This window comes from Variovorax sp. RTB1 (assembly GCF_035018765.1).
Classification (GTDB): domain Bacteria; phylum Pseudomonadota; class Gammaproteobacteria; order Burkholderiales; family Burkholderiaceae_C; genus Variovorax.
On sequence record NZ_JASJXG010000022.1, the window covers coordinates 1 to 54,275 of the forward strand.

At 63.6% G+C, this 54,275-nt stretch carries 59 protein-coding genes and 4 pseudogenes (1 of these 63 running past the window's edge); 20 read left to right on the forward strand and 43 right to left on the reverse strand.

The features are described from left to right. A pseudogene (locus QN397_RS14750) lies at positions 1-249 on the forward strand (diguanylate phosphodiesterase); the annotation flags it as partial. Between the two features lie 14 nt (positions 250-263). Here QN397_RS14750 and phnE read toward each other — a convergent pair. From phnE to phnG, 10 genes are all read right to left on the reverse strand, one after another. Further along, a complete protein-coding gene (gene phnE / locus QN397_RS14755) occupies positions 264-1,070 on the reverse strand; it encodes a phosphonate ABC transporter, permease protein PhnE (protein WP_323501267.1) in 807 nt (268 codons plus the stop codon). Positions 1,071-1,099: 29 nt separating this feature from the next. Further along, a complete protein-coding gene (gene phnD / locus QN397_RS14760) occupies positions 1,100-2,044 on the reverse strand; it encodes a phosphonate ABC transporter substrate-binding protein (RefSeq protein ID WP_323501268.1) in 945 nt (314 codons plus the stop codon). A 58-nt stretch (positions 2,045-2,102) separates the two neighbouring features. Beyond that, positions 2,103-2,969 (reverse strand): phosphonate ABC transporter ATP-binding protein, encoded by an 867-nt coding sequence (gene phnC, locus QN397_RS14765; protein ID WP_323501269.1) that lies wholly within the window; start codon positions 2,967-2,969, stop codon positions 2,103-2,105. Positions 2,970-3,062: 93 nt separating this feature from the next. Next, on the reverse strand, positions 3,063-4,217 hold the full coding sequence (locus QN397_RS14770) for an alpha-D-ribose 1-methylphosphonate 5-triphosphate diphosphatase (protein WP_323501270.1): 1,155 nt from the start codon (positions 4,215-4,217) through the stop codon (positions 3,063-3,065). Beyond that, positions 4,214-4,930 (reverse strand): phosphonate C-P lyase system protein PhnL, encoded by a 717-nt coding sequence (gene phnL, locus QN397_RS14775; RefSeq protein ID WP_323499264.1) that lies wholly within the window; start codon positions 4,928-4,930, stop codon positions 4,214-4,216. The genes QN397_RS14770 and phnL overlap by 4 nt, the downstream gene beginning before the upstream one ends. Next, positions 4,927-5,724: a phosphonate C-P lyase system protein PhnK gene (gene phnK, locus QN397_RS14780; RefSeq protein WP_323499265.1), complete on the reverse strand. Its 798-nt coding sequence runs from the start codon at positions 5,722-5,724 to the stop codon at positions 4,927-4,929. The genes phnL and phnK overlap by 4 nt, the downstream gene beginning before the upstream one ends. After that, positions 5,721-6,632, reverse strand: a complete 912-nt coding sequence (locus QN397_RS14785; RefSeq protein WP_323499266.1) for an alpha-D-ribose 1-methylphosphonate 5-phosphate C-P-lyase PhnJ — start codon at positions 6,630-6,632, stop codon at positions 5,721-5,723. Before QN397_RS14785 ends, phnK begins: the two co-directional genes overlap by 4 nt. Further along, positions 6,629-7,765 (reverse strand): carbon-phosphorus lyase complex subunit PhnI, encoded by a 1,137-nt coding sequence (locus tag QN397_RS14790; RefSeq protein ID WP_323499267.1) that lies wholly within the window; start codon positions 7,763-7,765, stop codon positions 6,629-6,631. Before QN397_RS14790 ends, QN397_RS14785 begins: the two co-directional genes overlap by 4 nt. Positions 7,766-7,768: 3 nt before the next feature. After that, positions 7,769-8,407: a phosphonate C-P lyase system protein PhnH gene (phnH, locus tag QN397_RS14795; protein WP_323499268.1), complete on the reverse strand. Its 639-nt coding sequence runs from the start codon at positions 8,405-8,407 to the stop codon at positions 7,769-7,771. Continuing rightward, the gene (gene phnG / locus QN397_RS14800) at positions 8,404-8,916 is read right to left on the reverse strand and encodes a phosphonate C-P lyase system protein PhnG (RefSeq protein WP_323499269.1); all 513 of its coding nucleotides are present in this window, start codon (positions 8,914-8,916) and stop codon (positions 8,404-8,406) included. Before phnG ends, phnH begins: the two co-directional genes overlap by 4 nt. 77 nt (positions 8,917-8,993) lie before the next feature. Between phnG and phnF the strand changes: the two genes are divergently transcribed. From phnF to phnN, 3 genes are read left to right on the forward strand one after another with little or no spacing between them, the layout of a single operon-like run. Further along, entirely contained in the window at positions 8,994-9,761 is a 768-nt protein-coding gene (gene phnF, locus QN397_RS14805) for a phosphonate metabolism transcriptional regulator PhnF (RefSeq protein WP_323499270.1), read from the forward strand. After that, complete coding sequence (locus QN397_RS14810; protein ID WP_323499271.1) at positions 9,754-10,482, forward strand: DUF1045 domain-containing protein; 729 nt, start codon at positions 9,754-9,756, stop codon at positions 10,480-10,482. The genes phnF and QN397_RS14810 overlap by 8 nt, the downstream gene beginning before the upstream one ends. After that, complete coding sequence (gene phnN / locus QN397_RS14815) at positions 10,479-11,021, forward strand: phosphonate metabolism protein/1,5-bisphosphokinase (PRPP-forming) PhnN (protein ID WP_323499272.1); 543 nt, start codon at positions 10,479-10,481, stop codon at positions 11,019-11,021. The genes QN397_RS14810 and phnN overlap by 4 nt, the downstream gene beginning before the upstream one ends. A 95-nt stretch (positions 11,022-11,116) precedes the next feature. Here the strand turns inward: phnN and QN397_RS14820 are convergent, their stop codons facing one another. From QN397_RS14820 to QN397_RS14830, 3 genes are read right to left on the reverse strand one after another with little or no spacing between them, the layout of a single operon-like run. Further along, positions 11,117-12,268 (reverse strand): hypothetical protein, encoded by a 1,152-nt coding sequence (locus QN397_RS14820; protein WP_323499273.1) that lies wholly within the window; start codon positions 12,266-12,268, stop codon positions 11,117-11,119. 55 nt (positions 12,269-12,323) lie between these two features. Then, positions 12,324-12,509 (reverse strand): hypothetical protein, encoded by a 186-nt coding sequence (locus QN397_RS14825; protein WP_187053515.1) that lies wholly within the window; start codon positions 12,507-12,509, stop codon positions 12,324-12,326. Between the two features lie 60 nt (positions 12,510-12,569). Further along, positions 12,570-13,052: a protein tyrosine phosphatase gene (locus QN397_RS14830; RefSeq protein WP_323499274.1), complete on the reverse strand. Its 483-nt coding sequence runs from the start codon at positions 13,050-13,052 to the stop codon at positions 12,570-12,572. 217 nt (positions 13,053-13,269) lie between these two features. On the opposite strand from QN397_RS14830, the gene QN397_RS14835 reads away from it, so the two are divergent. Continuing rightward, positions 13,270-13,491 carry a hypothetical protein gene (locus QN397_RS14835; protein WP_323501271.1) on the forward strand — a complete coding sequence of 74 codons (222 nt, stop codon included), beginning with the start codon at positions 13,270-13,272 and terminating at the stop codon, positions 13,489-13,491. A 153-nt stretch (positions 13,492-13,644) separates the two neighbouring features. On the opposite strand, the gene QN397_RS14840 is transcribed toward QN397_RS14835, so the two are convergent. Then, positions 13,645-14,694, reverse strand: a complete 1,050-nt coding sequence (locus QN397_RS14840) for a DUF3616 domain-containing protein (protein WP_323501272.1) — start codon at positions 14,692-14,694, stop codon at positions 13,645-13,647. 67 nt (positions 14,695-14,761) lie between these two features. After that, positions 14,762-15,226: a hypothetical protein gene (locus QN397_RS14845; RefSeq protein ID WP_323501273.1), complete on the reverse strand. Its 465-nt coding sequence runs from the start codon at positions 15,224-15,226 to the stop codon at positions 14,762-14,764. Positions 15,227-15,266: 40 nt separating this feature from the next. Here QN397_RS14845 and QN397_RS14850 point away from each other — a divergent pair, with 40 nt between their 5' ends. The 3 genes from QN397_RS14850 (at position 15,267) to QN397_RS14860 (ending at position 16,976) form a co-directional block, all read left to right on the forward strand. Beyond that, complete coding sequence (locus QN397_RS14850) at positions 15,267-15,611, forward strand: hypothetical protein (protein WP_323501274.1); 345 nt, start codon at positions 15,267-15,269, stop codon at positions 15,609-15,611. A gap of 118 nt (positions 15,612-15,729) precedes the next feature. Further along, positions 15,730-16,179 carry a hypothetical protein gene (locus QN397_RS14855; RefSeq protein ID WP_323501275.1) on the forward strand — a complete coding sequence of 150 codons (450 nt, stop codon included), beginning with the start codon at positions 15,730-15,732 and terminating at the stop codon, positions 16,177-16,179. A 38-nt stretch (positions 16,180-16,217) separates the two neighbouring features. Next, positions 16,218-16,976: a hypothetical protein gene (locus QN397_RS14860; RefSeq protein ID WP_323501276.1), complete on the forward strand. Its 759-nt coding sequence runs from the start codon at positions 16,218-16,220 to the stop codon at positions 16,974-16,976. A 36-nt stretch (positions 16,977-17,012) separates the two neighbouring features. Here the strand turns inward: QN397_RS14860 and QN397_RS14865 are convergent, their stop codons facing one another. After that, the gene (locus tag QN397_RS14865; RefSeq protein ID WP_323501277.1) at positions 17,013-18,371 is read right to left on the reverse strand and encodes an FAD-dependent oxidoreductase; all 1,359 of its coding nucleotides are present in this window, start codon (positions 18,369-18,371) and stop codon (positions 17,013-17,015) included. Positions 18,372-18,378: 7 nt separating this feature from the next. Next, the gene (locus QN397_RS14870; RefSeq protein ID WP_323501278.1) at positions 18,379-19,326 is read right to left on the reverse strand and encodes a tripartite tricarboxylate transporter substrate binding protein; all 948 of its coding nucleotides are present in this window, start codon (positions 19,324-19,326) and stop codon (positions 18,379-18,381) included. Between the two features lie 161 nt (positions 19,327-19,487). Here QN397_RS14870 and QN397_RS14875 point away from each other — a divergent pair, with 161 nt between their 5' ends. The 6 genes from QN397_RS14875 to QN397_RS14900 all read left to right on the forward strand — a co-directional run bounded on the left by QN397_RS14875 (position 19,488) and on the right by QN397_RS14900 (position 23,342). After that, positions 19,488-19,940: an acyl-CoA thioesterase gene (locus tag QN397_RS14875; RefSeq protein WP_323501279.1), complete on the forward strand. Its 453-nt coding sequence runs from the start codon at positions 19,488-19,490 to the stop codon at positions 19,938-19,940. A gap of 125 nt (positions 19,941-20,065) precedes the next feature. Next, positions 20,066-21,289, forward strand: a complete 1,224-nt coding sequence (locus QN397_RS14880) for a DUF6402 family protein (RefSeq protein WP_323501280.1) — start codon at positions 20,066-20,068, stop codon at positions 21,287-21,289. After that, complete coding sequence (locus tag QN397_RS14885) at positions 21,286-21,639, forward strand: hypothetical protein (RefSeq protein ID WP_323501281.1); 354 nt, start codon at positions 21,286-21,288, stop codon at positions 21,637-21,639. The genes QN397_RS14880 and QN397_RS14885 overlap by 4 nt, the downstream gene beginning before the upstream one ends. 29 nt (positions 21,640-21,668) lie before the next feature. Beyond that, positions 21,669-22,022, forward strand: a complete 354-nt coding sequence (locus tag QN397_RS14890; protein ID WP_323501282.1) for a hypothetical protein — start codon at positions 21,669-21,671, stop codon at positions 22,020-22,022. Between the two features lie 30 nt (positions 22,023-22,052). Next, positions 22,053-22,382 (forward strand): hypothetical protein, encoded by a 330-nt coding sequence (locus QN397_RS14895; protein ID WP_323501283.1) that lies wholly within the window; start codon positions 22,053-22,055, stop codon positions 22,380-22,382. 705 nt (positions 22,383-23,087) lie between these two features. Next, complete coding sequence (locus QN397_RS14900; protein WP_323501284.1) at positions 23,088-23,342, forward strand: hypothetical protein; 255 nt, start codon at positions 23,088-23,090, stop codon at positions 23,340-23,342. 29 nt (positions 23,343-23,371) lie between these two features. On the opposite strand, the gene istB is transcribed toward QN397_RS14900, so the two are convergent. Both istB and istA read right to left on the reverse strand, forming a co-directional pair. After that, positions 23,372-24,136, reverse strand: coding sequence for an IS21-like element helper ATPase IstB (istB, locus tag QN397_RS14905; protein WP_323501285.1), 765 nt, complete (start codon positions 24,134-24,136; stop codon positions 23,372-23,374). A gap of 55 nt (positions 24,137-24,191) precedes the next feature. Beyond that, positions 24,192-25,316, reverse strand: a pseudogene (istA, locus tag QN397_RS14910) (IS21 family transposase); the annotation flags it as partial. Positions 25,317-25,758: 442 nt separating this feature from the next. On the opposite strand from istA, the gene QN397_RS14915 reads away from it, so the two are divergent. Then, positions 25,759-26,691, forward strand: coding sequence for a LysR family transcriptional regulator (locus QN397_RS14915; RefSeq protein ID WP_323501286.1), 933 nt, complete (start codon positions 25,759-25,761; stop codon positions 26,689-26,691). Positions 26,692-26,732: 41 nt separating this feature from the next. Here the strand turns inward: QN397_RS14915 and QN397_RS14920 are convergent, their stop codons facing one another. The 4 genes and pseudogenes from QN397_RS14920 to QN397_RS26740 all read right to left on the reverse strand — a co-directional run bounded on the left by QN397_RS14920 (position 26,733) and on the right by QN397_RS26740 (position 28,912). Continuing rightward, positions 26,733-27,119 (reverse strand): hypothetical protein, encoded by a 387-nt coding sequence (locus QN397_RS14920; RefSeq protein WP_323501287.1) that lies wholly within the window; start codon positions 27,117-27,119, stop codon positions 26,733-26,735. A gap of 7 nt (positions 27,120-27,126) precedes the next feature. After that, positions 27,127-27,385: pseudogene (locus QN397_RS14925) on the reverse strand (IS3 family transposase); the annotation flags it as partial. Continuing rightward, positions 27,342-28,643, reverse strand: coding sequence for a response regulator transcription factor (locus QN397_RS14930; RefSeq protein WP_323501323.1), 1,302 nt, complete (start codon positions 28,641-28,643; stop codon positions 27,342-27,344). The pseudogene QN397_RS14925 and the gene QN397_RS14930, both read right to left, overlap by 44 nt. A 35-nt stretch (positions 28,644-28,678) precedes the next feature. Next, entirely contained in the window at positions 28,679-28,912 is a 234-nt protein-coding gene (locus QN397_RS26740; protein WP_416352333.1) for an ESPR domain-containing protein, read from the reverse strand. Positions 28,913-29,666: 754 nt separating this feature from the next. On the opposite strand from QN397_RS26740, the gene QN397_RS14935 reads away from it, so the two are divergent. Further along, on the forward strand, positions 29,667-29,996 hold the full coding sequence (locus QN397_RS14935) for an FHA domain-containing protein (RefSeq protein ID WP_323501288.1): 330 nt from the start codon (positions 29,667-29,669) through the stop codon (positions 29,994-29,996). Positions 29,997-30,059: 63 nt separating this feature from the next. Next, positions 30,060-30,947, forward strand: a complete 888-nt coding sequence (locus QN397_RS14940; protein WP_323501289.1) for a hypothetical protein — start codon at positions 30,060-30,062, stop codon at positions 30,945-30,947. 271 nt (positions 30,948-31,218) lie between these two features. Here the strand turns inward: QN397_RS14940 and QN397_RS14945 are convergent. Next, a pseudogene (locus QN397_RS14945) lies at positions 31,219-31,500 on the reverse strand (hypothetical protein); the annotation flags it as partial. Positions 31,501-31,732: 232 nt separating this feature from the next. Between QN397_RS14945 and QN397_RS14950 the strand changes: the two are divergent. Together QN397_RS14950 and QN397_RS14955 are read left to right on the forward strand one after the other, a co-directional pair. Continuing rightward, positions 31,733-32,308 (forward strand): DJ-1/PfpI family protein, encoded by a 576-nt coding sequence (locus QN397_RS14950; RefSeq protein ID WP_323501290.1) that lies wholly within the window; start codon positions 31,733-31,735, stop codon positions 32,306-32,308. 33 nt (positions 32,309-32,341) lie between these two features. Next, positions 32,342-32,740, forward strand: a complete 399-nt coding sequence (locus QN397_RS14955; protein WP_323501291.1) for a ribbon-helix-helix domain-containing protein — start codon at positions 32,342-32,344, stop codon at positions 32,738-32,740. A gap of 750 nt (positions 32,741-33,490) precedes the next feature. Here QN397_RS14955 and fahA read toward each other — a convergent pair. The 5 genes from fahA to QN397_RS14980 are packed head-to-tail and all read right to left on the reverse strand — an operon-like array spanning position 33,491 to position 39,024. After that, a complete protein-coding gene (fahA, locus tag QN397_RS14960) occupies positions 33,491-34,759 on the reverse strand; it encodes a fumarylacetoacetase (RefSeq protein ID WP_323499000.1) in 1,269 nt (422 codons plus the stop codon). Continuing rightward, positions 34,756-36,090: a homogentisate 1,2-dioxygenase gene (gene hmgA, locus QN397_RS14965; RefSeq protein WP_323499001.1), complete on the reverse strand. Its 1,335-nt coding sequence runs from the start codon at positions 36,088-36,090 to the stop codon at positions 34,756-34,758. The genes fahA and hmgA overlap by 4 nt, the downstream gene beginning before the upstream one ends. 39 nt (positions 36,091-36,129) lie before the next feature. Further along, positions 36,130-36,345, reverse strand: a complete 216-nt coding sequence (locus QN397_RS14970; protein ID WP_323499002.1) for a DUF2783 domain-containing protein — start codon at positions 36,343-36,345, stop codon at positions 36,130-36,132. Between the two features lie 13 nt (positions 36,346-36,358). Beyond that, positions 36,359-38,059 carry an FAD-dependent oxidoreductase gene (locus QN397_RS14975; protein ID WP_323501292.1) on the reverse strand — a complete coding sequence of 567 codons (1,701 nt, stop codon included), beginning with the start codon at positions 38,057-38,059 and terminating at the stop codon, positions 36,359-36,361. Continuing rightward, positions 38,038-39,024, reverse strand: a complete 987-nt coding sequence (locus QN397_RS14980; RefSeq protein WP_323501293.1) for an MBL fold metallo-hydrolase — start codon at positions 39,022-39,024, stop codon at positions 38,038-38,040. The genes QN397_RS14975 and QN397_RS14980 overlap by 22 nt, the downstream gene beginning before the upstream one ends. A 156-nt stretch (positions 39,025-39,180) precedes the next feature. Here QN397_RS14980 and QN397_RS14985 point away from each other — a divergent pair, with 156 nt between their 5' ends. Beyond that, positions 39,181-40,008, forward strand: a complete 828-nt coding sequence (locus tag QN397_RS14985) for an IclR family transcriptional regulator (protein ID WP_323501294.1) — start codon at positions 39,181-39,183, stop codon at positions 40,006-40,008. Between the two features lies 1 nt (position 40,009). Here QN397_RS14985 and QN397_RS14990 read toward each other — a convergent pair whose 3' ends face one another. The 14 genes from QN397_RS14990 to QN397_RS15055 form a co-directional block, all read right to left on the reverse strand. Further along, positions 40,010-40,774, reverse strand: a complete 765-nt coding sequence (locus QN397_RS14990; protein ID WP_323499007.1) for an SDR family NAD(P)-dependent oxidoreductase — start codon at positions 40,772-40,774, stop codon at positions 40,010-40,012. Beyond that, complete coding sequence (locus QN397_RS14995) at positions 40,761-41,762, reverse strand: NAD(P)H-quinone oxidoreductase (protein WP_323501295.1); 1,002 nt, start codon at positions 41,760-41,762, stop codon at positions 40,761-40,763. The genes QN397_RS14990 and QN397_RS14995 overlap by 14 nt, the downstream gene beginning before the upstream one ends. Then, on the reverse strand, positions 41,759-42,814 hold the full coding sequence (locus tag QN397_RS15000) for a LacI family DNA-binding transcriptional regulator (RefSeq protein ID WP_323501296.1): 1,056 nt from the start codon (positions 42,812-42,814) through the stop codon (positions 41,759-41,761). Before QN397_RS15000 ends, QN397_RS14995 begins: the two co-directional genes overlap by 4 nt. Positions 42,815-42,824: 10 nt before the next feature. Further along, positions 42,825-44,420: a GMC family oxidoreductase gene (locus QN397_RS15005; protein WP_323499010.1), complete on the reverse strand. Its 1,596-nt coding sequence runs from the start codon at positions 44,418-44,420 to the stop codon at positions 42,825-42,827. Further along, positions 44,417-45,262: a shikimate dehydrogenase gene (locus QN397_RS15010; protein WP_323501297.1), complete on the reverse strand. Its 846-nt coding sequence runs from the start codon at positions 45,260-45,262 to the stop codon at positions 44,417-44,419. Before QN397_RS15010 ends, QN397_RS15005 begins: the two co-directional genes overlap by 4 nt. A 15-nt stretch (positions 45,263-45,277) precedes the next feature. Further along, on the reverse strand, positions 45,278-45,982 hold the full coding sequence (locus tag QN397_RS15015; RefSeq protein WP_323499012.1) for an ABC transporter ATP-binding protein: 705 nt from the start codon (positions 45,980-45,982) through the stop codon (positions 45,278-45,280). Further along, positions 45,966-47,756 (reverse strand): branched-chain amino acid ABC transporter ATP-binding protein/permease, encoded by a 1,791-nt coding sequence (locus QN397_RS15020; RefSeq protein WP_323499013.1) that lies wholly within the window; start codon positions 47,754-47,756, stop codon positions 45,966-45,968. The genes QN397_RS15015 and QN397_RS15020 overlap by 17 nt, the downstream gene beginning before the upstream one ends. Next, a complete protein-coding gene (locus tag QN397_RS15025) occupies positions 47,753-48,625 on the reverse strand; it encodes a branched-chain amino acid ABC transporter permease (protein ID WP_323501298.1) in 873 nt (290 codons plus the stop codon). Before QN397_RS15025 ends, QN397_RS15020 begins: the two co-directional genes overlap by 4 nt. Before the next feature lie 61 nt (positions 48,626-48,686). After that, complete coding sequence (locus QN397_RS15030) at positions 48,687-49,895, reverse strand: ABC transporter substrate-binding protein (protein ID WP_323501299.1); 1,209 nt, start codon at positions 49,893-49,895, stop codon at positions 48,687-48,689. Positions 49,896-50,039: 144 nt separating this feature from the next. Continuing rightward, entirely contained in the window at positions 50,040-50,351 is a 312-nt protein-coding gene (locus QN397_RS15035; protein ID WP_323499016.1) for an EthD family reductase, read from the reverse strand. A gap of 28 nt (positions 50,352-50,379) precedes the next feature. Then, on the reverse strand, positions 50,380-51,126 hold the full coding sequence (locus QN397_RS15040) for an ABC transporter ATP-binding protein (RefSeq protein ID WP_323501300.1): 747 nt from the start codon (positions 51,124-51,126) through the stop codon (positions 50,380-50,382). Next, on the reverse strand, positions 51,123-52,991 hold the full coding sequence (locus tag QN397_RS15045; protein ID WP_323501301.1) for a branched-chain amino acid ABC transporter ATP-binding protein/permease: 1,869 nt from the start codon (positions 52,989-52,991) through the stop codon (positions 51,123-51,125). Before QN397_RS15045 ends, QN397_RS15040 begins: the two co-directional genes overlap by 4 nt. Next, positions 52,988-54,016 carry a branched-chain amino acid ABC transporter permease gene (locus QN397_RS15050; RefSeq protein WP_323499019.1) on the reverse strand — a complete coding sequence of 343 codons (1,029 nt, stop codon included), beginning with the start codon at positions 54,014-54,016 and terminating at the stop codon, positions 52,988-52,990. The genes QN397_RS15045 and QN397_RS15050 overlap by 4 nt, the downstream gene beginning before the upstream one ends. Positions 54,017-54,049: 33 nt before the next feature. Continuing rightward, a protein-coding gene (locus tag QN397_RS15055) for an ABC transporter substrate-binding protein (protein ID WP_323501302.1) crosses the window boundary here: on the reverse strand, positions 54,050-54,275 show its 3' portion. 920 nt of this gene lie beyond the right edge of the window; 226 of the gene's 1,146 nt are visible here — the last part of the coding sequence; its start codon lies off the right edge, out of view; its stop codon occupies positions 54,050-54,052.

The window sequence follows — 54,275 nt, forward strand, 5'->3', positions numbered from 1 at the left end:
CTCTACGACGAGGCCGATCGCCTGGCCGGCGGCATCCATGCCGAAGACCGCCACGGAACGATGCGGTTTTTTCCCTGCGCCACCCTTTGCATCGGCGCGGTTCACATCGCGCCGGGCACATGCCGGACGGTGGAAGACGTCGCCACCGAAGCGGCGCGCGCCAAGCACGGCGCGAAAACGGCCGCGTCCGGTCTGGCCGTGTACGAGGCGGACGGCCATCGCATCGAAGCCGCAGGCGCAGCCTGCTGAGCCGTCGCGCGGATTCAAACGAAGAGCTTGCGGACGTGTGCCGAGAGCAGGTCGATCAGGCTCACGCTCACCATGATGATGATCATCACCGCGCAGGTCTCGGCGTACTGAAAGCCACGGATGATCTCCCACAACACCACCCCGATACCGCCTGCACCCACCATGCCGACCACCGAGGCGGATCGCACATTCGACTCGAAGCGGTAGAGCGCGTACGAGATCCACAACGGCATGACCTGTGGAATGACGCCGTAGACGATTTCGTGCAGCGCACTGGCCCCGGTGGACCGGATGCCCTCCACCGGCTGCGGGTCGATCGACTCCACCGCCTCGGCGAACAACTTGGCCAGCACCCCGGTGGTGTGTATCCACAGTGCGAGCACACCCGCGAACGGACCGAGCCCGACGGCGACGACGAACAGCATGGCGAACACCATCTCGTTGATGGCGCGGCAGCTGTCCATCAAGCGGCGCATCGGCTGATAAATCCACCACGGCACGATGTTGGCCGAGGCGAGCAGTCCGAGTGGCACCGCCGTCAGCACGGCCAGCGCCGTGCCCCACAGCGCGATCTGCAACGTGACGACCATCTCCTCCACATACGTGCGCCACTGCGCGAAATTGGGCGGAAAAAAATCCGCTGCGTACGTGGCCATGTTCCCCGAGTCGCGCCACAGGTCGAGGGGGCGCATGTCGGCGCCCTTCCATGACGCAGCCAGCAGCGCCAGGAGAATCGCCCAACCGAAGGGCCGGACCAGACTGCGCCGAGGCGCTGGCGTGACCGGTAGCGGCGCGCGCGGGGTGAAAACGATCGGCTGCATGGACTGAAGTGGGCGTTGCGTTGCTCGTATCAGTTGAACGCGGAGAGCTTCTTGTCGATATCGGCCAGGCGGGTTTTCTTGTCGCTCTCGCTCAGCACCGCATCGGCTTCCACCTTGTTGCGCTGGGCAAAGAGGTCCAGTTGGCGAATCGGCAGCAGCTGCCGGTCGCTGGATTCCTTGAAGCCCGACAGCTTGGAAATCTTCATCACGATTTCCTTTTCCCGTGCGTCGGTCTTGGCGTAGTTGTAGAAGAAGTTGCGGATCTTGGCCTTGGTTTCTTCAGGCATGTCCTTGCGCATCACGAGCGGGTCGAGCGGGATCAGCGGCGAGGTCCAGACGACCTTGATGTCCTTGAACTTCTCAGGGAAACGCTCCTTGATCTTTTCCAGGTTCTCGCTGTTGTTGGTCGCGATGTCGACTTGCTTGTTGGCAACGGCCAGCGCGTTCGTCTCGTGGTTAGCGCTGCGCGTCACCTTGAAGAGCGACTTGGCGTCAACGTGGTTCTTGGCGAACACGTAGTAGCCTGGCACCAGAAAGCCGGACGTTGAATTCGGATCACCGTTTCCAAAGCTCAGGCTCTTGCCGTTCTTCAGCACGTCGTCCAGGTTGTTGATCGGACTGTCGCGGTGCACGATCAGGTGGGAGTAGTAGCCCTGCGTGCCGTCGGCATTGACCATTTGCGCGAACACTTCGCCGCTGGCGCGGTCCACCGCTTCCATTGCCGACTTGTTGCCGAACCAGCCGATCTGCACCTTGTTGAAGCGCATGCCTTCGATGATGCCGGCGTAGTCGGACGCAAAGAAGGCAGTCACCTTCAAACCGGTCTGGCGGCTCATGTCGTCGATGAGCGGTTGCCAGTCCTGCCTCAGATTGGCCGAGGCCTCGGTCGAGATAAAACCGAAGTTGATGTCCTGCGCAAAAGCGCAGGTCATGCTCAGGCCGAGGGCCAGCGTTGCACACAGTTTCTTGATCATGGATTGCTCCGGAGGGGGGGGAATAAAGGCGCTCGAAAAACGGGCGTCGGCAGGACCGTCAGGCGACGACGCGGGTACCTTGCGCGGGCCACGGCGCCACGGTGACCTGCGGCAACACATGAACAGTGCCGCCCTCGGGAGACCGCGCGCCCAGCAGTTCTTCGGCATCCGCGCCATAGAGCTCACGAAGCAATACGGGCGTGAGCGCCGCGGCCGGCCCGTCGAACACGACCTGGCCCTGGTTGAGTGCGATCACGCGCGCGCAGTACTTCATCGCGATCTCGACCTGGTGGAGCGAGACGATCACGGTGCAGTTGTCTTCACGATGGATGCGCGCCAGGATCTCCATCACCCTGCGCGAGGATTCGGGGTCGAGCGAGGCGATGGGTTCGTCGGCCAGCACCACCTTCGCGCCCTGCACCAGTGCGCGTGCAATGGCGGCGCGCTGCTGTTGTCCACCCGACAACGTGGACGCACGTTGCGCATGGCAATCGGCGATGCCCACGCGGGCCAGCGCGTCGAGCGCGAGCGCCCGCTCCTCGGCGGTGAAGGCGCGCAGCCAGCTGCGCCACCAGGGCGTGCGGTGCAACGAACCCACCAGCACGTTCATGAGCACCGGCAACCGTGCCACCAGATTGAATTGCTGGAAGACGAAACCCACCTGTGCCCGCACCTTGCGGATGTCGCGGTGCACGCGACCACCCTGCTGTACGCGACGGCCGTCGATCTCAATGAGGGATTCGCTGTCGCCATCGGCTGCCACCAAGCCGGCCACGTGCCTCAGCAACGTCGACTTGCCCGAGCCCGATGCGCCGATCAGCGCGACCATCTCGCCACGCGCAACATCGACGTTGATGTCGCGCAGCGCGTGCAGGCCGTTCGGAAAATGCTTGTTGAGCTGGCGAATGCGCAGGATGGGTTCCATGGGCTTCTTTAAAGTCGTCTAGACAACCGGAGTCTGGTGAACGGGTATGACGTGGCATTGACACTTAGACGACGCGCGTGTGTCAGCCGCGGGTCAAAGCACGCGGCGGCCTTCTCGCCAGACGCTGCGCACCACGGCGTGCTGCGTGCCGTCCGCCATGTCGGTCATGCGGACCTGCACCAGGTCGGCGCGCATCCCCTGCGCGATCGAGCCACGATCGTTCAAGCCTGTCGCCTTTGCCGGCGCACTGGTGACGGTCGCCACGGCACGCGGCAGCGTAAACACATCGTCGGCCACCAGGCGCATGGCGGCACCCAACAGGCTGCTGGGCACATAGTCGGACGAGAGGATGTCCAGCAGTCCGTTGCGCGCCAGGTCGGATGCGGCCACGTTGCCCGAATGCGAGCCGCCGCGCACGACGTTGGGTCCCCCCATTACGGTAGACAGTCCGCGGTCGCGTGCGGCACGTGCAGCCACCAGCGTGGTCGGAAACTCCGACAGGCTGGCGCCATCCGCATGCGCCTGTTCGACGTGCGCGACCGTGGTGTCGTCGTGGCTCGCCAGTGCAATGCCGTGCGTACGACAGTAGTCGACGAAGTGCTTGCGGTGCGGCGCGGCATAGCGTTCCTGCAATGCGCCGGCCTCGGCCACCCGATGCTCGAACTTCTCGCGGCTCCAGCCCTTCTTGCCCGTGTAATAGATGCGCGCCAAGTCGATGTTTTCCCACTGACGCTGACCCAGCGTGTGGTCCATCAGGGAAATCAGCGACAACCGCGGGTGGCCGCAGAACGGCTCGAACAGCTCGACCGTGTTGGGTGCCGGCAACTCGCATCGCACGTGCAGATGATGGTCCGCGCGCAACAGGTCCCGCGTGGCGCAGTCGTCGATCGTCGCCAGCACCTTGTGCCACGTACTGCCGCGCAGGCTTTCGGTGTCGGCCTCGCCGACGCCGAGCGCATCGAACACGGTGGTGATGCCGGCGGATGCCACTTCGGCATCGTGCGCGAGCAAGGCCGGCATTTCTGCCCAATGCACCTTGGGCCGTGGCATCAGGTGCCGCTCGAAATTGTCGGTATGCACTTCCACCAAGCCGGGCAGCAGGTAGTCGCCCTCCAGGTCCAGCGCGCCCTGGGCAGTGTCGCCGGTGTCGAAACTGGCGATCCGCCCATCGACCGCGTGGAGCGTGCCGCGCACCACCTCGTTGGCCAGCACCATGCGGGCGTTTCGGAAAACCATCGTGGCGCTCATGACCGACCCTTGAAATCTGCGACGTCGATGCGGCGCGTGGCGACCGCCGCGCCGACCGCCGCGTCGTGGAAGATGCCGACCACTCCCGCGCCCCGCGCCGCCGCCTCGCGAATCAGTTCGATGACGGTGCGCGTGTTGCCTGCATCGAGTGCCGCGGTCGGCTCGTCGAGCAGCAACAGCGGCTTGGGCTTGATCATGTTGCGGGCGATGTTGATGCGCTGCTGCTCGCCCCCCGAGAAGGTGGCCGGCGGCAGGTGCCAGAGGCGTTCGGGGATGTGCAGCCGTGTGAGCCAGGCACGCGCCTGCTCGCGTGCCGACTCGATGGCGCAGGCGTCGTCGCCCGCGTCTTCGGCCAGGGATTCGGCCACCACATCCAGTGCCGAGACGCGCGGGATCACGCGCAAAAACTGGCTCACGTAGCCGATGGTGTCGCGCCGCAGGCGGACCAGCTCGCGCGGGGAAGCGGTCGTCACCTCCACTGCCTCGCCCTGCGCTGGCTGCACGCGGATGCTGCCCGCGCTGGCGCGGTAGTTGGCATAGATGAGCTTGAGCAACGTGCTCTTGCCCAGGCCGGAGGCGCCATCGAGCACCACGCATTCGCCAGCATTCACGTTGAGGTCGACGCGGTCGAAGACGGCCAACTCGAGCTGGTTCTGATGGTGCAGGGTGAACCGCTTGGCCAGCCCCTCGACTCGGAGAAGCGGGTGGTTCATGGCTGGAGCACCGAGGACACGAGAAGCTGGGTGTAGGGATGCTGCGGATCGTCCAGGAGTTGATCGGTGAGCCCTGACTCGACCACGCGGCCGCGCTGCATCACCACCATGCGGTGTGCCAGCAGGCGCGCCACGGCGAGGTCGTGCGTGACGATGATCGCGGCGAGTTGCATCTGCCGCGTCAGCTGCCTGAGCAGGTCCAGCAGGCGGGCCTGTACCGACACGTCGAGGCCGGAGGTCGGCTCGTCCATGAACATCAGCCGGGGCTGCGTGACCAGGTTGCGCGCGATCTGCAAGCGCTGCCTCATGCCCCCCGAGAAGGTGCGCGGTGCATCGTCGATGCGGCGTGGCTCGATCTCCACGCGCTCGAGCCACTCGCTCGCGGTGGCACGCAGGCGGCCGTAGTGCCGCTCGCCGAGCCCCATGAGGCGCTCACCCACGTTGGCGCCCGCCGAGACGTCCATGCGCAGGCCGTCCGGTGCATGCTGATGCACGAAGCCCCAGTCGGTGCGCGCCAGCAGGCGCTGCTCTGCCTCGCTCATGTCGAACACTTCCTGCAGACGCCCTGCGCGCGTCAGGAATTGCACGCTACCTGTGTCCGGCAGGCAGCGCGCCGCGACGGCGTTGAGCAGCGTCGATTTGCCGGAGCCCGATTCGCCCACCACGGCCAGCACTTCGCCGGGCCAAAGATCGAACGACGCGTCCTGCAGCGCCACGCGATCGCCATAGCGCTTGCCGATGCCGCGCACGCGCAGCAGCGGCGGCGGCGCGCACGACGTCGGGTCGGCGCTCATGCAGCCTCCGTTGCGCAAGACGCTGCGCGCGTCTGGCAGTAGTCCGAGTCCGAGCACACGTGCATGCGCGTGCCACGGTCGTCGGTGATGACCTCATCGAGAAAACTTTCGGTGGCGCCGCACAGGGCACACGGCATGTCCCAGCGTTGCACTTCGAACGGATGGTCTTCGAAGCCCAGGCTCTCGACCGGTGTGTACGGAGGCACGGCGTAGATGCGCTTCTCGCGCCCTGCGCCGAACAGCTGCAATGCAGGGTTCATGTGCATCTTCGGGTTGTCGAATTTAGGGATCGGCGAGGGTGACATCACGTAGCGGTGATTGACCAGCACCGGATAGTCGTAGGTGGTGGCGATGTGACCGTAGCGAGCAATGTCTTCGTAGAGCTTCACATGCATCAGCCCGTATTCGGCCAGCGCATGCAGCGTTCGGGTGGTGCTCTCGCGCGGCTCCAGTCGCTGCATCGGCTCGGGAACCGGCACCTGATAGACCAGCACCTGCCCCTCGGCCAGCGGCGCCTCGGGAATGCGGTGGCGCGTCTGGATCAGCGTGGCTTGGTGCGTGCGCGTGGTGGTCGCAACACCCGCAGTGCGCTCGAAGAAGCGCCGGATATTGACGGCGTTGACCGTATCGTCCGAGCCTTGGTCGATGACCTTCAAAACGTCGCGCGGCCCGATGACGGCCGCGGTGACCTGGATACCACCGGTGCCCCAGCCGTACGGCAACGGCATTTCGCGCGAGCCGAAAGGCACCTGGTAGCCGGGGATGGCAACGGCCTTGAGCACGGCACGGCGAATCATCCGTTTGGTGCGCTCGTCGAGGTAGGCGAAGTTGAAGTTCTGCGCGACGGCATCGTCGGCGTAGGCGTCGACAACCGGCCCGGCATCCTGCGGGACAAGCGATGGGTTCATGGGAGCTCGCTATCGGTCGGTGGGTTCGTGGCCTGGTTCGTCGCCTGGCTGGCGGCGGCGCGCATCTTGCGCACCAGGGCCAGCTCGGACTGGAAGTCCACGTAGTGCGGCAGCTTCAGGTGCTGCACGAAGCCGGAGGCCTCGAGGCTGTCGCTGTGCGACAGCACGAATTCCTGCATCTGGGCCGGCGACTCGACCGCCTCGCCCAGTTCCTCCGCACGCAGCGCGCGGTCGACCAGGCTCATGGCCATCGCCTTGCGCTCGCTGTGGCCAAACGCCAGGCCATAGCCGCGCGTGAACTGGGGCGGCTGGCTCTTGCTCCCGGCGAACTGGTTGACCATCTCGCACTCTGTGATTTCAAGATCGCCTATGGAGATTGCAAAGCCCAGTTCCTCGGGCTCGAGTTCGAGCGCGACCCCGCCAAACCGGATCTCCCCCACGAAAGGGTGACTGTGCGAGTAGCCGCGCTGGGTGGAATAAGCCATGGCGAGCAGGAACCCCTCGTCGCCGCGTGCCAGGTTCTGGAGACGACTCGCGCGCTCCGCAGGGAAGCGCAAGGGCTCGCGCGTGATGTCCACCGGCGCCGGATCGCCTGGCGGCATAGGGCGTGTTTCGATGAGGCCTTCGTGGTGCAGCAGATCGACGACGCGGGGTGTCGATGCGGCCTCGTTCGCCTCAGTCGCAGGCAGCTTTGTCGCAGGCAGTCCGGCGGGCGTTTCCTGCCCTTGCGCGAGCAGCGAAAAATCCAGCAGCCGCTGCGTGTAGTCGTAGGTCGGGCCCAGCACCTGGCCGCCGGGCAGGTCCTTGAAGGTGGCGGAGATGCGCCGATCGAGGTCCATCCGCGCCGTATCGAGCGGCACGCTGCTGCCCAGGCGCGGCAACGTCGCGCGGTAGGCGCGCAACAGGAAAATGGCTTCGACCAGATCGCCCGAGGCCTGCTTGATCGCCAGCGCGGCGAGCTCGGGGTCGTATACCGAGCCTTCGGTCATCACGCGATCGACCGCCAGCTTGAGCTGCTCGCGAATCTGCCGGATCGAGAGCTCTGGCGTGGCGGTATCGCCGCGTCGCTGCTCGGCCAGCAGCCGGTAGCTGTTGAGGATGGCGGCTTCGCCACCTTTGACGGCAACGTACATGCTTCAAGCCTCCAGTTCGATGCGGGTGGTGCGCGGCAGGCCCACGATCTGGCGGGCCGTCGCGAGAAAAAGGTCCACGCCGCGCGGGAAGGCCGCGTAGTTGAGCGTGCGCTGCGCCACCAGCGTCGCGGCGGTCGACGGCGCACGGCCTTCGACTCTCAGCAGCACCTGCTCGCGGATGCCCGGACCTTGCAGGCGCCAACCGGCCTCACCCGATGCAACGGCGCTTTCGGCAAGGCCAGACACCTCGATCACGCAAGTCGTCGACTGGTCGGGATAGGTGTCGCTGCCTTGTGCAAAGCTTGCGAGCGAAGGGATGTCGTCACTGGCTGCGACCCAGGCGAACTGCGCTTGCGCCGGTTCTTCGACCACCACGCAGCCGCAATGAAAGCGCAGCCACGCGGCTGCATCGGTACCTGCCAGCGAGGGGGACAGCCAGAGCTTGCAGTCCGGGTCGAGCAGCGCCAGCAGCAGAGCGGCCGCAGCCGCATGTCCATGCGCCGGCACTTGCGCATCATGCGGAAGGTCGACCGGACGGCCAGGGTAGGAGAGCGCATGCAACGCAGCGCGAAACACGGCCTGGCTGCCAAACGAGAGATCGGAAAAACCGGCGCCGATGGCGCGCAGATCGGCCGGCTTCATTCGTCGCCCTCCTCGTCGCGTGCCGACCCGGTTTCACGCGCCACGGTGAAGAACTCGACCTTGCTGGTCTGCGCACGCGCATGACGACGTGCGCGCTCGCGGGCCAGGTGCGCCCGCACCGGCTCCAGCAAGCTGGCGTCGAGCAATGCCTGCTGTTCCGGCTCCTGCAGGAGCGCATCGGCCACCGCGGCCAGTTGTGCCTGGCGGTGCGAGCGACCCAGCACATAGGCCACGCCGACGGCCGCCTGCTCGTAGCGCCTGTCAGGCAGCCGCAGCGCGCAGCGGGTCACCGTGACCTCACCGAGGTTGAAGCGCTCTCCGGTCCCGCCGACACGGCCCTGGACCATCATCAGTCCAGTCTCCGGCGGGCGCAGCCAACGTGGCGCGCAAAGCGCATGCGGTCCGAGCGCCGGCTCGAGCAGCGCCATCGGGGCACGCGCCAGCAAGGCCATCCACTGCGCACGATCTGCAGGCCGGTCGACCGGATGACTGTCAAAGGCATGAAACATGAAGGTGCTACTCTGGAAAAGTTGTATAGACAAATCGGACAACTGCCACGAGCTTAGGACCGGGGCGTGTAGTTTTCATGACAGCCATCACTGCCTTCAATTCCTCTACCTCCGCTTCCCTTTCCGCGACCGCAACGCGTGCAAGCTTCTCGACCCGAATTGCGGCCGAGCTGGCCGAATCCATCGCGCGCGGGGTCTACCCACCAGGCCAACGCCTGCCGTCGGAGCACGCGCTGGCCGAGCAGTTCGGCGTGAATCGCCACACGATCCGGCGCTCGCTCGCGAGCCTGTGCAGTCAGGGCCTGCTGCGCGCCGCACAAGGCAGCGGTACCTATGTCGAAGAGTTCGCAGTCGACCTTGTGCTGGCCAAACGGACGCGGCACCACCAAAACATGGTGCATGCGGGTTTGCGCGGCGCACTGCGCGTGCTCGACGCGAAGAACGTGCGCGCAACGGCCACGCAGGCGCGTGCGTTGCGCGTGCCAGCCCGAAGCGCGGTGCTGTGCCTGCGCGTCCTGGGCGAGGCCGAGGGTCAGCCACTGAACTTCAGCGAACGCTACTTTCCGCTGCCCCGCTTCGACGGTCTCGAAGAAGTGGTGCGCGAGACCGGATCGATCACCGCCGGCTTCGCCGCGCATGACGTCAAGGACTACACGCGGCTCGAAAGCCGCATCACCGCGCAGATGCCCGATGCCATCGTGGCAGCGCACCTTCGACAAACGGCGAGCCGGCCGGTGCTGCTGGTCGAGAGCGTCAACGTCGACCCGCTGGGTGTGCCCATTGAATATGCGCTGGCTTGGTTTGCCGGTGACCGCGTCACCCTCACAGTGGCTCACGATGAGTGATCCAGCGTCACACGGAACGGCGCATCGCTATGCCGCGTACTTCGCGCCGGCAGAGAGCAGCATTTGGTGGGAAGTCGGCAGTCGATGGATCGGACGCTGCGCAGCGCAAGGGCGATCGCTGCCGCAGCCTGTCGTGCCGGGCGTCAGCAGCCTGGTGCAACAGCGCCTGACCCGCGCGCCGCGTCGCTACGGATGGCACGCAACGCTCAAGGCGCCTTTCGCGCTCGCTCCGGGCGTGGAATTCAAGGCGCTGCGCGATCGCCTGCATGACCTGTGCGCGGGGTTCGAAGGCTTTACGTTGCCCGGGTTGAAGGTGCAACAGCTCGACGATTTTCTCGCCCTTGTGCCGGAAGGCGACTGCGGCCAACTCGACGGAATCAACGCGGTCGCAGCGGCTTGCGTGACGGGACTTCATGCGTTGGCTGCAACGCTGTCACCGGTTGAGCTGCAGCGTCGGCGGGCAGCACGGTTGACTCCGCAAGAAGACGCGTTGCTACTGCGCTGGGGCTACCCCTTCGTGCTGGACGCTTTTCGTTTTCACATGTCGCTCACGGGCGCCTTGGGTGACACGCCGTCGCAGGTCGTCGACGCGATCAAAGCCGCAGCCACCCAGTGCTTCGGCGCATTGCCCGCCTGTCGCTTCGACTCGGTCGCGCTCTTTGCCGAGCCGCGTCCCGGCGCCGACTTCGAACTCGTCGAGCACATGAGGTTGGGCCGATGAAGGGGCAGCTGATCTATGTCATGGGCCCTTCCGGCGCCGGCAAGGACAGCCTCCTCGCGTGGCTTCGAAACCATCTTCCTCTGGAGGCGTCTGTCCATTGGGCACGCCGCACGATCACCCGCCCAGTGCAGTCGGGCGATGAGCAGCACCACAGCGTCGATGCACAAGCTTTTCAGAGGCTGTGCGAGGCGCAGGCATTTGCCTTCGACTGGCAAGCCAACGGCTTGCGCTACGGCGTTCGACATGTCGAATTGGCGCCGCTCGACGCGGGCTGTCGGGTGATCGTCAACGGGTCGCGTGCCTACCTGTCTCAAGCTCTGATCAGATTTCCGGAGCTCGAGGTGATTCATGTCACCGCGAGCGTCGACACGTTGCGGGCGCGTCTGCTGGCGCGCGGCCGTGAAACACCGGCCGCCGTCGAAGCGCGCATAGAGCGCGCTCTTGCATTTCAAGCGCCAGCGGGCGCGATCGAGGTGTACAACGACGGCTCGTTGGAAGACGCGGGGCTGCAGTTTTTGAGAGCCTTCCATCGAGGCTGACGTATCACCTTGTCTTTCGGCCACTCCTGCCGACCGTCATTGCGCAAAGGGGCGATCTCGCACTTTCGCGGTCGCACGCCATGGGCTGTGGTGCGTCAGCCGACAAGGCTGCCGTTGCTGTTCAACAAGGTCTGACTCACGTAGCTGCTGGCCCGTCCGTCAGCAGCGAAATCGAAGCGCCAACCGTCGATGTTGGTCGCAACACGCCGTTTGAACTCCGACAGAACGCGGGCGCGCCCCGGAGTCGAACCTGCGGAAGCAACGACTGAAGCGGCGTAGCGGCCGCCGAGGTAGCCGGCCAGGCTCGTGGGTGAAGGGTCTTCGTCGAAATAGCGCTGAAGTGCGCTTTTGTAGGCCCGCACCACCGCCACCTTGCCGTCACGCGGGTCTGGCACGACGCGAGTGAAGACGATCGGCACGGCCGTGCCCGGTGCGAGTTGCAAGAAGGTGTTGGCGTCGACGTCGGACAAGCAGACCACATAGCGCTGCATTCCCCGCTTGCTGAGCCCGCGCGTGAACAAAGACAGTTCGATCGCGCTGCCCATGAAAAGCAGAAAGTACGGCACCTTTGCATCGAGGTGTCTGCCGAAGGATTCGAGATCGCTCTCTTGGGTTGCAGTGAGCACTCGTGCCTTGAGCTTCAACCGCTCGAGGATCTGCGCTGTCCCCGGCTGCAATGCAGCCTCGTGCGCTGCGTTCGGATACACGATGCCCAACTCCGACACGCCCATGGTGGCGAAGCCCTTGAGCACGTACCGAATCTGATCCTCCCTCGAAGCGAAAAGTGCGAACAGATTGACTTGGCCGTCGAAGCGCGAGTCGGCAAGCCACGGCGCGACATGGGCAATCTCGAGTCCGTTCTTCTCCGCCTGCTTCAGACTCGCCAGCGCCAGGCCTTCGCCCACCGTACCGATCATGGCCACCTGGCTGCTGTCAGCCTTGACCTTTTTGATGGCGTCTTGCAATGCGGCATCCGATCCATCGACCTCGATGGATTTGAGCTCGATGCGTGGTCCCGCCTTGGCAGTCGATTCAGCGAAGGCGAGCCGGAATCCTGTCGCGTAGTCGCGCGACAACGCTTGCTGGCTCGGCGACATGTCCATGATTTGCGTCATCTGAACCGCAGGTACGTCCGGAGGTCGAACGAGTGGTGCAAGCGCAGTGGCGTCTGTCGAAAACAGCGTCAGCGCTGCGGCGCCGAGGGTGCCACCGAGCAAGCGGCGGCGAGAGGGGCAGGGCAAGTTCATCGGCCCATGCTAGATACCATTTGTGACATTTAACGTCTCGGCCGATGGCGTGCGGCTAATCGCCCTTTGTCTGCTCCAGCACCTTGGCGCCCGCGGCCAACGCATCACCAGGTGTCGCGTATTCCTTCAGAGACGAAGCAAGCTCCGTCTCTTCTATCAACGGACCAACTTCAGTGATCACCCATACGAAATTGCCGTGCTCAACGCGATCGACGCGCAATCTAAACATAGGTGAGGTCATGGTCGGGCTGCTGATGTCTGATGAAACATGATTCGGTGCGGCATAAAGCATCGACGAGCGCTAGCCCATCCTGCCCATGTCTCTGATGTCGTCTCGAATCGATGCGCGCTCGCCTTTCGCCATCGGCAGGTTGACGAACAGTTCGATTCGGCGCCGGAGCGCATAGATGATCTGAATGGCGCCATAGGCCGCTGCTTCCGGATCATCCTGTCCAGCAGCGTCCGGCATCTCCCACAGCGCCGAATCCGGCTGACCGGGCCACGATGGCTCGTGCCCGTGTGTCTCTGTGTCCAGCGTGATGATGAATGAGGCTTTGGCGAGATCGCGCGACCGGAGCTGGGTCCACGCGGCCGGAACCATTGCGGGCGGCTGCATGCTCGCACCGGCAAGCGCGCCCAGCGCAGCGGGATGCACTTCCTCTGCGACATATCCGGGTCTTCCACAAGACAGCGCCACAAAACGGCCTTGGCCCAGATGCTCCAGGCAGGCCTGCGCCAGAACACTGCGAAGCGAATTGCGCCTGGAGACAAAAACCACCGTCATTTGATCCGCTGTTGCCATATTGTTTTGAGGTTAGCGACTTGACGTGACAGTTTCCAGCGGCTGTCGCTGCAGCAGTGGCAGCGGCGGACTCGCTCGCTGCGTTGCGCCTCGAAACAAAAACCATCGGCAGACGATCCGCCTCTGCCCTATAACGAAGAGGTTGGCGACTGGCGTGCAAGCTTCAATTGCCAGCTGCTTTTTCTGACAGGAGCTTCAAATGAGCAAAGAGAACGCACGCTTGAGCCATCTGCTCGAGAAAATGTCCGCCAGATATGGGGATCAGGACTCCGATGTGCTCCGGCTGCGTGAAGCAGTCCGGCATCTGTCGCTGGCCGATGCGCACATCCAGGCGCCACTGCGATATGTCGGTGCACCGCTTTTTGCGGATCGCGCGACCCGGCTCGCCAAATTCACGCCCACTGTGGAGCAATGGGGATAGCAACAGCCGCAAACATCGGGATGCCTCATGGTTGAGGTGCTTGCGCATTCCCTACCAGCGCCCGCGGCTGTCACTTCTTCATGCTGCCACGATCGTCTGACCGTTTTGTGACATGGAGCGCGCACGCATCGACGTGCAGTGTCGATGCGCTTTCTATCTTTGAAGCGGGATGCGCAGTGCCCTGAAGCGTTGCTTCGCTTTGTCCAACTGGTCACAGCGTGTGCCCTCGACGCGCAGGGTGCCGTCATCGCTCAGCAGCATCGCCTGACCCGTGCCGGGTAGAGCGAACAGCGCCTCGGCACTGAACTGCGCCGGCAGTGCCACCGGTGCGGGCGTGGCCGGATGCGTCGGCACACCATCCCATGCGTACAGCGCGAAGCTGCCGACATCGCCGGTCGGTCCGGCGACGATCCAGTAGACGGCGCCGATGCGTTCCATGCTGCGGATGCCTCGGCCTCCCAGGTCGAGCAACGCGGGTGGCCCGAACGCTGGCCTTGCTCCGTCGCCGACCACCAGCGCAGCAGGATTGGTGATGGGGACCAGCAGCGCAGCAGGATTGGTGATGGGGACCAGCAGCGCCTTGCCGTCTTTCAGCGGATTGCGAAAGCCCACGAGCAAATGTCCGTCAGCCGTGTCGGCCAGGCCTTCGATGTTCAGACCACCCGGTTGCTCGGGCGCAATGTCGGCCGCTTTGCCGAGACCGAGTCCTTGGAGTTCGGGTGCCGAAGCGAGGTCTTCGATCAGGTCGACATAGGGCTTGCCAACGGGGCGAACGGTGGGCGGTGATACGCCGAGATCGACCTGCGTGGCGAACAGCCGGCGCCGCCAAGGTCTGGCCTTGCCCGATGAGGTCCGGCTGTGCGACGAGATCCAGTAGATGGTGTCGCCGATGCGGGTTGCGCCTTCGATGTCGGACGCCTTGTCTCCTGTGGCGAGGAACGCTGCCAAGTCGACGGCGGGCCGCGCAGGCGCACTCTGCCCGATGCGGTAGACGTTGAGTGCGTTGCTCTCGTCGTCGCCGACGACGAAGTGCTGCGAGTCGAGCGCCACTGCTGCAGAGGCTTCGCACATACCGTCGTAGCGCTCCATGGCGGCGGACGCACTCGATGTGCTTGCCTGCACGAAGGAACCCCACGTTGCCAAACAGAGCACCAGCAGAGTCGCGACGGTCGCCGCGATCGAACGAACATTGAATCGAATCATTTGAGTGAAGCTTAAGTGTTGTAGATCAGACTAATCCGATAATTATGGTATAAATGATTTACACCATTTAAGAAAAATCAATGACAAATCCCATTGCAACCGCATCGCCTTCCCCTGACGCAACCGCCGATATCGCGACTTCCAGCGCACGGCCGACCTCTACTCCGCCGAAGGCCTCGAATGCATCAGCGACCGCCGTAGTTGCACCCGCCGCCGCTGCGACCACCGTGCCCGACGACGCCGCGACGCCAAAGAAGCCTGCAGCCAAGAAGGCTGTTGCGCCCCTTCGCAAAGCGGCGCCGAAGAAGGCGGTCGCACCCGCGCGCAAGGCTGCAGCAAAGCTGCCCGCGAAGCCGGTGCCGAAGTCAAACCCAAAAGCAACGCCGAAAGCATCGGTCAAGGCATCGGCAAAACCTGTCACGAAGACCGTGGCAAAACCGGTCGCAAAGACGGCCATCAAACCGGTCGCCAAGCCCATCCCAAAGCTGAAGACCGCGCCATTGCCAGCCGCGAAGAAAGCTTCTTCACTCATCAAGAAGCCTGCGCCAAAAAAGGTCAGCCCGATCGTCCCGGTGAAGCCAGCGCCCGCAAAGCAAATTGAGGTTGCGCCGAAGTCGTCCGCAAAATCGAACGCCAAGTCCTCGGTCAAGTCATCGACCAAAGCCATCGACACCCGCAAGACATCCGAGCAAAAGGACAAGCTGGTGCGTGACAGCTTCACGATGCCGCAAGACGACTACGCGTTGATCGCCAGGCTCAAAGACCGCGCCGTCATGTTCAAGCGTCCGGCCAAGAAGAGTGAGTTGCTGCGTGCGGGCCTGCACGCGTTGCAAGCCATGTCGGCGCCCGCCTTGCGCGCCGCGCTCGATGCGCTGACACCGCTGAAGTCGGGTCGGCCGAAGAAGCAAGTCGACTAAGTCGACTGCCATCAGAAAAGCATGCGCCGCGAGATGCAGCGCGTGTCATCCGCCTGCCTTGTGAGAGGCCTAACCTTGGATTCGGGTTAACACCTACCACTCAAGACAAGGACCGATCATGAAACAGCTCTACACGAACATCGCTACTGCGGCCATCGCCGTGCTGGCCGTGACCGCCGCCCAAGCCCAACCCGCCACCGGCCGCACCCGCGCCCAGGTCGAAGCCGAAGCCATCGCCGCAGCCCGCGCGCCCGACCAGAACGTGACGCGCGGCTCACGCGGTGCCGAGAAGTTCACGCCCACGGCCGACCCGGCAAAAATGCAGCAGCAAGCCATCGATGCGGCGCACGCCGTCAACCAGAACGTGACACGCGGCTCGCGCGGCGCCGATCCTTTCGTCTCCACGATGGACCCCGCCGCTGTCGATGCGCCGGCCCGTGCGACGGCTGCCGCACCGGATCAAAACGTGGTTGGCGGATCGCGGGTCAACAGCCGCGTCATCTCGACGATGTCGAATCCGACCAGCCCCAACGTTCAAGCCCAACAGGCTCCGATTCCGGCGAAGTAGTCAGCTCGATGACATAGAGGGCGCCGTACATTCGCGGCATGCGCTGCCCTCTTCGTTTTTGTTTCTGTTTCTCTCTCCCAACCGTTTGCCTTGCGGCGCTCCTTCCGCTGGGGCTCTGCCAACAGGCTGCGGCGCAAGAAGCGCCGACACCCTACAAGCTCACTGTCGGCTACTACGGCGTGTCGGGCGGCGGCTTGCCGGCGGGACCGGGGCTCGACGTCAACTTGCGCTACGACTATGGATCCGGCAATGTCTGGCTCGGCTGGTTTCGCTCGCCGGTGCTCGACTTCTCGCAGTTGCGTGGCGGCTGGGACCGCACCATCACGCTCGGACCGGTGCGCGTGCTGCCGTCGTTGCAGGCGGCATCGGGCGGCTTCTTCGGCGGCAGCCTCGCGGTGGAGACCGGCGACAGCTGGTTCGTCGGTGCGGGGCTCGGCCGCACCAACCTGCGCAGCTACGCCAACCTCAACTTCGACCCGAACGATTCGTACACAGCCTACGGTGGCTATCGCTGGTCCGAGGCCACGTCACTGCAAGTGCAGCTGGTGCGCGACAACCGCCTGAATCCCGACCAGCAACACGTGCACCTGATATGGCGCCAGGGCGTGGGCAACGGCGAGCGGCTGACTGTCGATTTGCTTGCCAAGCAGGGCACGGTCGACGGCCAGTTCATTCGTCGCGTCGGCCTGTCGGTCGGCTATGACTGGCCACGCTGGTTCGTGCGCGCCGCTTGGGACCCGAAGGTCAACTTCACGCCGCAGAACATGGCGCGGCTGTCGACCGGGGTGCGCTTCTAGGCGAGCTTCAGCACGGCGCGGCCGACTTGATCCGAGTCACCCCCACATCGCGCCGTCGGCTCGCAGCTGCTTTTGCAGCGCGGCCACATCGACATCGCGTACCGTGCCGCGACCCTTGCCAACGCTCGCCGCTGAAGTCCCTGCAGCCTGCCCCATCACGAAGCAACCGCCGCTGGCACGCGCGGCCGATTGCCCCTCGTGCGTCATCGATGCGCAACGTCCCGCGACCAATAAGTTATCCACCTTCTGCGGCACCAGCATGCGCCACGGCAAGTCGTTGTTGGCGTTGCCGGCATCGCGCGGAAAGCCCCAGTCGATGCGACCGTCGCCGTGCAGTTCCATCGGCCAGGCGTTGAGCCCGATCACGTCGTCGAAGCGCGCGGACGAGAGGATGTCTTCTCCACTCAGCGCGTAGTCGCCGCCGATGCGCCGCGTCTCGCGAATGCCGACCTGCGGCGCGATGTCGACGATCTGCGAGTGTTCGAAGCCCGGCACTTTCTCGCGCATGAAGCGAAAATATTCGACGATCTGGCGCCGGCCTTCGGTTTCGCCCGCGCTCAGCTCGCGCGCATCGACACCACTCATCGCGCGGCCTATTTCGTTGCGAATTTGGGTGACGTTGGCGCGCCATTCGGTCGGGTTGATCTGCGGCCGCACGATGGCACCCTCGCGCGGAAACTTGTAGCGACCGGGCTCGTCGCGCAGCGCTGCTTCCATCAAATCGTTGATGGCCTTGAACTCGCCGATGGCCGCCAGCGCGCGCTCCGACTCGACGTGGCCGATGCGGAACATCGTCGTCGGGAACAGGCTGTTGCCATGACCGTCGCCGACCTCGAACGGCACGCCGGCAAAGGCCGCCACGTCGGCATCGCCGGAGCAGTCGACGAACATGTTGGCGCGAATGGCTTGCCGGCCCGACTTGGTTTCGACAACGAGCGCCTCGATGCGCGCATCGTCCTTAATGACCGCAGCGGCCCACGCATGAAACAGCACGTCGACACCGGCCGACAGCAGCATCTGGTCGGCCGCGCACTTGTATGCCGACACGTCGTACGAGCGCACGCGGATGCGGCCCTGCATGCCGTCCTGCGGCTTGTTGAGTCCGCCGAGCGCATCGATGCGTTGCATCAGGTCGTCGACCACGCCATGCACCAGTTGCTGCATCTCGCCGTCCTTGCGGCCGTAGAGCCCGGCGAAATTGGTGACGCCGCCCGCCGTACCCATGCCACCGAGAAAGCCGTAACGCTCGACCAGCAAGGTGAGCGCCCCGTGCGTTGCCGCACTCACCGCAGCGGCCAGCCCAGCGGGCCCGCCACCGATGACAACGACGTCGTACTCACCGAAGACTGGAAGCGCGCGGCCGGGTTCGTCCAGCGTGGTAGTGCGTGCCGTCATGCGCCGGTCATTCGATCTTGATGCCGCGCGCGGCGATGATCTTCGCCATGGTCGCGCTCTCTTCCTTGATGCGCGTCTTCAGGCCTTCGGCCGAGGTGCCGACCGCCTGCCAGCCCTGGTTGAAGAGCAGCCGCCGAACGTCGGGGTTCTGCATGATCTTCGGCATCTCGAGCGCCAATCGATCCTGCGCCGCCTTCGACAGACTGGCCGGTCCGATGAGCGCGGTCCACACCTCGAGCTGGAAGTCCTTGACGCCGGCATCGGCCAGCGAAGGCGCCTCCGGCATCAGCACGCTGCGGCCACTGGTGGTCAGGCCGATCACCTTCAGCTTGCCGCCTTTGGCCTGCGGCTGCGCGATGCCCGGTGGCACCAGCGCCATCTGGATCTGCCCGCCCATCATGGCGGTCACGACCTGCGGGTTGCCCTGATACGGAATGTGCTGAGGCATCAGGCCGGGCATCTTCGCCTTCATCAGTTCCATGCCCAGATGACCGACCGAGCCGGTGCCGACCGAGCCGTAGTTCCAGGTGTCGCCGGCCTTGCGAGCGGCATCGAAGAAGGCGGCGCCATCGGGTGCCGACATGGGCGCTATCAACACCAACGGTGCAGTCGCCAGCAGGCTGATGTAGCTGAAGTCCTTGGCCGGGTCGTACGGCAGGCGCGGATACAACATCTTGGCGGACGTGAGGTTGCCGTTGATGACCACGCCGAGCGTGTGATCGTCGGTCGCCTTGGCCACCTGGTCGGTCGCGATGTTGCCCGACGCGCCCGGCTTGTTCTCCACGATCACCGGCTGGCCGAGTGCACGGCCCAACGGCTCGGCGATGGCGCGTGCCGCCATGTCGGGCGTCGATCCTCCCGGGAAGCCAACAAGGATGCGGATCGGCTTGGTGGGCCACGTGTGCGTGCCCTGCGCCGAAGCGCCGACCACCACCGTGCACAAACCCACGGCCATGGCCGCGAGCTGAAAGCGCCGTGAAAAGCGCGGCAGGAGTTTTTGTTTTGAATGCATATTGAGGAAGAAAAAAGAAGAGACCGGCGCTTGTTCGCTCTCGGGAATAATGCCAACGATTATCCAGCGCCATCGCCCTTGGCGCACACCCCACAGGCGGCCCCATGTCCTCCATAACCCTGCGTTTTCTTGCCGAACCCAACACCGTCAACTTCGGCGGCAAGGTGCACGGCGGCACCGTCATGAAGTGGATCGACGAAGCCGGCTATGCCTGTGCCAGCAGTTGGGCCAAGCGCTACTGCGTGACCGTCTTCATCGGCAGCATCCGCTTTCAACACCCCGTCAAGATCGGCGACCTCGTCGAGGTCGAAGCCCGCCTCGCCTACACCGGCACGACCAGCATGAACATCTCGGTCGAAGTGCGCAGCGGCGACATGAAGACCGGCGAGATGACCAAGACCACTGAATGCCTGGTGGTGTTCGTATCGGTCGATTCGCATGGGCGGCCGACGCCTGTCGAAGCCTTCACACCGAGCACGCCGGGCGAGGCGGCGCTGGCCGAGCGCGCCAGGTCGTATCTCGAAGCGGCTCGGGCTGCGGCGAGTCCGAAGATTTAGCTGTAGGCAATGCGCTTGGCGGAAAACGCTCCGCCTGCCACCAGCCTTTGGCCCCGGCACGACTGAGCCACCCCCTTTGCAACGCCGCTCGTATAGTGTCGGCAAACAAAATTCAGGGAGAACTCATGATCGTTCAAGACGAGGAAGAGCCGTTTCTTCAATCGGCCAACTTTTTGCGCACCTGGTCGAAGTGCATGGGCCAAAGGTGCGAGATCGAGGGCGTCGCGCTGTCGCTCGACAGAGCGCCGCCGCCGCTGGCATCGCTGCCTTCACAGTCGTCTGTCACACCAGCAGCGCCGCAGCCGGCAACCAAGACAGTCCCGAAGAAAGTCGCTGGCGACGCTTACGTCAACACGGTGCTGGCGATCGCCAAGGTGGCGTCGTCCATCGGCAGCGCAGTTCACGCCATCCAGAACCCGCCGCCCGCGCCGTCAAAGGCACCCGCCGTCGCGCCAACGCCGCCCGCACCGAAGCGGCCCGTGGTGCCGCCCTTCGACATCCAGGACATTCCGGGCGCCATGCGCAAGCTTGGCATGCCGATGTCTGCGACGTTGATGGAGCGATGGTTTAGCGGGCAGCTCAATTACTCGCTGAGCGATGCCGACGAGAGAGCCGAGATCAACCAAAGCGGATTCCCGTACCCACCGAATATGGTCGACACCGCAACCATCATGATGGCGTGGGTACTCGGATTTCGGAGGGCGAAGAATGCCTTCGATACATTGACCGAGTCGCTAATGCTCGAGACCCCTCGTGCGCGCGGTATCTTGGTGAACAAATTGACGCCTTACAAAACGCGCCAATCGATTCAACCTTGGCTGGAATGCAAAGGCGATCTTCAGCGCTTCCACGAGGAGTTTCAGTTTCAGCTGATCGATGTGAACGCAAGTTGGTCGGAGCGCATCGCGGTTCAGATGTACGAAGAGATGTCCAACAACGGCGTGCCGGATGACCTGACCGGTGCACTGGGCGCTTTCAACTTCTACGCGACGATCGCCGAGGCCACCTTCAATCAGCAGGCCGGCACCGCCACCGTCACGCGCGTAGCCATCTATGTCAAAGATCACTACACCTTCTCGACCACGCCGGGCAATGTATCTCAGTACCTTGGGCACTGGAACAAGAGCCATGTCGCCATTCAGCACCTGCATGCTGCTGCTATGGCCGTCAACGCGCAGTTGTCAGACGCACCGGTCAGGATCGGCAAGGGCGCCGACAACATTTTCTACCCTGTGCGCAATAGCGACTTCCGCGCATGGCAGCAGAAGCACGGCCGCGGTGGCGACTTCATCATCTACTCGGATCGCATATGGGTCACCCTCCGTCGACCCATCACGATCAACCTATGAAGAAGTTCAAATGGGTTCTCTTAGTCATTTGTTTGTTGCTCGTCGGGTGGAATGTCAACGCATACAAGCTGGGGATCGAGGGCCGTGCATCCATTAAAAAATGGACATATGAAGAGTCGCCGGACGGGCAATACACGCTTGCATATGGCGATGGACTGGGCTACTGGGTCTGGGTGCGGCTCCGCAAAAAAGGCGGGGACGAAGTGCTTGCCGACAGATGGTTCGAAAGCAAGGAGCCGTACAAATCCGCATGGCTTGGCGACCGCGTCTACTACTCGCACTACGATGCAGACGGACCAATCTACCTTCCGCCCGTTTGGTTGGAGACGTGGCTCGCGAGATTGCCTTGACGGTCTTTGCTACTAATCACGGTGAAGCTATGAAAGGGCTCAAGTGGGTCGCTTTGGGTATTTGCCTGCTGATAGCTGCGTGGAATATCAATGCTTACAGGCTGGGCGTTGAAGGCCGCGCATCAGTTCAAAAATGGACGTACGAGGATTCCCCGGACGGTCGCTATACCTTGGCGTACGGTAACGGCCCAGGGAACTGGGTTTGGGTGCAGCTACGCCGAAACGGCGAAACTGAAGTGCTGGCTGACAGATGGTTTGAAAGCACAGAGCCAAACTGGGTCTTCTGGGATACCGATCATGTCTCTTACTCACGCTACGACGCAACGGGGCCGATCTATCTTCCGCCCAACTGGTTGGACAATTGGCTGGCGAAGTTGCCTTGATGGTTCGAATCAACCCATCACGCTCAAGCTTTGAAGAAGCCCAAATGGATCGCACCAGTCATCTGCGCCATTCTCTTTGCTTGGAACCTTAATGCCTACAGAGTTGGCATGGACGGCCATGCGTCCATTGAGACATGGAAGTACGAAGATCTCCCGGACGGTCGCTATACCTTGGCATACGGTAACGGTCCAGGCAATTGGGTCTGGGGTGCGGGTCCGCAAAAAAGCGAGAGCGAAGTGCTTGCCGACAGATGGTTCGAAAGCAAGGAGCCCTACAAATCCGCATGGCTTGGCGACCGCGTCTACTACTCGCAATACGATGAAGACAGACCAATGTACCTTCCGTCCACTTGGTTGTAGGAGTGGCTCGCGAGTTTGCCTTGATCGGCTATCGACTCATCACGGTGAAGCTATGAATGGGCTCAAATGGGTCGCTTGAGGTATCTGCCTGCTGATCGCTGCGTGGAAGATCAATGCTTACAGGTACGACGTTCAGGGCCGGACGTCGATCGAAAAATGGAGGCACGCGGATTCCGATGACGGGCGGTACACCATGGCATTCGGCGACACCGATGACGACTGGGTGTGGCTGCTGGGCAGCGTCAAGATTCAGCGACATTCCAGGTCAGAAAAATTAATGACTTACGTACTCGACGTTCAGATATGGGCAGTTGGATTTGTCAAAGTTAGAGGAAACGATGTCCAATGGTTCGCCCATGTTGGAGTCAAGCGAGAGACGTGTCGTCGTCGACACCTTGACGTTGGTTAGACCGGGGCTAACGTATGTACGATGTCTTGCGCCTTCTATTCCTGTCAATCTCGATTCGCCGCGAGAGCTCCCCTGAATAAGCGTGGGGTGCGGATATGCGCCGGTTTCGACAAGCAAGGCGTTTTGAAGAGGTCGACTACCGCAGCTCTTGCGTGGACGCGGACCGCGATGCTAGCGCCAGCTTTCATTCGCCATCCCTTCCCCACCTGAGGAGCTAGTTCCAAGCCTCCTCCACACAGGAGCCTTTCGTGTCCAAGTCGAATTCTTAATCCAGTTCTCATTCCCAAGAGGCAAGAGTGCCCGCTCTGCCCGGCTTTCGTCTGCACGCGAGCACATTCCCGAACGACGGCATCCGTCTGCTGGTTCCCGCAGCGGTCAAGGATCAGATCGACAGCGACGCCGAAGGTTTGAGGCTGCGCGAAGCCGCGGAACTCCGGCAAGCAGAGATTGTTCGTGACGGGCGTCTGCGTCTAGCCCGCGAGCGGACTGCGTATTCCGGCGAACGTGACCGTCGATTCCGCTTGATCGTGACCGGTCGTCATGCGTATTGAGTTGCGCGTTCAGATTCTAGAAGTGTCGGTCACGATGGGTCTGTGTTCTTCTCCTTTTGAGTGGTTCTTGGCTTCTGTCGCAGAGACTCACCCGTCAGGGTGAGGCGGTGGTTCTGCTGCATCAGGCGATCCAGGATCGCATCGGCGATGGTGGCGTCTCCGACCCATGCATGCCAGTGCTCAATCGGCAACTGGCTGGTGATGATGGTGGCCTTGTTGGCAACCCGGTCGTCGATGATTTCCAGTAGGTCGGACCGGGCCTGAAAGTCCAGTGCCGCCATGCCCCAGTCGTCGAGCAACAGCACATCGGTCTTGGCCAACTGCATCAGCCACTTGCCGAAGGTCCCATTGCCGTGACGGATGCGCAGTTCCTCGCCCAGGCGAGGCATGCGCTGGTAATAGGCGGAGCGACCGCGCCGGCAGGCGTACTGCGCCAGCGCACAGGCAAGCCAGGACTTGCCCGCACCGGTAGGTCCTGTGATCAGCACGCTGTGACCCGAATCGATCCAGTCGCCCAGCGCCAGGCTCATGACGGCCTTGCGATCGACGCCGCGACCAGCGCGGCCATCCATGTCTTCGATGGCCGCCTGCGGGTACTTCAACCGCGCTTCCTTCAAGAGCCGCTCACGCCGCTTGTCGCCGCGCCAGTGGACCTCGCGCTCGACCAGCAACGCGGTGCGCTCCTCGAAGCTCATGGCGGTCATGCCGGCACTGGTGAGCTGGTCCTGCAGTCCTGCTGCCATGCCCAGCAGCTTCAGGCTGCGCAGTTGGTCCAGAGTCGTGTTCATCATCATGGGGTCGTCCTTGTGGTTCGGGTGTTGGTGTTCAGCGGTGCAGCCGATGTCATTGGTAGGCTGCAACGCGCTGACCGCGGTGCAGAAGTTCGACTGCGTGCTCGGTGATGCGCGCTTCCAGGAGCAACCCCACAAGGTTCTGGGGGACGCTGTAGCGGTGGCCGTCGATCTCGATGTGGTGATCGATATGCACACGCACGCTCTTTAAGGCCGCCCACTCCCAAGGCTGCAGCGGCAGTGCTTGCAAGGCGGGCGCATCCAGATCGGCGAAGGCGCTCGCACGGCTGCCGGGCAGCTTCTGGAACGGCTTGCTGTTGAGCCACTCGAGCAAGGGCTCGATCGCCTCGTTGACATCGTAAACCGTAGCGAAGCGCTGATGACGCAGGCGCGTCAGGATCCAGCGCTCGACCACCTGAACTGCCGACTCGACCAAGGCCTAAGTCCTGCGGATGGCGAGGCCGCGCCGGCAGCACCGAGGTGCCGTAGTGACGCGCGAAGTCCTCCACCGTCTCGTTGGCGCGGGGTTCATATCGGTTCGGGCTCGCGATCATCGCGCGCGGGTTGTCCGGCACGATCAGCTGGGGCACGCCGCCGATGAAGCTCAGGGCGCGTGCGCACCCATGCAGCCAGTCGGCCATCGTCTCGCGCGGCGTTGCGCAGGCGAAGGTGTAGCTGGAGGCACCGAGCGCGGCCACAAAAATATGCGCCCGCGCACCATCGGTGAGTTCGACCGTCGGACCGGCGTAGTCGACGAAGAGCTTCTCGCCGGCGCGATGGATCTGGCGCATCGAGCGCTTCAATCGCAATGCATAGCGTCGATACCACTCGCAGAACTGGCTGTAGCGGTAAGTGGGCTGCCCGGCATGGGCGGCCACGTACTCTTCCCAGAGCAGCATGAGGGTGATGCCCTTGCGCCGCAGTTCCTGATGGATGCGGCCGTAGTCGGGCAGCATGTAATGGCTCCGCCGGTCCAGCCGGCCTTGCACGACGCGGCGTTCCAGCGCCGTGTCGCTCAGGGTCTGGATGGTGGCCCAGTCCAGGCCGGCAACGGCGGCCAGGCCGACGTACTTCGCGACGACGCCCTTGGAGATACCGACCACATGCCCAATAAGGCCGCGATCCGCTCATGGGAGAGACGGGCTTCGAGTTTGAGACGCAGAACGTCTCTGATCTTGCGCATGTTGATCCTTGGTGCGGGCACGCCTGCCTTCGGCAAAGCCGGGCAGGCTAACCCCGCCTGGGGTGGATGAAATGCGCAACACCAACACGCTGACATACGGCAGCGTTCCGCTGCCGTGAACGACGATTTCGGCATCGTGATCGGGGATTCCGGACTGCCTGCAAATCGGTCACGTTGAGCCCGGAATGACCGGCCACGTTCGAGCGGAATGCCCAGTCACGATAGTCCGGAATGAGCGGTCACGATGGACCCGAATACCCAGCTGTCTTTGTCCAAAGGGGAAAGGGCAGGATCTATGATCCGAATTGCCATCGAAAGGTTGCGTCATGTTGCTGAAATCTCGGAAAAATCCTTACCTGGCCACGTAGAAAAAGATCAAGACACATGCGTGCTTGACGACGTCACCGCCCCCCTGGTCAGAGCTCGTACCTGACCGCAATTAATGTTCTTTGCCATGCCAGTAAAGCGCCCAACGAAGGCAAACCCGGAAATTCTTCTTTCTGATCTGAAAGTTTTTGCTAAAGCCATCGACTCCGGCAGTCTCGCGACCGTCGCGCAAGTCATGCGACTCTCCAAAACCGCCGTGACCCGGCAAATCCAGCGGCTCGAGGCCACACTGGGTCATCAGCTGCTGCACCGCGGCGGCGGGCGCTTTGCGCTTACTGAAGAAGGGCGCGAGTTTCTCGCTAGGATCCGCGGTCCTCTGCGCGCGCTCGACGAAGCCGTTGGCGAGTTGACTGAAACCCAGAGTTCGCTGCAAGGCAGATTGCGGATCACGGCGCCCTATACGTTTGGACGGGTGTTTATTGCACCTGCGCTGGCATCGTTCATGGCTTTGCATCCTGCCGTAACGATCCTGCTCGAGCTGTCGGGCCGTAAAGTCGATATGCTGGCCGATGAGGCAGACATTGCCATCCGCATCGGCGCACCGGCAAGCGAGCAATTGGCGGCAAGACGCCTAGGTGCTGAAAGCGTAATGCTGTGTGCCGCCCCGGCCTATATGGCAAAGCACGGCCCGGTGACTACGGTTGCTGAGCTGTCAGCCCACGCGCTCCTGGATTTTCGGCCGGAAACGATCACGGGCCGCTTTGAAATATTCGACGCTGACGGGCAGAAGCAACGCATCGAGCTCGCGAACATCGTTCTACGCTCCAACCCGGAGGTGCTAGTCATGGCAGCGATACAGGGCGCTGGCATTGCGATTCTTCCCAAACACTTTGCTCTCTCGGCGCTGAAAGATGGCTCGCTCTTGTTAGTGCTACCCGGGTGTGGACTACCGACGCTGGACGTGCATGCGCTGTATGCGTCGGGGCGCCGCCAGGCATCGAAGATCCGCGCGTTTCTGGATCATCTGGTTGAGCACTTGCAGGGTTAGCCGACGCGTTCACGCGTCTTGTCGCAGTTCGGCGCCCAGAGTCAGCGCGGAAACAGCACTAGGGCGATCCAGCCGACCAGCGCAATGGCGGCAGCCCAACCTGTGCCGCGCAGGAGGCGTTCCCACCAGGACCTCCTTCCCTTAAGCGGCGCTAATTCGTTCAGCGCACGGCGAAGAACTGCCGATGCTTCAGCATCGGGATGCAGCGCGGCCCACGCTGCTTTTAAACGGTCGACCATCAGGCGCCAGACAGATTTCATGCGGCGGATGCTATGGAGCCCGAAGCCGCACCACCAGCCCACGAGAACGCAATTTACTGTTGCGAAAAAAGCAACTCGACGATTCCGGTAGGAGTCACGCACGGCGCCGCTGCACCTGAAGGCAGCAAAGCGCTCGAACTGACCTTGCCCCTGTAATCCGTAGCCCATAGCCGAACTCATGAATTGGCTTGCTGTGGCTGCTCACTGACGCCCGCATCCGACGGTACCCGTAACAGCGGTGATTGCGCTCGAAGATGTCCGCCATGGTGCCGCGTACCTGGGCGTACTTGTCTGCGACTTGGCGCCTGGGCGCGATGTTAGAAGTACGAGCTTCTTGCCAGGCCAAGCGTTTCAAAAAGCTCAAGCACCGGGTAGATCTGTTTCAGGGCATCAACCAGCTTTGTCTTTTCCCGATTGCTCAGGCTTTGCAGGTTTCAATCGCGCGTCTGCAGACCGCTTCACCTTCTGTACATAGTCCGGAAGCGCCTGACCAGCCCTTTGCAGCAGCCCAAACTCTTTCTTCATCACCGATTGCGGCGTTAAGTCAAAGTGGCACAAGGTGCCGATGAGGTTGCCACCGTCACTGACGATCGGCACACCGCAATAGCTGGTCATCACGCCCTGGTACGGGTGGCCGTCCAGCCGACGGTCGGCTGCCGAATCATCGGTTGAAAAAAAACCATCACCCAAAACGAACTGGCAAAAGCTGAGATTGAACGGGATGACGTCTAAATAGGCCGGCGTCGCCTCGCCCAGTTTGTCGAGCAGCAGAACGCTTTGGAATCTGTCATCGAATAGTCGGTAAATGGCGCTGAAGCGATGCAGCACGCCTGCGTTCAAATAGCCGAGTGCGGCTGACGCTCCCTGCGTGTTTAGAGTGCTCACGAACAGCTCGATGCTACGCGGCGATTTCATCGGTCCTTCATCAGGATCCACGTGCATTGAGTCTGCGTGCTCCCGGCTGACCATCGTGTCGATGGGCGCCTCCGTAAAAGAAAGCCGGTAACCCTTGCCGTAGATCGTGCGCAACTGGACGCCCTTGTTTTCCAACTCCAATGCACGGCGCAGTTTGAAGATTTGGTTGTCCAACACGCGGGTATTTATTGAACGAGATTTCCCATTCGTCGCTTCGAGAAGCTCGAACCTTGACATAACGCGACCGCGGTTGCGAAACAGAGCGAGCGCCAGGTTGAACTCCAGGTCGCCGAGATCGAACGATTCGTTAGTTCGCCCCGCGTGCAAGACGGTAGAGCGGTCCAGCAGGAAGGTCCAGTTTCCGGCTACTTCGATGCGTCCTCCCATTCCCACTGCGTCCGCCAGTTCGCGAAATCGTTGTACGCGGGCACGCATTTCGATCGGACGGAAGGGCTTGAGAACATAGTCATCGGCACCTGCTTCCAGCGCGTTGGCAACATCATGTGCAGCGCCTCGTGCGCTGAGCACGATGACGGGAATTTTCGACTCGAGGACTCTGCGTAACCATATGAGCAGCGACAAGTCATCGTCGCCTAAAGAGATCGGGGCCAAGATGAGCAGATCGAAGGGCTCTTCGGCGATGGCCCGCCGCAAGGCTGCATCCTCGCTGAAAGGAACGCACGTCATCGGCACTTCGCCTTGGGCTGGGGCCCTCGACAACACCTCCATCAACAGGCGCAAGTCGGTCGGGTCATTTTCAAGAAGTGCTATTCGCATATTCGCCTTGCTGGAGAGACCGCTCAAGCCCTGTTTCACGGAGGCAGAGAGCCGGCATTCCACGGCGAGGCAGTTTGTGGATTCGTGGAATTTATGCCACCCGTGACCGCGATGGTCTGCGCCACGGCTTGTCCACCAAAAGCACCTACGAGCGCGAGCGCGGTAGCGCCGACAGCGCTTTTGGTCTTCCCGCGTGATCGGACCACCTCCGACACTGCAACCCAAGCGCCTAGGGAGGAATTCCAGATGCTTTTGTGTGTCTTGTTCATTTAGAGCTGCAGAAATGTGGACCGAGGGTTCGGGGACGTTTGATAGAACGTCTCAATTGTTAAATAAAATTACTTTTTCGGCGTATTCGCAGCTAAAAAAACGAGTGCAGAAGTCTTTAATATGTGAACAAGCATACGATGAAGAAAAAATTGCAGGCGAAAGACGAATGAAAGATTTGTCAATCAATTGAAAATTGATTGACAAATATATGAAAATTCATCCTCTATTCGTATGCAACTGAAGACGTAGTCACCCCAGGTCCGAGCCGATTTTGCCCAAGCGGCGTCCTGCACAAATCACCGCTGCGCCCCAACCATCGCTGCAACGTGGAAGTGCATATCCGGCGAGCGTCGCTGAACTCATTTGCCGCGTTCCGAATCAGTCTCCGCCCTGGAAGTTCTGGAAATCCGAGGACCGTCCAGCCGGATGACCGTCCATCACAGTGGCGTGCTGCTGAGCGACAGCTGGGGAACGATGCTTCTGACAGCTGGCCTCCTGCTCGTGGCTCAAGCTCCGTTTAATTCGATTCGGTGGCCAAGATCGCAATCATCAATCAAATGTTTCTTTGTAATTTTGTTTACAAATATAAAAGCCAAATCCTCACGACGCGGTGATTTTTGTGACGTAGTTCCTGTATCTGAAATCAGGCCGGCCCTACGCTTCGGGACCTTGGAATTGAAATCTTTAACAAGCTTTTAATTTAGAAATATCCAAATGGGTAAAGCAAATGGGTCGTCCACAAGGGAGTAGGAAATGAGGCAGAGTCTGCTGCGGCTGGAGCCGACGCCGTGCAAGATGTATTTACTGAAAAAGACGCCACTCTCAATTGGACGCGGGCTGGACTGCGACCTTGTGCTGGACGATGAATCGGCAAGCCGCGAGCATGCGCGAATCGAAATCACGATGGACGCCGTGTCCTGGGTGGTCGACACGAAAAGCCTCAACGGCGTACTCGTCAACGAGCGGCGCATTCAGGGCGCCCAGCAACTGCGTCACCTGGATGTCATCACCGTCGGCCGTACCCGCTTCCGCTTCTTCGAAGCAGAGGCCTACCAGGATTCGGACCTCGGTTTTTCCAACTGATTCCTGGCGGCGAACGAATCGTTACCGCCACTCCCACCGAGCGCGCGTCGCTCCAAATATCCCATGACAAACACTCTTTCACCAGGCCGCGGCATTGCGCTACTGGGCCGGCCCGGCCAATCCACCGAAGTCCTGCGCAAGATCATCTGCCTTCAAGGTAGCGCCCCCTTAGTCTTTCACACGCCGGACGATATTCAAGCCCTGGGAACAAGGGCGAAGCATCTGGCCATGCTTTTTGTTATCGGCCAGGAAGAGCTGGCGAACTGGATGCCGAGCTGCAGGGACGTCATCGGCGCAGCCGTTCCGATGATCGCCCTGGCCGAGTCAGACGATCAGGTGGCGGCGCTGGCGGCCGGCCTGCATCGGACCGATGACATCGCTGCGATGCCACCGCGGCTGGCCGACCTTTACGTCCGGATTCAGCGTCTCCGCAAACTTCATCAGCGCCCCGTGCGAAACGAGACGCCACAGTGCGGGCGCTATCGCTTCTATCCTGAACACAACATGGTGGGCACAGGGGGAAAGCACGTCATGCTGACCGCCGCCATGTTCGATTTCGTCTTCGAACTGGCGTTTCACCAGGGCAGATCGCTGTCACCGGCCTGGCTGGCAACAGTGGCGCAGCGCCACGGGATGTCGCCGGAGCAGATACATGCGGAAATCTCGGCTCTCAGGCAAAGGCTCGGTTTGGTTCCCGCGCAAGGCTGGCGACTCGAGGGCGGCGTGCGAAGCGGGTACCGATTAAGCAACCTCGGTGGGCGCCGCGAAACGACCTTCAAAAGACTGGTTGAGAGATCGGCCCCTGCGCCTGCCTTCACAGCTGAAGCCGCACCCGTCTGTGCAGTTGTCCGGCGCCCAGAAACCGCGAAATTTACGCGCCGGGACTTTGTCGCCTTCATGAACTACAAGCCGGTTGCCGAAGAGGCGGGTGAGGCAACTTTGGTTGTCTGATCAATCGGCACCGTAGTGCTCCAAGACCCGATAGAAGATCTCAGCACCTGCCAGTGAGCCCTGGAGTTGTCGTTCATTGCATCGTGTAAGAGCGCGAGATCTTGCGAGGGCCGCTGTCGTCCCTGCGCTTTTGCGTCAAACCCAGTTCCACTAACCTGCCAACGTGGGCATGGGCCCGCCGGTACGGCACATCCGCGAGCTTGGCAATGGCGTAGATCGACAAGCCTTGATGTCCCGCGACGGCATTCAATATTTCGCGACTGTATCCCCCTCACACAGCATCTGGACAACTGACGGGCTGCACGCCTGGTGATGACGAGACGTGCACGCAACCCATGCCGATCAGCGAAGCCTCGACCGCCTGATCCAGGGGCGTGTGCGGCTCGCGTCCCAGTACTTGGACCAGCCGGCTGTTGACCATCTGTACCGGCTCTTTCCACAAGTACCGCATCTCCAGAAGTTCGCGCAGCGTCGGCACGAACGGCGCGGCCACCCGCATCAGCCACCATGGCGTTCTTTTGATGGGCGGAGCCTTTGCGGTGCGGCGTGCGACGGGGGATGGTGGCAGACCGCGATCGTCCGGTAGCGTGAGTTCCCGGGCTTCGCAGGCGGCTAACCTTGGTCGGCCAACCCAACGCATCGACAGTCAAGTTTCTGGCGCTGCCGACAAGTCGAATGCGCGCTCGTCTCGGTGTTTCTAGCAACTCGCCGTTCGGAAATTCGTCCCCGCGCACCCAGGCGCCAACAATGGTGGCTCAAACCAATCCCCCAACGGAGACTTAGAGATGAGCAAAATCCTGATGCTTTGTGGCGACTTCGGCGAGGACTACGAAGTGATGGTGCCCTTTCAGGCCTTGCAGGCCGTGGGCCACACCGTTCACGCCGTCGCGCCCGACAAGAAGAGCGGCGACTACGTGATGACGGCGATCCATGACTTCGAGGGCCAGCAAACCTACAGCGAGAAGCCCGGTCACCGCTTCATCCTCAATGCCAACTTTGCCGAGATTGACCACACCAAATATGACGCGCTGGTGGTGCCAGGCGGGCGCGCGCCTGAGTACCTCCGAATGAACGCGCGCGTCATCGAGATCACACGGCATTTCCTGTCGAGCGACAAGCCTATCGCCTCCGTCTGCCATGGCGCGCAGATACTGGCCGCCACCGGCATGATCACGGGCCGCAAGCTCAGCGCTTATCCGGCCTGCCAGGTCGAGGTGGAGCTTGCGGGCGCTGAGTACATGGGCATCGCAATCGACAGTGCCGTGACGGACGGCAATCTGGTGACGGCGCCGGCCTGGCCTGCGCACCCGGCGTGGATCGCCCAATTCTTGATCGTGCTCGGCACGCGCATCAGCCTGTAGCATTCCGACGGGTCACCCCGACAGGAGTGATCAATGTGCAAGATATTCATCAGCGCCGACCCCGCCAGTTATGAGAGCCGCACCCGATCCGTACGCCTGCATGGCGTAGTCACCAGCCTCAGCTTGGAGAACCTGCATTGGGCTGTGCTGGAAGAGATCGCTGGCCGCGATGGCATGACCGTGGCGCAGTTGATCGAAAGGCTTTACGACGAATTGGTGGTCGAACGCGGCGCTGTCGGCAACTTCTCCTCCTTCCTGCGGGTCTGTGCACTGCGCTATGAGAACCCGATCGCCGATGGCCTCATCCCTCGAGACGCAACCATCCCGATCCGCTCCCTCGATGCAAACCGCGTGCTCGAAGGTCTGCCCCGCGCGTCGAGAGTGGTGGCGCCATCAGGCGAAGGCCTGCATCCCAAGCGGGCACTGAACTGAGCTTGTATTGTTCGAGCTGCACGGCAGAGGGTGGTCGAAAGCAAGTTTAATTGTCGTCGAGGGACCGCTTTCACACTGTGGCTCATCCGCTTCGGGTCGGAAGTACCAGGTCGCCGCCATCAGGAGCTGTTGTGCGCAGGACATCGTCGCCGAGTAGTTGATCGGCCAATCCCCCCGCAGGTGCCGAACGGCAAATTCTGAGTTACCGCGGACAGACGTTCATGGGGCCGGCCAAACTCAAGTATCGGCGCACGCGGCCATTAGGGAGGTCAATGGCCGACAGCATCCAGTCTGGTTCGGTCCGTTGACCGGTAAGCAATGGGATGAACGCCCCCACCCGTACCGGCATCGACGTGCCAAAGTGGCGGCGTTGATCAACCACTTGTGTTGCGGCCGGTCGTGATTCGAACCACTTACTGGGAATGTCGTTGACCCATCAGCCGGAATTGGTAATCATTGCCAGCATTGGGTTCGGGAGGTAACGGTATGGGTCAGCCCAATGCCGGCATATGGGTCAGATATGAGCCGGCGCCAACAACCATGCCCAGCTGCGACTCCGCAAGAAGGACAAGAGCGAAGTTCTCGCGGATAGATGGTTTAAAAATCAAGAGCCGGGTTGGGTTTCCTGGCATGACAACTACGTGTGTTACCGAACTGGCGATGACGGCGGAGTGATTCAGCTCCCGCCCATCTGGCTAGAAAGATGGTTTGCGAAGCTGCCTTGATGGCGCTTCGAGGAGCCGCCCCTTCTCACACAGCCAGCACCGTCCCGCGCACCTCACCCATCCCGATGCGCACCGCCCCGTCACGCTCGCACCAGCCGCGCAGCGTCAACGTGTCGCCGTCTTCCAGGAACGTTCGCTTCTCCCCATTCGGCAGCGTGATGGGTTGCTTGCCGCCCATCGTGAGTTCGAGCAGCGAACCGGCCTGATCGGGCTCGGGGCCCGACAGCGTGCCGGAGCCGAGCAGGTCGCCGGGCTGCAGGTTGCAGCCGTTCACCGTATGGTGCGCAACCAGTTGCGCGGCGGTCCAGTAGGCGGCCTGCGTGGTGTTGCCGAGCGTGAGACGCACCGGTGCGCCGCCGGCCTCACGCATGGCTGCGGTCTGCAGCAATACCTCGAGCGTGATGTCGAGCGCGCCCGCATCGCGGTTGGCTTGCGAATCGAGGTACGGCATCGGCTGCGGGTCGTCGGCCGGCCGCTCGAACTTCGCGCGGAACGGCGCAAGCGCGTCCATCGTCACCAGCCACGGCGACACCGTGCTGGCGAAATTCTTCGCCAGGAACGGGCCGAGCGGCTGGTATTCCCAAGCCTGCAGATCGCGCGCCGACCAGTCGTTGAACAGCGTCACGCCGAACAGGTGCTGCTCGGCCTCGCCCATGCCGATCGGCTCGCCCAGCGCATTACCCTGGCCGATGAAAAAGCCGAGCTCCAGTTCGTAATCGAGCCGCTTGCTCGGGCCGAACGACGGTTCGGCCGCATCGGGCGCCTTGGTCTGCCCTTGCGGCCGTTTGAACTGCTGGCCGCTGACGCCGATCGACGAACTGCGACCGTGGTACCCGATGGGCACCCATTTGTAGTTGGGCATCAGCGGCTGGTCCGGGCGGAACAGTTTTCCCACCGTGGTCGCGTGATGGATGCCGGTGTAAAAATCGGTGTAGTCGCCGATGCGGCAGGGCACGTGCATCGTGACCTGCGCAGGGTTGACCAGCGCGTTTTCCCACTCCGACTGGCGCGCACTGCCCTTGGTCAGGCCCTGCGAAATCAGGGAGCGCAACGCGGCACGTTTTGCTGGTGTCGCGGCCATCAGCACGTTCATGTCGTCGGTATCGATCAGCTTGGCCATGCGCAGATCGAGGATCTTGTCGCCGATGGCCACACCGATGCGCCGCTCGTGTCGCGGTGCGCGGCTGAAGGTGCCGAAAGGCAGGTTCTGTATTGGAAAATCGCAGCCCGTGTCGTTGGCCGATTCGACCCAGCTGCGGCGCTTCGGGTCGTGCGTTTCATTGATCGTGGTCATGACTTGAATTGGTCCTTGAGGCCAGCCCAGCAATCGGCATAGGCGTGGTCTAGCACCGGGCTCTGCATGGCCCACTGCGTCGGGATGAACCGAAAGCGGCTCTCGAACATGAAGGCCAGCGTGTTGTCGAGCTTCTGCGGTTTGAGGTCGGCGTGGCTGGCCTTGTCGAAGGCTTCTTCATCCGGGCCGTGCGGCACCATCATGTTGTGCAGGCTGGCGCCACCGGGCTTGAAACCGCCCGGCTTGGCGTCGTACTCACCGTAGACCAGCCCCATGAATTCGCTCATCAGGTTTCGGTGATACCACGGTGGTCTGAAGGTGTTTTCCATCACCAGCCAGCGCGGCGGAAAGATGACGAAGTCGCAGTTGGCCGTGCCGGGCGTGTCGCTCGGCGAGGTCAGCACGGTGAAGATCGATGGGTCGGGGTGGTCGAAGCTGATCGAGCCGATCGTCATGAAGTTGGCCGTGTCGTACTTGACCGGCGCCAGGTTGCCGTGCCACGCGACCACGTTGAAGGGCGACTGCTTCATGGGTGCGCGCCAGAAGCGGCCACCGTATTTCTTGACGATCTCGTAGGCGCCGCCTGCGTCTTCGAAGGCTGCGACGGGCGTCAGAAAGTCACGCGCGTTCGCGAGTCCGTTCGAGCCGATCGGGCCCAGCTCGGGCAAGCGGAACTGCGCGCCGTAGTTCTCGCAGACGTAGCCGCGCGACGGACCCGCGCCAGCCTCCGAATCCGGCAACGCAACCTTGAACACCACGCCGCGCGGCAGCACCGCGATCTCGCCGGGCTTGACTTCCAGCACGCCGAGTTCGGACGTGATGACCAGTCGGCCCTGCTGCGGCACCAGAAGCATCTCGCCATCGGCGTTGACGAAGGCGCGACGGTCCATCGACCGGCCGGCCAGGTAGACGTGCGCGGCGACGCCGCTCTGCGCCTCGGCATCGCCGTTGGCGGCCAGCGTGTGCATGCCGTCGACGAAGTCGGCGGTGGCGGCACTGCCCGCGCCGGTTGCGGTGTCGAATGGGATCGCGCCCCAGCGCATGGGCTCCGGCGGCAGCGCGATGCTGCGGTCGCCCCCCGTGGTCCACACCGGCTGCTCATAAGGCGCATAGCGGCCGGACACTACGGAGGGCTGGCGGCGGTAGACCCAGGTCCGCCGGTTCTCGTGGCGGGGCGCGGTGAAAGCGGTGCCGGAAATCAGCTCCGGGTAGAGATCGAACGGCGCGCGCTGCGGGCTGTTGCGATGCTGCGGCAGCGCGCCGGCAACGGCTTCTGTCGCGTACTCGTTGGCGAAGCCGGATTGATAGGAAAGGATGTCTGTGCTTGTCATGGAATGTCTCGACGAGGGGTCGATATGAACAGAATTTTCTCAGGCCTGCCGCGCCGTGGTCAGCGCCTGGCGCAGCACCGCCATCGATCCGATGTGGTTGGCGAGCACCAGCACCAGACGGGCGTTGAGTGCGTGGCTTTGTTCGGTGTTGAAGCCTTGATGCGCTTCGATGAGCGCTTCGTAGAAATCATCGGGCGCTTCGAGATTGGGCGTGGTGACGAGAGGGGCTGAAGTTGTGTTCGATGGGCTGGACATGACAGGTTCCTTTTCAGCCACGCGCAAGGGCACGGTCGAGCGCTGCTCGGATCGCTCGCGCATCCGGTTGCCGCCATCGCGCGCACACATGCTGGTCGGGACGCAGCAAATAGACAGTGCCGGCTTGTGCGTCGTAGCGCTGCGTGGCGAGGGCATGCGCATCGTCGAGCGGCACCTGAAAGACTGCGACCTGCACATCGGCAGCGGACGCACCCTCTGCAACAGCACTCGCGCTTCGGTCGGCGGCGGCGCCATCGCCGAACACCAGCGCTGCGAAGTTGCCGGTGCCGACGGCGCGCAGCAACCATCCGGGCTCGCCTACTCTGACGCGTGACGCCAGCGGCGCATCAGCCGCCACGGCACCCGGCACCATGCGCCCTTCGAACACATCGCCATGCACATCCGCGGTGTTGAGCGGCGACGCATGCAAGGTGGCTGGCACCGACAAGCGCCCGCTGTTCACCAGCGTGCGCGCGAACGGATATTTCTTCGCCAACTGCAGCACGGCATCGCGGAACAGGCGACTCACCTCGCTCTTCGGCGTGATGAAGTCGGTGGCGCGCGTCGAGTTCAGGATGTTCTCGTCGGCGGCTGCCTCGCGCTCGTCCGCGTAGCTGTCGAGCAGCGTCTCGCCTGCGTGACCGCGGAGCACCGCAACCAGCTTCCAGGCCAGGTTCTCCGCGTCCTGCACGCCCGAGTTGGCACCGCGCGCACCGAAGGGCGACACGCCATGCGCAGAGTCGCCGGCGAACAGCACGCGGCCGTGCCGAAAGCGCGCCATGCGTAAACAAGAGAAGGTGTAGACGCTGGCCCATTCGAGCTCGAAGGGCGCGTCTTTCATGGCCGAGTTGGCGAGCAGCGCCTGCACGCGCGGAATGATGTTTTCCGGCTTCTTCTCTTCCTCCGGGTCGGCGTCCCAGCCGAGCTGGAAATCGATGCGCCAAACGTTGTCGGGCTGCATGTGCAACAGCACGCTCTGATTCGGATGGAATGCCGGATCGAACCAGAACCAGCGTTCAGCCGGCCGGTCGAGCTTCATCTTGACGTCGGCGATGAGGAAGCGGTCTTTGAAAGTTCGGCCCTGCGCCTCTTGCCCAACGAGTTGCCGCAGCGTCGAGCGTGATCCGTCGCACGCAGCCACGTGATCGGCCGCGATGCAGTATTCGCCCTCGGGTGTCTCGATGGCCAGCACCGCATGGTCGTCGAACTGCGCGATGCCCTTGACCTTGCTGCGCCAGCGGATGTCGATGAGCGGTAGCGCCGCAGCACGCTCCGCCAGAAAGCCTTCGACGTAGTACTGCTGCAGGTTGATGAAGGCCGGGCGCTCGTGGCCGGGTTCCGGCTGCAGGTCGAATTCGTAGACCTGCTCGTCCTTGAAGAAGACACGACCCAGCTTCCACGACACACCCTTGACGACCATGCGGTCGCCGCAACCGAGCCGGTCGAAAATTTCAAGCGTGCGCTTGGCAAAGCAGATCGCTCGGGAACCCGTCGAAAGGCGATCGTCGTTGTCGAGCAGTACGACCGGAATACGCTGCTGCGCCAGGTCGATCGCCAGTGCGAGCCCGACCGGACCGGCACCGACGACGACGACCGGATGACGCGCCGGCGAAGCTGCGTCCTTAGCAGCGTCTTGATCCGGATGTCGAACGTAGTCGAATACTTGCCGTTGATAGTCGACCGGCGCCACGCTCACCCCTCCAACGTATTCCACATCTCCACATCCCGCTCCGCCGTCCAGATGCGCGGATGGTCGTAGCCGGTGGCTTCGTCGTAGGCGCGCGTCACGTCGAACGGCATGCAGTGATCGAAGATGACCCAGTGACCGTACGTCGGGCGCAATGCGGCCATCGTTTCCTTGTAGATGGTGTTCAGGTTCTTGCCGGCGGCCACGCCGTTGTTGACCATCGTGTAGACGTCTGAGATGAAGGCGCGGGTGAACGCAATGGCCTTCTTGACGTCGAAGGCGTTCTCCAGCGCGGCACCGCGGCCGGGCACGAGCTTCTCGAAGCCGTAGGCCGACAGGCGGTCGAGCGTGGTGGGCCAGTCGCGGAAGTAGCAGTCGCCTGCATAGGCGGTGCTCTGGTACTCGACCAGGTCGCCGGCAAAGCAGATCTTCTGGTCTTCCAGGTAGGCGATGGTGTCGCCCTTGGTGTGGCCGCGGCCGATCTGGGCGATCTTGACTTCGAGCTTCTTGCCGAGCCACACGCTCATGGTGCCGTCGAAGGTCATGGTCGGCCAGGTGAGGCCGGGCGGCACGGATTCGACGTTGCGAAACAGGCGCGGGAAGCGGCCGATTTCGCTGGCTTTGTCTTGTTCGCCGCGCTCGACGATGAGGTCGTAGGTGTCGCGGCTGGCGATGATCTGCTCGGCGCCTTCCTTGAAGTAGGCGGAGGCACCGAGCACGCGCACCGCGTGGTAGTGGCTCAAGAGCACGTACTTGATGGGCAGCGGGGTGATCTCGCGGATGCGGCGGATGACGTCTTGCGCCATGCCGGGAGTGGCTTGCGTGTCGACGACCATGACGGCTTCGTCGCCGATGAAGATGCCGGTGTTGGGGTCGCCTTCGGCGGTGTAGGCGTAGGCGTTCTCGGAGAGGCGGGTGAAGCTGACGGTTTTCTCGGCGAGGTCGGCCTGGCTGGCGAAGACTTTGGGGGGGGTGTTCGTGGGTTGGGTCATGGTGCGTGTCTCCGGTTTGTCGCGGGCGCATGCCGCGGCGGTTCGATCTTCGATTCGTCTAAAAAGAATACGTTCGCTCTGTGCGAATCATCGAGTCTAGGATGCCGATCAGTTAATGTCTAACTCTTTTCACATGAACGAACTTGCCACGCGCCCATGACCATCGACATCGACCGCACGCAACGCGGCATCCAGAGCATCGAAGTCGGCGGCCAGTTGCTGCGCGCGCTGGTGCACAACGGCCGGCCGATGGCGCTCAAAGACCTCGCCCGTGAAGCCGACATGAGCGCCGCCAAGGCGCATCCGTACATGGTCAGCTTCGGGCGGCTCGGGCTCATCGAACAAGACGCCATCAGCGGTCACTATCTGCTCGGTCCGCTCGCTTTGCAACTGGGGTTGATCGGGTTGCAGCAGGCCAATCCGGTGCAGATCGCGACGCCGCTGATCGATGCATTGGCACAGCGCATCGGCCAGACGGTCGCGATCGCGGTGTGGGGCGATCGCGGCGCGACCATCGTGCGCATTGCGGAGTCGCCAGCGGCGGTGCACGTCGCCATGCGGCACGGCACGGTGTTCTCGCTGACCGACACGGCGTCGGGCCGGCTCTTCGGCGCCTACCTGGATGCGGCCATCGTGAAGCAGCAGCTCGAGGCCGCCCGCGCGCGTCGCAAGCTGCGCGACCGCGAAGGGGCGGCCAAGGTTGTCGGCATGCCGCCGCAGCCGCCTGTGCCGGCATGGAAAGACTTTGAAGTGCAGCTCGACGAAGTTCGGCGCCACGGCATCAGCCGCTCGGAAGGCGAGATCGTGCCGGGCGTCAATGCGATGTCGGCGCCGGTGTTCGACCACACGGGTGCGATCAAGTTGGCCATCACCGCCATCGGTGCGGCCGGCATCTTCGACAGCCGCTGGAACGGCGAACTGGCGAAGGCGCTCAAGGCGTGCGCCGACGCGGTGTCGCAGCGGCTGGGTGCGCCGCGGCGCTGAATCAGGTCATCAGCCAGCCGCCGGCGACATCGATGACCTGGCCCGTCACGAATGCGGCGTCCGGGGACGTGAGATAGCAACACACATCGGCGACCTCGGACGGTTCGCCCAGGCGCTGCAGCGGCGTCACATCGATCACGGCATTGTTGGTGGCATCGGAGACGGTGCGAACCAGCGGCGTGGCAATGCGCCCCGGCGCGAGGGCATTGACGGTGATCCCGTGAGGCCCGAGTTCGCCGGCGAGGTGACGGGTAAAGCCGATCAAGGCCGATTTCGTCGCACTGTAGTGGCACGCCACGATATCGCCCAGGTAAGCCTTGGCGGCAACCGAAGACATCGACACGATCCGCCCGTAGCGCCGATCGATCATGCCGCCGGTCACCAAGCGCGAGAAGTTGAAGGCGCCGTTCAAGTTGACGCCGACCACGCGCTGCCACTCGGCCGGGTCCATGCGATGCACCGGCACCGGCTTGCCCTCGTGCTTGGGCGAGATGCCTGCGTTGTTGATCAAGATGTCGATCGGGCCGAGCACCGATTCGATCTCATGCTGCGCCTGCTCGCAACTCGCGTAGTCGGCCACGTCGGCCGCCGCGAAGTGTGCGCGGCACCCGCGGCTGCGTAGCTCGGCCACTTGACGCTCTCCTGCCTCGCTGTTGAAATCGACGATGCCCACGGCGGCACCTTCGGCGAGATAGCGCTCGACGAGCGCAGCCCCGATGCCGCCGCTTCCGCCAGTGACGAGCACGACGCGGTCAGCGTGCCGCATCGGCACCCTCTTTCACCACCAGCATGATCTTGCCGATGTGCCGGCTGCTCTCCATCAGCTGGTGCGCCTCGACCGCGCGGGCGAGCGGAAACACCGCGTAGATGACGGGCAGGCAGCGTCCCTGCTCGAGCACCGGCCAGACCTTCTCGCGCAGTCTCGACACGATGGCCGCCTTCTGCTCGGCGGTGCGCGCACGCAGCGTCGAGCCGGTCAGCGTGAGACGCCTCAGCATCACCGGGGTCGCGTCGAAGTCGAAGCGGCTGCCCTCCAGGAACGCCAGCTGCACCAGGCAGCCTTCGAGCGCCAGGCTCGCGATGTTGCGCACGATGTAAGGCGCACCGACCATGTCAATGATGATGTCGACGCCCTGGCCTGCGGTCTCTTCTGCCACCACGACAGCGAAGTCTTCTTCGCGGTAGTTGATGGCGCGGCGCGCTCCCGCGGCCACGCAGGCCTGCGCCTTCTCCGCGTTGCCGACGGTCGTGTAGACGGTGGCGCCGAACTCGCGGGCCAGCTGGATCGCGGTGAGGCCGATGCCGCTCGAGCCGCCGTGGACCAGGACCGACTGGCCCGACGCGAGCCGCGCGCGGTCGAAAAGATTGGCCCACACGGTCAGGTACGTTTCCGGCAGTGCCGCGGCCTGCAGCAGGCTGAGGCCCTGCGGCACCGGCAGGCAGTGCCGCGCATCGGCGACGCAATAGTCCGCATAGCCGCCGCCGGGTGTCAGTGCGCAGACGCGATCGCCCACGCGCCAGGCATCGACGCCGTCGCCCGTCGCCGCGATCACGCCCGCGACTTCGAGCCCCAAGTAGGGCGAAGCGCCTTTGGGCGGCGGATAGTTGCCCGAGCGCTGCAGCACGTCCGGCCGGTTGACGCCGGCCACGTGCACTTCGATCAGCACCTCGCCCGGCCCGGGGATGGGGCGCTCGTCGTCGACCAGTTGCATCACGTCGGCATTGCCGCCTGCACCATGCACTATTCGTTTCATGTCTTGTTCTCCTGTTCGGTTGTGGGTGGATTCGATTCGTTCCGCGTGAGGTCCTTGAGACTCTCGCGCAGCGTCAACGTCGTCTTCAAGGCGCCCGTTTCGCCCAGCGCACGGCCTTCGATCAGGGCGACGATGCGTTCGGCCGACAGGCGTCCAACCTCCGACGTCGGCACGCGCAGGGTCGTGAGCCGCGGCTCCACGAGGCTGGCAAGTTCGATGTCGTCGGAGCCGGTGATCGAGAGCGTGTCGGGCACCCGGACGCCGCGGTCGCGGCACTCGCCGATGGCGCCCACGGCCTGGATGTCGGTGCCGCAGATCAACGCCGTCGGCCGGTCGGATGTGCCGAAGAGTCGGGCGATGGCACTGCGCCCGCCCTCGAAGGTGAAAGGGGTTTGGACGATCCAGTCTTCCCGCAGTGCGAGTCCGTGCGCCTTCAGCGCAGCGCGTGTTCCCTGGATGCGTGCGCGCACCCGTTCGTTTCCCTCGGCGATGCCCGGACACAGCGCGATGCGCATGTGGCCGCGCTCCGCCACGAGGCTCGCCATGCGTTGTGCGCCGTCCAGATAGGAGAAGCCCACGCATTGCCCCGGCTTCGTCTCGTCGACGGCGAAGCTCAACACGCAGGGCAGCCCGTGCTGGCGCTGCAGTTCGTACACGCCGTCGGCATGGTCGGTGCCGACCAGCACGATGCCGTCGACGCCGCGCTCGACGATCGTGCGCAGAAGGTCGACCTCGCGTGCCGGTTCATAGTCGTGGCTCGCGACGAGCACCTGATAGCCGAGGCCCCACAGCCTCTGCTGCAGCGACTGGATCGAGGCCGCGAAGATGGGGTTGTCGAGCGTCGGATAGATGGCCGCGATCGTCTTCGTGCGGCGCGATGCCAGCGCTTGCGCCGCGCCGTTGCGCACGTAGCCAAGTTGCGACACCGCACGCTGGACGCGTTCGAGCGTGTCGGGACGCACCTCGCGCGGCACCGAGAGCGCGCGCGACGCGCTGCCGAGCGAGACGCCGGCCAGGCGTGCGACGTCTTCGAGCGTGGCGCGGCTCTTCATGGCGATTCGTTCATCGCGGCCGGTCCGCCAGGATCATGTCAGCGCCCCTCTCGGCCACCATCATCACGGCGGCCTGGACGTTGCCCGACACGATCTTCGGCATGACCGATGCATCGACCACGCGCAAGCCCTGCACGCCGTTGACGCGCAACCGCGAATCGACCACCGCGAGCGCATCGCTGCCCATGCGGCAGGTGCCGATCGGGTGGTAGATCGTCTGTCCGTTCTGCCGTGCGAAGTCCAGCCATTCCGCATCGTCGTGAACCGCATCGCCGGGACCGGTTTCGTGCGAGATGTAGTGCGCCATCGCAGGCTGCGCGACGATGCGGCGCGCCAATTTCATGGCTTCGACGAGGCATTCCTGATCGACAGCGCTGTCGAGAAAATTCGGCCGGATCGCGGGCTGCGTTTGCGGATCGGGCGATGTCGCGTGCACGCTGCCGACCGATTCGGGTCGCAGCTGGCTCACGCCGATGGTCATGCCCGGCTCGCGATCGAGGATGCGCTCGGCCGCGTTGGCGTAGCTCGCATGCATGAAAAAAAACTGCGCGTCCGGACGCGCCATGTCGGGCCGGGTCTTCACGAAACCGTGCACGAGCCCGGTGCCAAGCGTCAGGATGCCGCGCCGCTGCACGTAGTAGCGGACGACTTCGCGCACCAGCCGCCAGCCGCGCGACATCTCGTTCAGCGTCACGGCATTTCGAACGCGCCAGTTCATGCGCGTGGCGTAGTGATCGATGTAGTTCTCGCCGACGCCGGGCGCGTCCATGCGCACTGCGATCCCGAGCGGGCCGAGCACGTCTTTGCGACCGATGCCCGACAGTTCGAGCAGCTGGGGCGATTGAAAAGCACCGGCCGCGACGATAACTTCCAGCTGTGCATCGACCGAAATTTCCTGCCCGCCCTGCCGATAGACGACCCCGACGCAGCGCGTGCCTTCGATGCGCAGGCGTTGTACGTGCGCGTCCGTCTCGACGACGAGGTTCGATCGGTGCCGCACGGGTGCGAGGTAAGCGTCGTACGCGCTCCAGCGCCTGCCTTTGTGCTGGTTGACCTGGTAGTAGCCGAAGCCTTCCTGGTCGTCGCCGTTGTAGTCGGCGTTCATCGGCTGGCCGTCTTCCGCGGCGGCGGCGAGGAAGCTTTCCGCGATCGGGAAGCGCTCGCTCACACGCTCGAGTCGCAGCGGGCCTTCCTTGCCGCGCAGCGCAGCGCCCACGGCGTAGTTCTCCAGCTTGCGGAAGTAGGGTTCGATGTCCTGGTAGCCCCAGCCGGCCGCACCTGCGCGCGCCCAGTCGTCGTAGTCCTCGCGCTGGCCGCGCACGTAGATCATCCCGTTGATGAGCGTAGAGCCGCCCAGGCCGCGGCCGCGTGGCACCGAGATGCGGCGCTCGTGGGTATTGGCTTCGGCCTCGGTCTTGAAGAGCCAGTTGTAGCGCTTGTCGACCAGCAACTTGCTGAAGCCCGCGGGTATCGCGATCCAGCGGCTCGCCGGTTCCCCGCCCGCCTCCAGTAGCAGCACGCGCTGCTTGCCGTCTGCGCTCAGCCGGTTGGCCAGCACGCAGCCAGCAGCGCCACCCCCGACGATCACATAGTCGAAGGGTTTCACGCTGGCGCTCCGGCGCGCGCAGCGACCGCCGGCATCGGCTGGTCGAGCATGAAGGCCGCCATGTGGCGAATCTGGCTCGCGAGCATCGACGCGCCTTCGTGCACGCGGCAGCCGCGGGCGCGGGCGGCCGCCAGCAAGGCGGTCTCCGCCGGGTCCATGATGATTTCGGCGACGATCTGTTTCGCGTCGAGCCGCGTCGCATCGAACGGCAGCGCATCGCCGGGGCGCAGACCGAGCGAGGTCGCGTTGACCACGATGTCGTGGCCCGCCGGGTCGGAAGTACCGACCGAGACCTCGATGGCGGGGTGCGCCTCGCGAAGCCGCCCGACCAGGCTCACCGCCCTGTCGACACTGCGATTGGCGACCGTGATGCGAGCCACGCCGGCCTGCACCAGCGCGAACGCGATAGCGCTCGCGGCACCGCCGGCGCCCGCGAGATAGACGCTACGGCCTGCCGGGTCGATGCCCGCGCCGCGCAGCCCATCGACGAAGCCGATGCCGTCGAGCATGGCGCCACGCAGCCGCCCATCGGGCATCCGATGCACGACGTTGACAGCGCCGATCTGCCGCGCCTCGTCGCTCACTTCATCGCACAGCGCGACCGCACTGGTCTTGTGCGGCACCGTGACCACGCAACCGAAAAAGTTCTGCATGCCGCGCAAGGCGTTCATCACCCGGGGCAGGTCGACCTCACTCACATGCAACGGCACCATCACCGCATCGATGCCGTGCGCGCGCACCAGTTCGTTGATTCGCTGCGGCGTCTTCACATGGTGAATCGGGTCGGCCACGATCGCCAGAAAGCGCGTGTGACCCGTGATCTCGAACGGACTCGAAGTCATGGTGCAAGGTGTCGGTCAATGGCCAAGATAGGCCTTGCGGATATGCGGGTTCACCAGGAGATCCTTGCCGGTGCCGGACAGCACCACCTCGCCGTTCTCAAGCACGTAGCCACGGTCGGCGAGCTGCAAGGTGTGAAAGACGTTTTGTTCCACCAGCAGCACGGTGGTTCCCTGGTCGGCCACCTTGCGAACGATCTCGAACATCTGTTCCACCAGCAACGGCGAAAGGCCCAGCGAAGGCTCGTCGAAGATCAAGAGGCGCGGGCCGGCCATCATGCCGCGCGCGATGGCGACCATCTGTTGCTCGCCGCCCGAGAGCGAGACGGCGAGTTGCTTCAATCGCTCCTTGACCCTGGGAAACAGCACCAGCAGTTCTTCCAGTTTCTGCGGATAGGTATCGCGTGCCGATTTCTTGAACGCCCCCATGCGCAGGTTTTCTTCCACCGTCAGGAAAGGAAAGAGCTGCCGACCCTCGGGAATCATCGTCACGCCGAGTTCGACGATCTCGTGCGGCTGGCGCGCGCTGAGCGCAACGCCGTCGAGTTCGATGCTGCCGGCGGTGGCGCGCACGATGCCGCAGAGGGTTCGCAACGTCGTCGTCTTGCCGGCGCCGTTGGCGCCGACGATGGTGACGATCTCGCCTTGTTTCACATCGAAAGAGATGCCGCGCAGCACTTCGCTCTTGCCGTAGCCGGCCCGCAAATCACGAACCTTCAGCATGGGTGTAGCCCTTTCCGAGGTATGCCTGGATGACCTCGACATCGTTGGCGACTTCCGCGGGCAGGCCTTCCTTGAGCACCTTGCCCAGATGAATGACGACGATGCGGTCGGACAGCGCCATCGTGGCCTGCATCAGGTGCTCGATCATCAGTACAGACACGCCCGCGTCGCGGATGCGCCGGATCATCACGATGGCCCGCGCGACGTCCGACGGGTTGAGTCCGGCGAGCACCTCGTCGAGCAGCAGCACGCGCGGGGATGTGGCCAGCGCGCGCGCGATCTCCAGCCGCTTCATGCCGCCGACGGTGAGGCTTCTGGCTTCGGTGTCGAGCAGCGGGGTCAGCTCGGTCAGTTCGGCGACGGAGCGTGCCAGGGCCTCGGCTTCGTCGCGCCCCTTGGTGCGCATGAAGGCGCCGAGCAGCAGGTTCTCCAGCACCGACAGGCCGGCGAACGGCTGCACGATCTGGAAGGTGCGGCCGACGCCCGCGCGCGCAAAGCTTTCGGGGCTGTGCGGGGCTGACCACGCACCCGCGGCATCGCGGATCGTCACCGTGCCGCCATCGGGCCGCAGGAAGCCGGAGAGCTGGTTGAAGACAGTCGTCTTGCCGGCGCCGTTGGGCCCGATCACCCCGAGGATCTCGCCCTCGTGCAGCGTCAGCGTCACCTTGTCGGTCGCCTTCAGGCCGCCGAAGCGCTTCTCGATGTTGTCGGCCTTGAGGATCGGCTGGCCGACGCTCGCCGTGTCGCGCGCGACCACCGGCAACGGCGCCACCTCGACGCGCCGGGCTCTCGCGAAGTTCGGTAGCTTCTCTATCCATCGGCCCACGCGAGGGCCGAGCTGGCCGACCAGTCCGCGCGGAAAGAACAGCACCACCACCACCAGCACGACACCGTAGACGAAGCCATGCGTGCCGTTGCCGAAGGCGCTCAACCAGCCACGCGCCAATTCGGCGATCGGCAGCACGATGACCGCGCCGAGCACCGGACCCGCCACGGTGCCGAGACCACCGATGAGCGCGAACATCGCCACCTGGATCGACAGCTCCAGCGAGAACGCCGACGACGGCTCGATGAAGGTCAGGTACATGCCGTGGAAGCTGCCCACCAAGCTGGTGAGCACGGCCGAGATCACGGCGGCCGCGATCTTCACCTTGACCGGATTGATGCCGATCGCACGCGCTGCGTCTTCGCGTTCGCGCACCGCGATGAGGTAGTAGCCGAAGCGCGAGTGACGAATCGCATGGCAGATGCCGAGCACCCCGATCAGGAAGCCGAACGCGACCAGGAGGTAGGCCCACTTCTCGCGAAAGATCATCCACTTCAGCCCGATCTGCAGCGGCACGTTGATCCCGCCCGCGCCGTGCGTCCAGGCTTCTTCATGGTTGACCAGGAGCCGCGCGACTTCGAGAAAGGCGATCGACGCTAGCGAGAAGAAGGGCCCGCGCAGGCGCAGCGTGGGGTAGGCGATCACCAGCGCGACGACGGCCGAAACCGCGACCCCCGCGAACATGCCGATCCACGGCGAAATACCGAAGTTCAGCACCAGCAGGCCGGCCGCGTAGCTGCCAATGCCGTAGTACACCGCGTGCCCAAGCGACAACTGGCCGGCGAACCCGCCCACGATGTTCCAGGCCGAGGCCAGCGCCGCGAACACGCACACCTGGATCGCCAGGTGAATGACGAAAGGCGACTGCGTCGCGATGGGCAACAGCAACAGCGCGGCAAGCGCCAGGTAGGCGACGTACCCCCGCGGGGCCAACAGATTGGGCATCATTCGGAACCTTTGCCGAGGCCGAACAGCCCGGTCGGCCGCACGATCAAGATCACCAGGAAAATCACGAAGTAGACGACCTCCTTGAGGTCGGGGCCGACATAGAACCCCGCCAGGCTGTCGATCAGGCCGATGAACATCGAACCGATCACCGCGCCGGGCAGGCTGCCCATGCCGCCGAGCACGACGATCACGAAAGCGGTCAGCACGAAGTAGCTGCCGACCGTCGGGAACACCGGGTATTGCAGGGACAGCAGGCACGCGGCGATGCCGACGAGCGCCGAGCCGATGCCGAACGCCAGCACGTAGGTCTTGTTGACATCGACGCCCATCAGCGCCGCGGCGGTCCGGTTCTGCGCCAGCGCCCTGAACGCGCGGCCGGTGTAGGTCCGCGTAAGGTAGAAGTGCATCGCCACCGCTACGGCGATCGCAACCACGAAGGTGACGACCTGGCCACTGACGAACGTCAGCGGGCCGAGGCTCAGGTTCTGGTTACCGAATGCGAACTCGACCTTCCGGATGTCGGCACCGAACAGCAGCAGTCCCAGGTTGAGCAGCGCCGTCGAGACGCCGACGGTCGCGAAGACCTGGATGTGCGCGTCGGCCGAGAGCAGCGGCTGGATCACGTAACGCTGCATCGCGGCGCCGACCAGGAACAGGAAGACGATGACGATAGGAACCGCGAGGTAAGGGTGCAGGCCGAGGCGGCTGGCGCAGAGCCATGCCACGTACATGCCGACCATCAGGAATTCGCCGTGCGCGAAATTGACGACGCGCACGACGCCGAAGATCAGCGTCAGACCGATGCTGATGATGGCGAAGGCCCCGCCGAGCAGCAGGCCGTTCACCACCAGCTGGAGCAGCAATGACATGGGAACTCCCTGTGCGCGGGAGAGCCCCGCGCGATGGATGGCTAGTCGCCTGAAAAGCGACTCAGGGTGCCGCGATGGGCTTGGCGTTGGCCACGTCTTCGGGATATACCGTGGCGAGCTTGCCCTGCTGCCACTGCATCAGGTTGAGCGTCGCGGCCGTGTTCTGGCCTGTCTCATTGAACTGCACGCCCCAGCCAGCCGCCGTGCTGCCGACCGGGGCGCGATAGGCCATCGCCGCATCGCGAATCTTGTCCTTGTCGGTCGACTTGGCACGTGCCAGCACTTCAAGCATCGCCTTCGCGCCGACGTAGTTCGCGAGGCTGTGACCCGAGCGGGGCGCCGACGAGAACTTCTTCTGGTAGGCCGCGACGAACTCGGGCAGGCCGGGTGCGCCCGCCGGGTTCATCGTGATCTGCGGGAAGTCGACGTCGTACACGCCTTCGAACGGTGCGCCCACCGCCTGCGCGGTGTCGGTCAACGAATGACCGCCGCCGCCACCGATCACCGCGCGCGGCTTGTAGCCCGCAGCGGCCGCCTGGCGGAAGAACAGGACCGCGTCGTTTTGGTAGGCGGTGTGCAACACGACATCGGCGCCCGCGCCCTTGAGGCGCAGGATCACCGAAGACAAGTCGACCGTCTTGGCAGAGTAGGCCTGCACCTCGACGACGGGAATGCCGAGGCGTGCAGCGCCTTCCTTTTGGGCTGCGGCCACAAGCGAGCCGTAAGGGCCGTCCTCGTGAATGATCGCGAGCTTGAGGGTCTTGGGATCGACTTTCAGCATGGGCGCGACCACCTTGACCAGCGCCTCGAGCGTGCGGTCGCCGATGTTCTTAGCGGTGGGGTTCACGCGAAACAGGTACTTGAAACCGCGGCCCGTGATCGTGTCGGCGGTGGCGCCGAGTTCGAAGTACGGGACGCCCGCCAACTCGGTGACTTGCGTGGCCGCCTGCGAGATGCCCGATGCATAGCTGCCGAAGACGGCGACGACGTTTTCGACCGATGTCAGCCGCCGCGCTTCACCCACGGCTTGGCTCGCATCGACCGCATCGGCCTTCACCAGCGTGATCTGCCGACCGTTGATGCCGCCGGCGGCATTGCGTTCGTCGACCGCGAGTTGCACACCCCGATAGCTCTCGTCGCCCAGCAGGGCAAGGCCGCCGCTGAACGGATAGAGCGCTCCGAGCTTGAGTTCCTGGGCATGGGCCGGCGCGCCCACCAGTGCGACCGCGATACCGACGCCCGCCACGACACGGCGCAGAGCTTTGAACATGGTTTGTCTCCAAGTGGTTTTGAGTGCGATGAAACGCTTCAGACCCACCGGATCGAACTGTCCGGCTATAGGGCAATGAACGTAAAAAAGTCTAGTTTGAAGCGCTTCATTTAAATATCCGGGTTGACCCGCGGTGCCGCGGATCTAGGCGCGCACCTGCGAGATCTGCGTCACCGGCTTCAGGTTGGTGTAGTTCGCGACATCGTTGCGGATGTCCTTCGCGTGCGGCGAAAACGCAGCGTAGAACGCATCGGTCGACTCGAAGTACATGTGCACCGCAGCCACGAACGAAGGCCGACTGCCTGGCGCCGGGCCCGACACGCCTTCGTCGATCTCGACCTTCTTCAAGGCATCGCCGAGCATCTTCTGGATCATCGTCACATGCTTGTCGGCGTAGTAGTTCATGTCGAAGGTGCTGCCTTCGTCGTTGGGATAGAGGACGCTTACTTTGATCATGCGAATTACCTTTCGAGGTTGGAAGAACTCATTGCGCCGCTTTGTTCCCGACGCCTGTACCGATACCGAGATACGTATCGATGATGCGTCGGTCGTGCAGCAGATCGCGGGCCGCGCCGGTGAGCGCGACAGCGCCCATTTCGAGCACGTAGCCGCGGTCAGCCACCTGCAGCGCGGCACGCGCGTTCTGCTCGACCAGCAGCACCGACACGCCGTGTTGCCGCAACGACGACACCACCTGCAACACCTCGCGCACGATCAGCGGCGCCAAGCCGAGCGATGGTTCGTCGAGCATCAACAGGCGCGGCCGTGCCATCAGCGCGCGGCCGATGGCGAGCATCTGTCGTTCGCCACCTGACAGCGTCGAGGCCATCTGGCCGCGCCGTTCGCGCAGCCGAGGAAAGATCTGGAAGACCTCGTCCATGCGCGCCTTCTGGTCGCGCCGGCCGGTGCGCCAGCGATAGAAGCCGCCGAGCAGCAGGTTGTCTTCGACCGACATCTCGGCGAACAACTCGCGCCGCTCCGGCACCAGCGACACGCCACGCGCCACCATCGCCTCGACGCTCGGGCGCGTGATGCGCTCACCGCTCAGCGACAGCGCGCCCTTCGCCGGCAGCAAGCCCATCGCAGCGCACAGCAAGGTGGTCTTGCCGGCGCCGTTGGGGCCAATCACGGTGACGATCTCGCCTTCGTTCACATCGAGTGCGACGTCGTGCACCGCTTCGACCGCCCCGTAAGAGACGCTGAAGTTTTCGAGCCTGAGCAAGGGGATCATGCGTTGTGCCTCACTGCTTCGAGCGCTTCGAAAGGTTCATCGTCGGCGACCCCCAGATAGGCTTCGAGCACCTTCGGATCGGCCTGTACTTCGGCTGGCGTGCCGGCAGCGATGACGGTGCCGAACTCGAACACCGTGATGCGATCGGCCAGGTTCATGACGAACTCCATGTCGTGCTCGACCACCAGGATGCCGAGCCCTTCGGCGCGCAGTTGAGACAGCAGATCGGCCAGCGCGCGCTTTTCCAGATGGCGCAGGCCAGCGGCCGGCTCGTCGAGCAGCAGCACCGCGGGCTGGCTCGCCAATGCGCGGGCGATTTCGACCACGCGCTGCTGCCCCAATGCGAGCGAGGCCGCCGGTGCATCGGCGTGCGCGCCGAGGCCGCAGCGCTCGATCTGCATGCGCGCTTCTGCCAGCAACGCAGCCTCTTCGGCGCGGTCGAGCCGTAGCATCGAAGCGACCCAGCCACGCCGCGCTCGGCGGTGCGCACCGAGCGCCACGTTCTCGATCACGCTGCGCTGGCCGAGCAGGCGGACATGTTGAAAGGTGCGGCTCAGACCCAGTGCAGCGAAGGCACGCGAAGGCTGTAGCAGCATGGTGCGACCCATCAGCTGGACTTCGCCCTCGGTCGGGTCGTCCACGCCGGAGATCATGTTGAAGAAGGTGCTCTTGCCTGCTCCGTTGGGGCCGATGAGCGCATGAATTTCGCCGGCCTTGCAGTCCATCGTCACCGCGTTGTTCGCGATGAGGCCGCCGAAGCGCTTGGTCACCGCGGTCGCCTGCAACAGCACTTCGCCGCGCGCCGGCAACGTGCGCTGCGTCAGGGCCGCGACATCGCGTGGCGCATGCGCTGTCTCGGGTCGGAGATAGCGCTGCGCCAGACGCCCCAGAGTCGGCCACAGTCCGTCGGCGAAACGCTGCAGCACCAGCACCATCAGGAGACCGAATACGATCACTTCGAAATTGCCGCTGGTGCCGAGCAGGCTCGGCAACACGTCCTGCAACTTCTCTTTCAACAGCGTGATCACGGTCGCACCCAGCACGGCCCCCCACAGGTGCCCCGAGCCGCCGACCACCGCCATGAAGAGGTACTCGATACCGATGTTCAGGTTGAACGGCGTCGGGTTCACGAAGCGCTGCATGTGCGCATAGAACCAGCCGGAAATCGCCGCCATCAGCGCCGCCAGCACGAAGAGCTTGACGCGATAGCGGGCGGTGTCGACCCCCATCGATTCCGCCATCAGCCGCCCGCCTTTCAATGCGCGAATGGCGCGGCCTTCACGCGAGTCGAGCAGGTTGTGCAGCAGCCACAGGCCGACCAGCAACGCCGCCCAGACCACGATGCCGAGCGCCCGCGGCGACGCCAATGACACGCCGGCGATGACCAGCGGCGGCACGCCGGTGATGCCGGTCTGCCCACCGAGAAAATCCATGTTGCCGAACAGGTAGTAAAGGCTCAGTCCCCAGGCGATGGTGCACAGCGGCAAGTAGTGGCCCGACAGCTTGACCGTGACCGCGCCGAGCGTCCATGCAACCGCGAAGGTCAGCACCAGCCCAAGAACCAGCCCGACCCATGGCAGACCCGCCGCACCAACGACGCTGCCGAGCGCGGCGACCGCCATCGGCGAGGTGCAGACCCACGCCGTCGCATAGGCGCCGATGCCGACGAAAGCCGCCTGGCCGAACGACGTCATGCCGCCGACGCCGGTCAACATCACGAGCCCGACCGCGACCAGCGAATAGAGCCCGATGTAGGTCATCACCACCACGGTGAACTCGGGCAGAAAACCCCACACCACAGCGAGCGCCACGATGACCGCCGCGGTGAGATGGCGGCGTGTGAGCCAACGCTTTTCCACCGTCATTCTTCGTCCTCCACGTGATGACTCTTGAGCGAGCGCCACCACAGCACCGGAATGATCAGCGTGAACACCAGAACCTCCTTGAAGGCACTGGCCCAGAACGACGAAAACGCTTCGAGCTGACCGACCAGCAGCGCGCCGGCCAGCGCCATCGGATAACTGCCCAGCCCGCCGACGATCGCAGCGACGAAGCCCTTGAGGCCGATGAGAAAACCTGTGTCGTAGTACACGGTCGTCAGCGGCGCGATGAGCAAGCCGGACACGGCTGCGATCAACGCCGACAGCGCGAAGCTGACGTCACCCGACAGTTCGGTCGGGATGCCCATCAGCCGCGCGCCGACGCGGTTCATCGCGGTGGCGCGCAAGGCCTTGCCGACCATCGAGCGGCCGAAAAACAGGAACAGCAGCACAACCAGCACCAGGGTCGTCCCGACCACCACCAGCGACTGCCCGCTGACCTGGAGGCCGCCGACTTCGAATCGGGCATCGGAGAAGGCCGGCGTGCGAGATCCTTCGGCGCCGAAGAAGAGCAAGCCGAGCCCGGTCAGCACGCCGTGCAGCGCGACCGACACGATCAGCAGCATCAGCACCGTGGCGTCGGCCAGCGGTCGGAATGCCAGCCGATAGAGCAGCGGCCCCAGCGGCGTGATGATGACCAGGGTGTTGGCCGCCTGCGTCCACAACGAAGCAGGCCGCCAACCGAGCACCAGCACGCAGGCCAGCACCGGCAACGCGACGCACCAGACCAGTGCCGAAGTCCAGTCGACCGTGGCACCACGTTTCCAGCGCCACGCTTCGACCACCAGCACCATGACGGCCAGTGCGACCAGCAGCCACAAAGTCGGCGGGATGCGGCCAGCCTGCATGGCGGCCATCGACAACGCGCCGAACGCGACCAGCTCGCCCTGCGGGATGAAGATGACGCGGGTTACCGAAAAAACCAGCACGAGGGCCACCGCCATCAGCCCGTAAACCGCGCCGTTGACCAGGCCGTCCTGCACCAGGAGCAGGGCGATCTGAAAATCCATTACTTACTTTCCGAAGTCACGCCTCAAGGCTGATCAGGGCTGGTATTTCCACGCGCCGTTTTCGATCTTGACCATCACGCGGGCTCGCTGATCGAGACCGAGGTGATCGGTCGGCGACATCGTGAAGATGCCGTGGGCGCCGGGCATCTCCTTGGTCTGCTCGAGCGCGTCGCGCAGTGCTGCGCGGAACTCCGGCGTGCCGGGCTGCGCTTTCTTGAGGGCGATCGGCACGGCCGCCGTCATGAGCAGGCCGGCGTCC

What these genes read in the sequence shown, in the direction of transcription:
- QN397_RS15020 (WP_323499013.1), bottom strand. Translation starts at nt 47,756, where the DNA reads ATGATGCCCAATCTGTTGGCCCCGCGGGGGTACGTCGCCTACCTGGCG.
- phnL (WP_323499264.1), bottom strand. Translation starts at nt 4,930, where the DNA reads ATGAACCACCCGCTTCTCCGAGTCGAGGGGCTGGCCAAGCGGTTCACC.
- phnK (WP_323499265.1), bottom strand. Translation starts at nt 5,724, where the DNA reads ATGAGCGCCGACCCGACGTCGTGCGCGCCGCCGCCGCTGCTGCGCGTG.
- istB (WP_323501285.1), bottom strand. Translation starts at nt 24,136, where the DNA reads ATGATGATGAACACGACTCTGGACCAACTGCGCAGCCTGAAGCTGCTG.
- phnE (WP_323501267.1), bottom strand. Translation starts at nt 1,070, where the DNA reads ATGCAGCCGATCGTTTTCACCCCGCGCGCGCCGCTACCGGTCACGCCA.
- fahA (WP_323499000.1), bottom strand. Translation starts at nt 34,759, where the DNA reads ATGACCACGATCAATGAAACGCACGACCCGAAGCGCCGCAGCTGGGTC.
- QN397_RS14845 (WP_323501273.1), bottom strand. Translation starts at nt 15,226, where the DNA reads ATGAGTGAAGAAGCTTTCTTCGCGGCTGGCAATGGCGCGGTCTTCAGC.
- QN397_RS14835 (WP_323501271.1), top strand. Translation starts at nt 13,270, where the DNA reads ATGAGCAAAGAGAACGCACGCTTGAGCCATCTGCTCGAGAAAATGTCC.
- QN397_RS15050 (WP_323499019.1), bottom strand. Translation starts at nt 54,016, where the DNA reads ATGGATTTTCAGATCGCCCTGCTCCTGGTGCAGGACGGCCTGGTCAAC.
- QN397_RS15000 (WP_323501296.1), bottom strand. Translation starts at nt 42,814, where the DNA reads ATGAAGAGCCGCGCCACGCTCGAAGACGTCGCACGCCTGGCCGGCGTC.
- QN397_RS14855 (WP_323501275.1), top strand. Translation starts at nt 15,730, where the DNA reads ATGAAACAGCTCTACACGAACATCGCTACTGCGGCCATCGCCGTGCTG.
- QN397_RS15045 (WP_323501301.1), bottom strand. Translation starts at nt 52,991, where the DNA reads ATGACGGTGGAAAAGCGTTGGCTCACACGCCGCCATCTCACCGCGGCG.
- QN397_RS15040 (WP_323501300.1), bottom strand. Translation starts at nt 51,126, where the DNA reads ATGATCCCCTTGCTCAGGCTCGAAAACTTCAGCGTCTCTTACGGGGCG.
- phnF (WP_323499270.1), top strand. Translation starts at nt 8,994, where the DNA reads ATGACAGCCATCACTGCCTTCAATTCCTCTACCTCCGCTTCCCTTTCC.
- QN397_RS14890 (WP_323501282.1), top strand. Translation starts at nt 21,669, where the DNA reads ATGAAAGGGCTCAAGTGGGTCGCTTTGGGTATTTGCCTGCTGATAGCT.
- QN397_RS14970 (WP_323499002.1), bottom strand. Translation starts at nt 36,345, where the DNA reads ATGTCCAGCCCATCGAACACAACTTCAGCCCCTCTCGTCACCACGCCC.
- QN397_RS15010 (WP_323501297.1), bottom strand. Translation starts at nt 45,262, where the DNA reads ATGACTTCGAGTCCGTTCGAGATCACGGGTCACACGCGCTTTCTGGCG.
- QN397_RS14790 (WP_323499267.1), bottom strand. Translation starts at nt 7,765, where the DNA reads ATGTACGTTGCCGTCAAAGGTGGCGAAGCCGCCATCCTCAACAGCTAC.
- QN397_RS14810 (WP_323499271.1), top strand. Translation starts at nt 9,754, where the DNA reads ATGAGTGATCCAGCGTCACACGGAACGGCGCATCGCTATGCCGCGTAC.
- QN397_RS14885 (WP_323501281.1), top strand. Translation starts at nt 21,286, where the DNA reads ATGAAGAAGTTCAAATGGGTTCTCTTAGTCATTTGTTTGTTGCTCGTC.
- QN397_RS14820 (WP_323499273.1), bottom strand. Translation starts at nt 12,268, where the DNA reads ATGAACTTGCCCTGCCCCTCTCGCCGCCGCTTGCTCGGTGGCACCCTC.
- phnH (WP_323499268.1), bottom strand. Translation starts at nt 8,407, where the DNA reads ATGAAGCCGGCCGATCTGCGCGCCATCGGCGCCGGTTTTTCCGATCTC.
- QN397_RS14865 (WP_323501277.1), bottom strand. Translation starts at nt 18,371, where the DNA reads ATGACGGCACGCACTACCACGCTGGACGAACCCGGCCGCGCGCTTCCA.
- QN397_RS14985 (WP_323501294.1), top strand. Translation starts at nt 39,181, where the DNA reads ATGACCATCGACATCGACCGCACGCAACGCGGCATCCAGAGCATCGAA.
- QN397_RS14825 (WP_187053515.1), bottom strand. Translation starts at nt 12,509, where the DNA reads ATGACCTCACCTATGTTTAGATTGCGCGTCGATCGCGTTGAGCACGGC.
- hmgA (WP_323499001.1), bottom strand. Translation starts at nt 36,090, where the DNA reads ATGACAAGCACAGACATCCTTTCCTATCAATCCGGCTTCGCCAACGAG.
- QN397_RS15025 (WP_323501298.1), bottom strand. Translation starts at nt 48,625, where the DNA reads ATGTCATTGCTGCTCCAGCTGGTGGTGAACGGCCTGCTGCTCGGCGGG.
- QN397_RS26740 (WP_416352333.1), bottom strand. Translation starts at nt 28,912, where the DNA reads ATGAACAAGACACACAAAAGCATCTGGAATTCCTCCCTAGGCGCTTGG.
- QN397_RS14950 (WP_323501290.1), top strand. Translation starts at nt 31,733, where the DNA reads ATGAGCAAAATCCTGATGCTTTGTGGCGACTTCGGCGAGGACTACGAA.
- QN397_RS14840 (WP_323501272.1), bottom strand. Translation starts at nt 14,694, where the DNA reads ATGATTCGATTCAATGTTCGTTCGATCGCGGCGACCGTCGCGACTCTG.
- phnC (WP_323501269.1), bottom strand. Translation starts at nt 2,969, where the DNA reads ATGGAACCCATCCTGCGCATTCGCCAGCTCAACAAGCATTTTCCGAAC.
- QN397_RS15035 (WP_323499016.1), bottom strand. Translation starts at nt 50,351, where the DNA reads ATGATCAAAGTAAGCGTCCTCTATCCCAACGACGAAGGCAGCACCTTC.
- QN397_RS14830 (WP_323499274.1), bottom strand. Translation starts at nt 13,052, where the DNA reads ATGACGGTGGTTTTTGTCTCCAGGCGCAATTCGCTTCGCAGTGTTCTG.
- QN397_RS14875 (WP_323501279.1), top strand. Translation starts at nt 19,488, where the DNA reads ATGTCCTCCATAACCCTGCGTTTTCTTGCCGAACCCAACACCGTCAAC.
- QN397_RS14980 (WP_323501293.1), bottom strand. Translation starts at nt 39,024, where the DNA reads ATGACCCAACCCACGAACACCCCCCCCAAAGTCTTCGCCAGCCAGGCC.
- QN397_RS14880 (WP_323501280.1), top strand. Translation starts at nt 20,066, where the DNA reads ATGATCGTTCAAGACGAGGAAGAGCCGTTTCTTCAATCGGCCAACTTT.
- QN397_RS14915 (WP_323501286.1), top strand. Translation starts at nt 25,759, where the DNA reads ATGTTCTTTGCCATGCCAGTAAAGCGCCCAACGAAGGCAAACCCGGAA.
- QN397_RS15015 (WP_323499012.1), bottom strand. Translation starts at nt 45,982, where the DNA reads ATGCTGAAGGTTCGTGATTTGCGGGCCGGCTACGGCAAGAGCGAAGTG.
- QN397_RS14785 (WP_323499266.1), bottom strand. Translation starts at nt 6,632, where the DNA reads ATGAACCCATCGCTTGTCCCGCAGGATGCCGGGCCGGTTGTCGACGCC.
- QN397_RS14770 (WP_323501270.1), bottom strand. Translation starts at nt 4,217, where the DNA reads ATGAGCGCCACGATGGTTTTCCGAAACGCCCGCATGGTGCTGGCCAAC.
- QN397_RS14940 (WP_323501289.1), top strand. Translation starts at nt 30,060, where the DNA reads ATGACAAACACTCTTTCACCAGGCCGCGGCATTGCGCTACTGGGCCGG.
- phnN (WP_323499272.1), top strand. Translation starts at nt 10,479, where the DNA reads ATGAAGGGGCAGCTGATCTATGTCATGGGCCCTTCCGGCGCCGGCAAG.
- QN397_RS14930 (WP_323501323.1), bottom strand. Translation starts at nt 28,643, where the DNA reads ATGCGAATAGCACTTCTTGAAAATGACCCGACCGACTTGCGCCTGTTG.
- QN397_RS14995 (WP_323501295.1), bottom strand. Translation starts at nt 41,762, where the DNA reads ATGAAACGAATAGTGCATGGTGCAGGCGGCAATGCCGACGTGATGCAA.
- phnG (WP_323499269.1), bottom strand. Translation starts at nt 8,916, where the DNA reads ATGTTTCATGCCTTTGACAGTCATCCGGTCGACCGGCCTGCAGATCGT.
- QN397_RS14955 (WP_323501291.1), top strand. Translation starts at nt 32,342, where the DNA reads ATGTGCAAGATATTCATCAGCGCCGACCCCGCCAGTTATGAGAGCCGC.
- QN397_RS15030 (WP_323501299.1), bottom strand. Translation starts at nt 49,895, where the DNA reads ATGTTCAAAGCTCTGCGCCGTGTCGTGGCGGGCGTCGGTATCGCGGTC.
- QN397_RS14870 (WP_323501278.1), bottom strand. Translation starts at nt 19,326, where the DNA reads ATGGCCGTGGGTTTGTGCACGGTGGTGGTCGGCGCTTCGGCGCAGGGC.
- QN397_RS14990 (WP_323499007.1), bottom strand. Translation starts at nt 40,774, where the DNA reads ATGCGGCACGCTGACCGCGTCGTGCTCGTCACTGGCGGAAGCGGCGGC.
- QN397_RS14920 (WP_323501287.1), bottom strand. Translation starts at nt 27,119, where the DNA reads ATGGGCTACGGATTACAGGGGCAAGGTCAGTTCGAGCGCTTTGCTGCC.
- QN397_RS14935 (WP_323501288.1), top strand. Translation starts at nt 29,667, where the DNA reads ATGAGGCAGAGTCTGCTGCGGCTGGAGCCGACGCCGTGCAAGATGTAT.
- QN397_RS14860 (WP_323501276.1), top strand. Translation starts at nt 16,218, where the DNA reads ATGCGCTGCCCTCTTCGTTTTTGTTTCTGTTTCTCTCTCCCAACCGTT.
- phnD (WP_323501268.1), bottom strand. Translation starts at nt 2,044, where the DNA reads ATGATCAAGAAACTGTGTGCAACGCTGGCCCTCGGCCTGAGCATGACC.